The sequence below is a fragment of the Paraburkholderia sp. BR10954 genome, assembly GCF_040965775.1.
GTDB lineage: Bacteria > Pseudomonadota > Gammaproteobacteria > Burkholderiales > Burkholderiaceae > Paraburkholderia > Paraburkholderia youngii.
In genome coordinates this window covers 113,631-159,672 of the sequence record NZ_JBFRCK010000020.1, presented here as the reverse complement: position 1 = coordinate 159,672, position 46,042 = coordinate 113,631, and the positions used below count along the sequence as shown (strand labels likewise).

At 59.9% G+C, this 46,042-nt stretch carries 42 protein-coding genes and 2 pseudogenes (1 of these 44 running past the window's edge); 16 read left to right on the top strand and 28 right to left on the bottom strand.

All coding sequences use genetic code 11. From position 1 onward, the window contains the following. Nucleotides 1-113: 113 nt before the first annotated feature. Nucleotides 114-512 (bottom strand): STM2901 family protein, encoded by a 399-nt coding sequence (locus AB4Y34_RS25485; protein ID WP_368717596.1) that lies wholly within the window; start codon nt 510-512, stop codon nt 114-116. A gap of 627 nt (nt 513-1,139) precedes the next feature. Between AB4Y34_RS25485 and AB4Y34_RS25480 the strand changes: the two genes are divergently transcribed. Further along, a complete protein-coding gene (locus tag AB4Y34_RS25480; RefSeq protein ID WP_368717595.1) occupies nt 1,140-2,669 on the top strand; it encodes a CHAD domain-containing protein in 1,530 nt (509 codons plus the stop codon). Here AB4Y34_RS25480 and AB4Y34_RS25475 read toward each other — a convergent pair. Both AB4Y34_RS25475 and AB4Y34_RS25470 read right to left on the bottom strand, forming a co-directional pair. Beyond that, nucleotides 2,658-3,071, bottom strand: a complete 414-nt coding sequence (locus tag AB4Y34_RS25475; protein ID WP_176111297.1) for a hypothetical protein — start codon at nt 3,069-3,071, stop codon at nt 2,658-2,660. The genes AB4Y34_RS25480 and AB4Y34_RS25475 overlap by 12 nt on opposite strands. Nucleotides 3,072-3,171: 100 nt before the next feature. Next, complete coding sequence (locus AB4Y34_RS25470) at nt 3,172-3,345, bottom strand: hypothetical protein (protein WP_013093753.1); 174 nt, start codon at nt 3,343-3,345, stop codon at nt 3,172-3,174. 361 nt (nt 3,346-3,706) lie between these two features. Between AB4Y34_RS25470 and AB4Y34_RS25465 the strand changes: the two genes are divergently transcribed. The 4 genes and pseudogenes from AB4Y34_RS25465 to AB4Y34_RS25450 form a co-directional block, all read left to right on the top strand. Further along, nucleotides 3,707-5,047, top strand: coding sequence for an MFS transporter (locus tag AB4Y34_RS25465; protein ID WP_368717594.1), 1,341 nt, complete (start codon nt 3,707-3,709; stop codon nt 5,045-5,047). A gap of 49 nt (nt 5,048-5,096) precedes the next feature. Continuing rightward, entirely contained in the window at nt 5,097-7,847 is a 2,751-nt protein-coding gene (locus tag AB4Y34_RS25460; protein ID WP_368717593.1) for a glucosidase, read from the top strand. Nucleotides 7,848-7,973: 126 nt separating this feature from the next. Continuing rightward, nucleotides 7,974-8,321 (top strand): annotated as a pseudogene (locus tag AB4Y34_RS25455) (MFS transporter); the annotation flags it as partial. Continuing rightward, nucleotides 8,320-8,628 (top strand): annotated as a pseudogene (locus tag AB4Y34_RS25450) (LysR substrate-binding domain-containing protein); the annotation flags it as partial. The pseudogenes AB4Y34_RS25455 and AB4Y34_RS25450, both read left to right, overlap by 2 nt. A gap of 11 nt (nt 8,629-8,639) precedes the next feature. Here the strand turns inward: AB4Y34_RS25450 and AB4Y34_RS25445 are convergent. The 3 genes from AB4Y34_RS25445 to AB4Y34_RS25435 form a co-directional block, all read right to left on the bottom strand. After that, complete coding sequence (locus AB4Y34_RS25445; protein ID WP_176378594.1) at nt 8,640-8,852, bottom strand: DUF3562 domain-containing protein; 213 nt, start codon at nt 8,850-8,852, stop codon at nt 8,640-8,642. Nucleotides 8,853-8,950: 98 nt separating this feature from the next. After that, complete coding sequence (pstS, locus tag AB4Y34_RS25440; RefSeq protein ID WP_176378314.1) at nt 8,951-9,985, bottom strand: phosphate ABC transporter substrate-binding protein PstS; 1,035 nt, start codon at nt 9,983-9,985, stop codon at nt 8,951-8,953. Between the two features lie 378 nt (nt 9,986-10,363). Further along, a complete protein-coding gene (locus tag AB4Y34_RS25435) occupies nt 10,364-11,116 on the bottom strand; it encodes a lipoate--protein ligase family protein (RefSeq protein ID WP_368717592.1) in 753 nt (250 codons plus the stop codon). Nucleotides 11,117-11,448: 332 nt separating this feature from the next. Between AB4Y34_RS25435 and AB4Y34_RS25430 the strand changes: the two genes are divergently transcribed. Then, entirely contained in the window at nt 11,449-12,714 is a 1,266-nt protein-coding gene (locus AB4Y34_RS25430) for an MFS transporter (RefSeq protein ID WP_368717591.1), read from the top strand. A gap of 82 nt (nt 12,715-12,796) precedes the next feature. Here AB4Y34_RS25430 and AB4Y34_RS25425 read toward each other — a convergent pair whose 3' ends face one another. The 15 genes from AB4Y34_RS25425 to AB4Y34_RS25355 form a co-directional block, all read right to left on the bottom strand. Next, nucleotides 12,797-13,645 carry a 3-hydroxybutyryl-CoA dehydrogenase gene (locus AB4Y34_RS25425; RefSeq protein ID WP_368717590.1) on the bottom strand — a complete coding sequence of 283 codons (849 nt, stop codon included), beginning with the start codon at nt 13,643-13,645 and terminating at the stop codon, nt 12,797-12,799. Between the two features lie 40 nt (nt 13,646-13,685). Further along, nucleotides 13,686-14,354 carry a TetR family transcriptional regulator gene (locus tag AB4Y34_RS25420; protein ID WP_368717589.1) on the bottom strand — a complete coding sequence of 223 codons (669 nt, stop codon included), beginning with the start codon at nt 14,352-14,354 and terminating at the stop codon, nt 13,686-13,688. Between the two features lie 50 nt (nt 14,355-14,404). After that, nucleotides 14,405-15,259: an SDR family oxidoreductase gene (locus AB4Y34_RS25415; RefSeq protein ID WP_368717588.1), complete on the bottom strand. Its 855-nt coding sequence runs from the start codon at nt 15,257-15,259 to the stop codon at nt 14,405-14,407. Between the two features lie 98 nt (nt 15,260-15,357). Then, complete coding sequence (gene panC, locus AB4Y34_RS25410) at nt 15,358-16,194, bottom strand: pantoate--beta-alanine ligase (RefSeq protein ID WP_368717587.1); 837 nt, start codon at nt 16,192-16,194, stop codon at nt 15,358-15,360. Nucleotides 16,195-16,230: 36 nt separating this feature from the next. After that, nucleotides 16,231-17,901: an electron transfer flavoprotein-ubiquinone oxidoreductase gene (locus tag AB4Y34_RS25405; RefSeq protein WP_368717586.1), complete on the bottom strand. Its 1,671-nt coding sequence runs from the start codon at nt 17,899-17,901 to the stop codon at nt 16,231-16,233. Nucleotides 17,902-18,084: 183 nt separating this feature from the next. Further along, complete coding sequence (cysN, locus tag AB4Y34_RS25400; protein WP_368717585.1) at nt 18,085-20,010, bottom strand: sulfate adenylyltransferase subunit CysN; 1,926 nt, start codon at nt 20,008-20,010, stop codon at nt 18,085-18,087. After that, nucleotides 20,010-20,912, bottom strand: coding sequence for a sulfate adenylyltransferase subunit CysD (gene cysD / locus AB4Y34_RS25395; RefSeq protein ID WP_368717584.1), 903 nt, complete (start codon nt 20,910-20,912; stop codon nt 20,010-20,012). Before cysD ends, cysN begins: the two co-directional genes overlap by 1 nt. Nucleotides 20,913-20,936: 24 nt before the next feature. Then, nucleotides 20,937-21,710 carry a 3'(2'),5'-bisphosphate nucleotidase CysQ gene (locus AB4Y34_RS25390; protein ID WP_368717583.1) on the bottom strand — a complete coding sequence of 258 codons (774 nt, stop codon included), beginning with the start codon at nt 21,708-21,710 and terminating at the stop codon, nt 20,937-20,939. Next, on the bottom strand, nt 21,707-22,216 hold the full coding sequence (locus tag AB4Y34_RS25385) for a VOC family protein (protein WP_368717582.1): 510 nt from the start codon (nt 22,214-22,216) through the stop codon (nt 21,707-21,709). The genes AB4Y34_RS25390 and AB4Y34_RS25385 overlap by 4 nt, the downstream gene beginning before the upstream one ends. Next, the gene (locus AB4Y34_RS25380; RefSeq protein WP_368717581.1) at nt 22,216-23,385 is read right to left on the bottom strand and encodes a sulfotransferase; all 1,170 of its coding nucleotides are present in this window, start codon (nt 23,383-23,385) and stop codon (nt 22,216-22,218) included. The genes AB4Y34_RS25385 and AB4Y34_RS25380 overlap by 1 nt, the downstream gene beginning before the upstream one ends. A 31-nt stretch (nt 23,386-23,416) precedes the next feature. Next, nucleotides 23,417-24,583: a DUF1214 domain-containing protein gene (locus AB4Y34_RS25375; RefSeq protein ID WP_368717580.1), complete on the bottom strand. Its 1,167-nt coding sequence runs from the start codon at nt 24,581-24,583 to the stop codon at nt 23,417-23,419. After that, on the bottom strand, nt 24,571-25,509 hold the full coding sequence (locus tag AB4Y34_RS25370) for an alcohol dehydrogenase catalytic domain-containing protein (protein ID WP_368367167.1): 939 nt from the start codon (nt 25,507-25,509) through the stop codon (nt 24,571-24,573). Before AB4Y34_RS25370 ends, AB4Y34_RS25375 begins: the two co-directional genes overlap by 13 nt. Before the next feature lie 419 nt (nt 25,510-25,928). Next, entirely contained in the window at nt 25,929-26,813 is an 885-nt protein-coding gene (locus tag AB4Y34_RS25365) for a MarR family transcriptional regulator (protein ID WP_368717579.1), read from the bottom strand. Nucleotides 26,814-26,971: 158 nt separating this feature from the next. Next, entirely contained in the window at nt 26,972-27,862 is an 891-nt protein-coding gene (locus tag AB4Y34_RS25360; RefSeq protein ID WP_368717578.1) for an SDR family NAD(P)-dependent oxidoreductase, read from the bottom strand. A gap of 96 nt (nt 27,863-27,958) precedes the next feature. After that, nucleotides 27,959-29,038, bottom strand: a complete 1,080-nt coding sequence (locus tag AB4Y34_RS25355) for a phosphotransferase (protein ID WP_368717577.1) — start codon at nt 29,036-29,038, stop codon at nt 27,959-27,961. 162 nt (nt 29,039-29,200) lie between these two features. Here AB4Y34_RS25355 and AB4Y34_RS25350 point away from each other — a divergent pair, with 162 nt between their 5' ends. Continuing rightward, on the top strand, nt 29,201-29,698 hold the full coding sequence (locus tag AB4Y34_RS25350) for a MarR family winged helix-turn-helix transcriptional regulator (RefSeq protein ID WP_176378329.1): 498 nt from the start codon (nt 29,201-29,203) through the stop codon (nt 29,696-29,698). Between the two features lie 74 nt (nt 29,699-29,772). Beyond that, complete coding sequence (locus AB4Y34_RS25345) at nt 29,773-31,233, top strand: acyl-CoA reductase (RefSeq protein WP_368717576.1); 1,461 nt, start codon at nt 29,773-29,775, stop codon at nt 31,231-31,233. A gap of 17 nt (nt 31,234-31,250) precedes the next feature. On the opposite strand, the gene AB4Y34_RS25340 is transcribed toward AB4Y34_RS25345, so the two are convergent. After that, nucleotides 31,251-31,607: a hypothetical protein gene (locus tag AB4Y34_RS25340; RefSeq protein ID WP_368717575.1), complete on the bottom strand. Its 357-nt coding sequence runs from the start codon at nt 31,605-31,607 to the stop codon at nt 31,251-31,253. Nucleotides 31,608-31,610: 3 nt separating this feature from the next. Between AB4Y34_RS25340 and AB4Y34_RS25335 the strand changes: the two genes are divergently transcribed. From AB4Y34_RS25335 to AB4Y34_RS25320, 4 genes are all read left to right on the top strand, one after another. Next, nucleotides 31,611-32,618, top strand: coding sequence for a hypothetical protein (locus AB4Y34_RS25335; protein WP_368717574.1), 1,008 nt, complete (start codon nt 31,611-31,613; stop codon nt 32,616-32,618). 37 nt (nt 32,619-32,655) lie between these two features. Beyond that, nucleotides 32,656-33,507: an oxidoreductase gene (locus tag AB4Y34_RS25330; RefSeq protein WP_368717573.1), complete on the top strand. Its 852-nt coding sequence runs from the start codon at nt 32,656-32,658 to the stop codon at nt 33,505-33,507. Nucleotides 33,508-33,538: 31 nt separating this feature from the next. Beyond that, the gene (locus tag AB4Y34_RS25325; protein ID WP_368717572.1) at nt 33,539-34,903 is read left to right on the top strand and encodes a hypothetical protein; all 1,365 of its coding nucleotides are present in this window, start codon (nt 33,539-33,541) and stop codon (nt 34,901-34,903) included. Between the two features lie 112 nt (nt 34,904-35,015). Beyond that, entirely contained in the window at nt 35,016-35,714 is a 699-nt protein-coding gene (locus tag AB4Y34_RS25320) for a TetR/AcrR family transcriptional regulator (protein ID WP_368717571.1), read from the top strand. 34 nt (nt 35,715-35,748) lie between these two features. On the opposite strand, the gene AB4Y34_RS25315 is transcribed toward AB4Y34_RS25320, so the two are convergent. Continuing rightward, nucleotides 35,749-36,399, bottom strand: a complete 651-nt coding sequence (locus AB4Y34_RS25315) for a PaaI family thioesterase (RefSeq protein WP_368717570.1) — start codon at nt 36,397-36,399, stop codon at nt 35,749-35,751. Here AB4Y34_RS25315 and AB4Y34_RS25310 point away from each other — a divergent pair. Together AB4Y34_RS25310 and AB4Y34_RS25305 are read left to right on the top strand one after the other, a co-directional pair. Next, nucleotides 36,323-37,474 (top strand): NADH:flavin oxidoreductase, encoded by a 1,152-nt coding sequence (locus tag AB4Y34_RS25310; protein ID WP_368717569.1) that lies wholly within the window; start codon nt 36,323-36,325, stop codon nt 37,472-37,474. The genes AB4Y34_RS25315 and AB4Y34_RS25310 overlap by 77 nt on opposite strands. 134 nt (nt 37,475-37,608) lie before the next feature. Continuing rightward, nucleotides 37,609-38,451 carry an SDR family NAD(P)-dependent oxidoreductase gene (locus AB4Y34_RS25305; RefSeq protein ID WP_368717568.1) on the top strand — a complete coding sequence of 281 codons (843 nt, stop codon included), beginning with the start codon at nt 37,609-37,611 and terminating at the stop codon, nt 38,449-38,451. Nucleotides 38,452-38,693: 242 nt separating this feature from the next. Here AB4Y34_RS25305 and AB4Y34_RS25300 read toward each other — a convergent pair whose 3' ends face one another. The 3 genes from AB4Y34_RS25300 to AB4Y34_RS25290 form a co-directional block, all read right to left on the bottom strand. Further along, nucleotides 38,694-39,389: an SDR family NAD(P)-dependent oxidoreductase gene (locus tag AB4Y34_RS25300; protein ID WP_176378337.1), complete on the bottom strand. Its 696-nt coding sequence runs from the start codon at nt 39,387-39,389 to the stop codon at nt 38,694-38,696. Nucleotides 39,390-39,449: 60 nt separating this feature from the next. Then, a complete protein-coding gene (locus AB4Y34_RS25295) occupies nt 39,450-40,244 on the bottom strand; it encodes an enoyl-CoA hydratase/isomerase family protein (protein WP_176122671.1) in 795 nt (264 codons plus the stop codon). 135 nt (nt 40,245-40,379) lie between these two features. Beyond that, entirely contained in the window at nt 40,380-41,576 is a 1,197-nt protein-coding gene (locus tag AB4Y34_RS25290; RefSeq protein WP_368717567.1) for an amidohydrolase family protein, read from the bottom strand. A 236-nt stretch (nt 41,577-41,812) separates the two neighbouring features. Here AB4Y34_RS25290 and AB4Y34_RS25285 point away from each other — a divergent pair, with 236 nt between their 5' ends. Beyond that, the gene (locus AB4Y34_RS25285) at nt 41,813-43,234 is read left to right on the top strand and encodes an MFS transporter (protein ID WP_368717566.1); all 1,422 of its coding nucleotides are present in this window, start codon (nt 41,813-41,815) and stop codon (nt 43,232-43,234) included. A 109-nt stretch (nt 43,235-43,343) separates the two neighbouring features. Here the strand turns inward: AB4Y34_RS25285 and AB4Y34_RS25280 are convergent, their stop codons facing one another. Further along, nucleotides 43,344-44,138, bottom strand: a complete 795-nt coding sequence (locus AB4Y34_RS25280; RefSeq protein WP_176111329.1) for an IclR family transcriptional regulator — start codon at nt 44,136-44,138, stop codon at nt 43,344-43,346. 139 nt (nt 44,139-44,277) lie between these two features. On the opposite strand from AB4Y34_RS25280, the gene AB4Y34_RS25275 reads away from it, so the two are divergent. Further along, entirely contained in the window at nt 44,278-45,150 is an 873-nt protein-coding gene (locus tag AB4Y34_RS25275) for an SDR family NAD(P)-dependent oxidoreductase (protein WP_368717565.1), read from the top strand. A gap of 728 nt (nt 45,151-45,878) precedes the next feature. Here AB4Y34_RS25275 and AB4Y34_RS25270 read toward each other — a convergent pair. Next, nucleotides 45,879-46,042 carry the end of an NAD(P)(+) transhydrogenase (Re/Si-specific) subunit beta gene (locus AB4Y34_RS25270; protein WP_368717564.1) on the bottom strand. Its footprint extends 1,291 nt past the window's final position, so the window shows 164 of its 1,455 coding nt (coding positions 1,292-1,455); the start codon falls outside the window, past its right edge; the stop codon is at nt 45,879-45,881.

Below are 46,042 nucleotides of genomic sequence, written 5' to 3'. Positions count from 1 at the left end.
TGATCCTCAGGAAGCTGAGGCTTTTTTACGCCGCTGTTCTGGCCGCTTTGCTCAACCGCTCAATCGCTGTCGAATACCAGCCGTGAGGGCAAGCGCCGTCCAAAACGAATTATTCAGACCCGACTACCTAGCTGCGGAATCCAGCGCCCTACGAATGCACCTAGATTTCTCGTCATGGAAAACCTGAAGTTCTTCATTGATTGATTGGTGAGGGTAGGCAGAATTGCTTCTTTGAAATTGACGTTCACGAGTGCGCGAAGGATCAGCGATGCAATAGATGTCCCACGTGTTGTCCCCATTGGCTTTGCTCGAGTTGGAATTAACGGTTGTCCAGCAAGTACCAATACGATTGCCAGCACACCACCGTAGTCCTTAATTCCAAAGTGTTTGCAAGCTTCTTCGGTTGCGATGCAAATGAAAAGTGTTTCGTTATCGACGGCCCTTCCGCCATAGATATATGTATTGATCTTCTTTGTTGAATCATTGCTTATGAGCTGCTCGTATTCGCTCACCTGTTTGGTGCTCCGCTTGCGTTACGTGCATCGCCTGGTGGCGCGTTGCATCACATCGATTAATGTCGTTACCGCGCCATGAGAGTGAATCGTTTTTACTCTGTGCGGCATATGATTCCCTACTCTTTCGAAGAATTGGGGGTAACGTGCTCTATCGTCATTTCCAAAAATATTTTTGGGCCCGACTTCTGGGAGTTTCTTGAGTCTTTTTTCAGCATACCCTATATGCTCGGGGGAATTTGTAAAATGCTGTCAAGATTTTCACATCCTCATTCCGACCCGAATGGCGTCGACCAGAAATGCGGGCCGTTAGCCTGGCGGTTTCAACATGTCGGTCCATAGTTGCGCATACCGTTTTCCCCGATTTAATTTGGGAACACTCGCTATTTGTCGTTGTGAGCTTGTATCGGGTCGACGTGCATCACCGTTTTAAGCACGACGAAAGTTGTGCACAGACGAGGTGGCTAAGACGGTGGACAAGTTTTGCACGAATGCCTGCTTGCGCTGCTAACCCACCCCGTCTCCAGGAAACGTCGGGTTCGGAGCGGCCACTTGGGACGATCGGACGCGACGCAGCCCAGCGAATCCGGTGTAGTCTGACGGTATGGTGCTCATTTCGGAGGCGGCATGGAACGGGAGCTGAAGCTGCGCGTTGCGAACGAAGATCTCGGCAAGTTGCGTAACGCGTCGATACTTGCGCGATCGAAGGCCACAGCGGGGGCGCCTCGCCTGCTGACGAGCACCTATTTCGATACGCCCGAGTTTTCATTTCACTGGTGCGGTGCTTCGCTGCGCGTGCGCAGCGTCGGCAAGGAGAAAATCCAGACGCTGAAGCTCGAAGGATCGGCCAAGGCGGGGCTGTTCGACAGGGACGAGTTCGAGATGCCCGTGAATAGCGACACGCCCGATCTGAAGCTGCTGTGCGACCAGATCCCCGACGACAGCGACTGCGGGAAGCTGATTCGCGACGAGACCGTTCCCGCCCAACTGAAGCCAGTGTTCGTCACGCGGATCAACCGCTCGGCGTTTGAGCTGCGCCAGCCGTCCGGAGACGAACTCGAGCTTGCGCTCGACGAAGGAACCATCGAGGCGGAGTCGGGCTCGGTGCAGATCGCCGCCGTGGAACTGGAATTGAAACAGGGCGATCCGGACATGCTGTACCGCGTCGCGCTGGAAATGCTCGAAACCGTGCCACTACATATCGATCGTCGCAGCAAGGCCGATATCGGGTATGCACTGCTGGTAGCCGAGCACAGAGAGGCGGTGAAAGCGCAACCGGTGCAACTGGACAAGCGCGATTCGATCGAGGATGCATTCTGCGTCATTGTGCGCAACTGTCTGGAGCAGGTCCACGCGAATGAACTGGGGGTCGTGTCGGGCCACGATCCATCGAGCGTCCATCAGATGCGCGTGGGGCTTCGCCGCTTGCGTTCGGCTCTCGACCTGTTTGCGAAGGTCATCCCCGCCGCTCCCGGCTTCGACGAGGAGTTGCGCTGGATTGCCTCGGAACTGGGCGCCGCGCGCGACTGGGAAGTGCTCGCGGCATCGACGCTCGAACATGCCGGCGCCGACGGCAATACGGACGAGATCCGCCCCGTCAGAGACGCCTGCGAGCAGAATGCCGTCGACAACCGGCAGCGCGCGGCGGCCGCGGTCGAATCGGTTCGCTATACGCGGCTCGCGCTCCAGTTGGCGCTGTGGTTGAGCCGCAAGGGTTGGCGAGATGAGATGTCCGACGAACAGCGCGACGAGATCGGCAGCCCAGTGAAGCCGTTCGCCGCCGATGTTCTGCGACGTCGGCACAAGAAACTGACCAAACGTGGCAAGGGTTTGGCCGATCTCGACGATCACAGCCGTCACCGCGCCCGCATCGCGGCGAAGAAGGTTCGATACGCCACCGAGTTCTTCGCGTCGCTATGCCCGCGGCGGGTCGTCCGCCACTATGTCGAGGCGCTCACCGCGCTTCAGGACGATCTCGGCTGGCGCAACGATGCCGTCGTCGCCGATCAGCTGCTGAAGTCGCTGCTGACGACGGCGCCCGAGGCCGCCTCGGGCGCGGCCTTCGCACGCGGCTTTCTCGCGTCACGGGTCGCTGCCGATCATCGGACATTGAAGAAGCTGTGGAAGCGCTTCAAGCTGCTTTCGTCACCGCACTGATTGTCCGAACAAACGCGACCATACCGCGCGCACGCGGCGCGCGCGATCCTCGAACAGGTACGACGCAGCGAGCGCAAACAGGCCGGACATGATCCCCGTCGCGATGTGTTCGAGAGCATGAAAGCGGTAGTGGCTCAGATGAGAGTAGGCATCGCCGATGGCGGTCAGGCAACCGACGAGCAGTGCGTTGCTATAGCGATTCCCGTACCACTTCGCCGCCGGCGTGAAGGTGAGCAGCAGCGCGAGCACACCGGTGAGCAGCCCGGTCTTGAATGCGATCGCCCAGTGCGTGAGGCTCATGACGTTGCCCCAGCTCCCCGGCATACAGGTCATGCACGCGCTGGTTGGCTGCCAGAAACGCTGGACAAGCAGTTTGAAGCGGCGTTTCCATGCGCTTCCCATGATGTACTCCACGATGTCCGGCGTGAGACTCCCCGTGGAAATGGTACATCGCGAGCGCGCCGTAGCGTACCTGAGCGCCGTGGCGCACGAGGGAACTTCGCTATGACGACCGATCTCGATTACGCGCTCGCGTAGCGCCCGTAATCACCGCGATGCCGAGCAGAATCACGGCCACGATGGCAATGATGTGCTGCGCGACATGGAGCGCCATCAATCCCCACGCGACGCCGCCAATGAAAATGATCCATCCGACCAGATAGATGAGCAGGGTCATCGTTTTTCTCCTTGATCCACGGGTCTATCTGCAAGCACATTGCGCGCCTGACGCCATGCGTTGCTGTGTCTGGCATGGTCTGTGCTCCGCCGCCGAAGTCGCGTGCGGGAAGGAAAGCCGCACGGAGCAAGTTGGCCGACGTGCAAGGGCGGCTGCTGATTCAATGTCCCACCTGGTTCGCGGACATCAAGCCATACGACGTGCCGGTGCTGCGTTTGACGTGGGTACTCGCCGGACGGCAACGAACGCACTGCCCTCGCATGCATAAGCCAGATCAAATGTTCTAATCTTTCTCTGCAGCCCCGTAAGCTAGCAAGCATTGACCGGGCAGCAAAACGCGCGACGCCCATGGACCTCTGACATGCCGCTATCCAGTCCAGCCCGGAATGTGTCGACCAGACCGCCCGCCCCTCGCCTGACGACGCTCAGTCACATACAGATCGCGTCGCTGTGGTTTGCGCTGTTTACCCAATGGATGACGGTCGTTCCGGTGCTGGTGCCGTCACAGGTGGCCGAAATGCTCGGACGCGATGCCGCATTGAAGGAAGGTGTGGCCGGCTCCGTCATTGCGTCCGGCGCATTCGTTGCAATGATCGTGGCACCGCTGGCCGGCGCCCTGTCAGATCGCTCCATCGCAAAACATGGACGTCGGCGATCGTTTCTCGTCACCGGCGTGTTCGGCACTGCGATTGCCCTGGTATGGCTTGCTTCATTCAACAGAGGGGCGAGTGTATGGCTTTATGCACTCGCGTTCCTGCATCTGCAGTTCTGGTGGAACTGGGCGGCGGGTCCGTATGCCGGGCTGGTGCCCGATGTCGTGCCAAAACGGGAAACCAACCGCGCGAGCGCGTGGCTCAACGTGATGTCCGTGCTCGGCACCATCAGTGGCAACGTGGTGCTCGTCGTGCTCTATTCGCCGGGCCGCTTGTATCCGACGGTGGCCACGTTCATTGCGATCATGCTGCTCTGCCTTTGGCTGACGATTCGCGGCTCGCGCGAGCCGACGCCTGTCAGATCCCATGAACGGTTCGAACTCCTTGCGTTCATGCGCTCGTTCTATCTCAATCCGCGCCTCCACCGAAACTTTTACTGGGTGCTGGTAACCCGTCTGTTCGGCAACATGGGAATCTGGTCGATCTTCACCTTCATGTTGTACTACCTGCAGGACGTGATCGGCATTCGTCATCCGACCGGTGTGATGAACGGGCTTCTTGGTGTCGGCGTGGTGCTGGCGATCCCGGCCAGCCTGTTGGGCGCACGGCTCGCCGACCGCCACGGCGCCGTCCCCGTCGTCCGCCTGACAAGCTGGATCATGGCCGGAGCCGCGATCGGCTTTGTCATGCTGGCGGTGCATCCGAACCTGTCGCTGGTGATCGCAGTCGGACTCGTTTTCTGCGCCGCTTACGGGACCTATCAAGCCGTCGACTGGGCGCTCGCACTGCAAGTGTTGCCAGACGATGCATCCAGCGGCAAGGACATGGGCATCTGGCAAGTGTCGATGGTGCTGCCGCAGATCCTCGGCCCCGCGGCGACCGGGTGGATGCTGTCGTGGGTCAAGGCGCTTGCTGGTGCCGGAACCGCCTACGTCGTCGCGTTCGTCGTCGCAGCGGGGTGGTTCGTGCTCGCCGCGTGGTTCGTCTCGCACATCAGGATTGCTTCGCAGCAGCACGTATCCACCGGGCTCGCCGGACGATCGTCGTAGGGCGACCGCCCGCCTGTTGCAGGTTCATCCGGCCGTTACGGAGGCAGAAATGGCTCTCGCAGACGTCGATGTCACGGAACAAAAACGCTTGAACGACGCGCATGTGGCGCAGGTGCCGTGGAAGCTGTGGGGGCCGTACCTGAGCGAGCGGCAATGGGGAACCGTCCGCGAGGACTACAGCGAAGATGGCGACGCCTGGAACTATTTCACCCACGATCAGGCGCGCTCACGCGCCTACAGGTGGGGAGAAGACGGGCTCGGCGGACTATCCGACGACCAGCAGCGACTTTGCTTCGCGCTCGTACTCTGGAACGGGCGCGACCCGATCCTGAAGGAACGCCTGTTCGGGCTCACCAATAGCGAAGGCAATCATGGCGAGGACGTGAAGGAGTATTACTTCTATGTCGACAGCACGCCCACGCACTCGTACATGAAGTATCTGTACAAGTACCCGCAGCAGGAATACCCGTACCTCGACCTGATCGAGACGAACCGCAAGCGATCGCGAGAAGAACTCGAGTACGAACTGCTCGATACCGGCGTGTTCGATGACGACCGCTATTTCGATGTATTCGTCGAATACGCGAAGCGCGATCCACAAGACATCCTGGTGCGCATTTGCATGCACAACCGCGGGCGGGACGCGGCGCAGCTTCGAATCCTGCCAACGCTATGGTTTCGCAATACATGGTCGGAGAACCACGACGATCCCAGGCCGTCGCTGTGCGAAGAGGCGCCGGGCGTCATTCGAGCGCGCCATCATGAGCTGGGCGACTACTGGCTCTATTGCGAAGGCGCGACCGAACTGCTGTTCACGGAAAACGAAAGCAATGCACGGCGTCTGTGGAATCAGCCCAATGCTTCGCCCTATGTGAAAGACGCATTCCACGCGTATGTGAGCGGCGGACAACGCGAGGCGGTGAATCCGGCCAAAACGGGAACCAAGGCGGCGGCCCATTACGTATGCAACATACCCGGCCGCGACAGCGTGACGATCCGGCTGCGCCTGAGCGCGATAAGCCGCGACAACGCGTTCGACGGCTTCGAGAACACCTTCAACGAACGCATTGCCGATGCTGACGAGTTCTATGAGCGCATCGCGCCGAAATCGCTGACGGAAGACCAGCGCCGGGTGCACCGTCAGGCGCTGGCGGGCATGTTGTGGGGCAAGCAGTACTACTACTTCGATCTCGAACTGTGGCTGCGCGAGCATGGGAGCCATCCGTTGCTGGACGGCGAGCGGCTCGATGTGCGCAACACCGGGTGGTTCCACATGCTGAACGCGGACGTGATCTCGATGCCGGACAAATGGGAGTACCCGTGGTACGCGGCCTGGGATCTGGCGTTCCACACGATCTCTCTGGCGCTCGTCGACTTCGATTTCGCGCAGGAGCAATTGCTGCTGATGTTGCGCACCCTGTATGTCCATCCGAGCGGCCAGATCCCGGCCTACGAGTGGAACTTCAGCGACGTCAATCCTCCCGTGCATGCGGCCGCCACGCTTTGGCTCTACCGGTACGGCAAAGAGTTGGGACGGGCCGACCCGCGCTTTCTCGAGCGCTCGTTTCAGGGGCTGATGCTCAATTTCAACTGGTGGGTGAATCGCAAGGACCCGTCGGGACGCAACGTGTTCGCCGGCGGCTTTCTGGGGCTGGACAACATCGGGGTATTCGATCGCAGCGCGCAGCTGCCGACGGGCGGATCGCTGGAACAGGCGGACGGAACCGCGTGGATGGCGTTTTATTGCCAGTGCATGCTGGAGATGGCGATCATCCTGACGGAATACGATCCGATGTACGAGGAGATCGCCTTCAGGTTCGTCCAGCACTTCATGTGGATCGCCTATGCGATGGATCGGCGCGGCGAACATCCGGACGACATGTGGGACGAGCATGACGGCTTCTTCTATGATCTGCTGCGGCTTCCCGACGGCCAGACCATGCGTCTGAAGATCAGGTCGATGGTGGGGCTGCTGCCGCTGTGCGCGACCACCGTATTCGAAGCAGATTCGGTGACGCGGTATCCGAAACTGATGGAGCTGATCGCCCAATTCCGCAAACGCTACCCGGAGCTGCTCGCCCACGTGGCTCCGACGGATACGGGCTTCATCGGCCATCGGGAGCGCAGGCTCCTGTCGATCCTGAACAGACGCAAGCTCGAACGCGTGCTCGGATACCTGCTCGACGAGAACGAGTTCCTCGGACCGCATGGCATCCGTTCGCTCTCCCGCTATCACCTCGAGCATCCGTATGTGCTCAACATCGGTGGAACCGATTACAAAGTGCAGTACCTGCCGGCCGAATCGAATACGGGCATGTTCGGCGGGAACTCCAACTGGCGAGGTCCGGTATGGATGCCGGTGAACCTGCTCGTTGTCAGGGCACTGATGAACCTCTACAGCTTTTTCGGCGACGAATTCAAGGTCCAATGCCCGAGCGGGTCCGGGCATTCCATGACGCTGTTCGAGGTGGCACAGGAAATCGTCCGGCGACTGACGGGTACTTTCTTGCGCGATGCGGATGGAAAACGTCCCGTCTACGGCGGGACCAGCAAGTTTCAGGACGATCCGCACTGGCGCGATCTGATCCTGTTCTACGAGTATTTCCACGGCGACAACGGTGCAGGGCTCGGGGCCAGTCATCAGACGGGCTGGACGGGCCTCGTCGCACCTCTGTTGGACATGTTCGGGCGGATCGACGCTCGAGCCGTGCTCGACAGCGACCGCTGGCGCGTGATGGCCGGCGCTTCCGCGCATGAGGCAGGCGGCGGCGACAATGCTCTCAACGCGCAGCGTCCGTGACCATCGATCCGGACGTCTTGAGGCCCATGACTATGCTCGGCCATTCCCGTCAATACGGTCATGCCAGTCCAGCCCAGTCTGCCGCTTTCGACAACCGCATACGTCAGCCCGACCAACGCAACGACGGTCGCGTCGGGCTCACTCACGGCGCGCTTCGGTTATCGCCTGCCGATGGTTGCCGGCCAGGCGCTGGCGGCGCTCGGCTATGTTTCGCTTGCGTTCGTGCGGGTGGATAGCAGCGCGCTAGCAGTCGCGTTGCCTCTGCTGAGTGTTGGCGTCGGTGTGGCGCTCGCGGTGCCGTCGGTCAACACCGCGGTGCTGGCGCACGTGGAACCGTCGTACATGGGCATTGCGTCCGGCGTGTTGAACACCGCGCGTCAGATTGGCGGCGTGCTCGGCGTGGGGTTGTTCGGCGCCCTTGTGCGGCCGGAGTTCGACCATCTTGCCGAAGGTCTGCATCTGGCCGCGATCCTGGAGCTTGCAGGGTCCGGACGGCCGCGTGAGCGTGCCCGTCGACGGCAGGCTGAGGATCGACAATTCTGAAGCGCTGCGACGGGCGGTGTTGCGCGGCCTGGGCATCGCCATGCTGCCCGAGATCCTGGTGGCCGCGGATCTGCGAGCGAAACGGTTGGTAGAAGTGCTGCCGGCGTTTGCCGCGCCCGAGCGGCCGCTGAACCTGCTGTATCTGCGTGAGCGGCGGACGTCGCCTAAGCTTCGGAGCTTTATTGAATTTATGGTCGAGCGCTTCGGTGCGGAAGCGGCATCGCCCAACGGCGCTTGACCAACCCACGCTCAATGCGAATGCTGTTGCCGCCTGCGCAGGTTGTCGCGCACACGACGAGCGACCAGAACCGTCAGGTAGTCCGTGATTCGTGCACCTTCGCTGTATTCGATCCACGTCTGTGCGTACATTTGCGAGACCGTTTCCTCAGGCGTGTTGGTAGCGGCGGCAATCTGCTTGATGACTTCCTCGACGTTGCGCGTGCGGTGATAAAAGACCGTCATGCGCACGTTACCCGCCTCGATGCGGCCGTTACTTGATCTGAGTCAATTGATTTCGCCCACCGACCACGAGCTGTTCGAGGCGGGTCGCAACGAGGCCTTCACTGAAACACCGGTTTTCCCGACGCATCCTTGACCTTGGTCTTCCACTGCTCGCGGATTTCCGACACGACCGAATCCGGCAGCGAGATGTAGTCGAGATCGCTGGCAGCCTGCCCGCCATTCTTGAACGCCCAGTCGAAGAACTTCAGCGTCGCCGCGCCCTGCGCCGGTTTTTCTTGCGTCGCGTGCAGCAACACGAAGGTCGCGCCGACGACCGGCCATGCGTCCTTGCCGGGCTCGTTGGTCAGGATCTGGTAGAACGACGTCTTCCAGTCCGCGCCCGAGGCGGCCGCCTTGAAGGTCTCGGCTTTCGGCGCAACCACCGCACCGGCGGAGTTCTTCAGGCTGGTGTAGACCATGTTGTTCTGCTTCGCATACGCCCACTCGACATAGCCGACCGCGCCCGGCAGCCGTTGCACGAAGGCGGCGACACCGTCATTGCCCTTGCCGCCCGTACCGGTCGGCCAGTTCACCGTCGTGCCTTCGCCGACCTTCGACTTCCACTCCGGGTTCACCTTCGACAGAAAGTTCGTCCAGATGAAGCTCGTGCCCGAACCGTCGGCGCGGCGTACCACGGCGATGTCCGTATCCGGCAGTTTGATGCCCGAATTCAGCGCGGCGATCGCCGGATCGTTCCATTTCTTGATCTTGTTCAGATAGATGTCGCCGAGCACCGCACCCGACAGAACCAGTTGACCCGGCTTCACGCCAGGCAGGTTCACGACCGGCACCACGCCGCCCACCACCGTCGGGAACTGGAACAGGCCAGTCTTCGCCAGTTCGTCGTCCTTCATCGGTGCGTCGGAGCCTGCGAAATCCACGGTCTTCGCGAGGATCTGCTTGATGCCGCCCGCTGACCCGATGCCCTGGTAGTTGACCTTGCCGCCCCCCGCCTTATGGTAGGCGTCGGCCCACTTGTTATAGATCGGGGCTGCGAAAGTGCTGCCCGCACCGGTGATGTCGACGGTTTGCGCTTGCGCGGCCGTGAGAGGTAGAGCAACGGCAAGAACTGCAATTCCTCGTTTGAACAGCATGGTTTGCCTCCACGAGATTGACTGACCGGATCAATGGTTGCAGCAAGCTGCGCTCCGCGACGCAATTCCTCAACTACGCCTCCTGCGGGCCCAGGGTACTTGCGCTGGACACCCGCAACTTGCGCGGGCGCGCGGTGTTCTTGCGATGATGCATTTCAATCCGCCCCAGCACGTCCGTGTCTGTATTGAGCGTTTCCAGAAGGTTTCGCCCTTTGTTCGGCTTTACGCGCCCGGCACGGCTGCCCATCGCTCGAACCTTCAAACTTAAGCACTTCAGGTTACATTCCGTTGACAGCGGCATTGTTCGATATCAGGGAGAATGGCTCGCCGTGCGCCGCCCCGCTACACCGACCGAGGCGAGCGAGCCCGCCAAGCGGGTTACTGCGCTTCTGTCGGTAGTGGAATGTCGGTGAGACTGTCCTCGATCGCAGCCAACACGGCGGGCATCAGCGGCTCCCTGCCGATCCCTGCCCCTCCCAGCGCTTGCAGCACAGTGACGATCTTGTTTGCGTCGTATCGACGGCCACTGCCCACCGCCTCTTCGAAGGCGTTGGCCCGCTGGTTCGCCTCATCCAAATCGGCACTGACAAGCAATACGGCATGCGCGAGCACCAGATGGCCCCGTCCATCGCTCGTCCGCATCGCGGCTGGCGCCTGTCGCCAATACTGCGCCGTGCCAGCAATCTTGCGAGCGTCAGTGCCGACTCCCCAAGCCAAATTGAAGCGACCGTCGCAAAATGAACCGTCCACTGCCTGGTAATGGGTCGTGACGCCGATCACGCGCAGTGCGCTCCCGATGACTTCGCATAAGTGCAGGTACACCGCCTCGCTCATTTTGCTCGGCTGCTGCTCGACGAAATAAGCCAGACTCAAATTTAGAATCCCGGGACCCTGCGGTACGAGGCCGCCGCCCGACATGCGTAGCCAGACGGGGCATCCGTCGCGAAGGAAAGCGCAGCGTGCAGATTCGAACTGCGGATAGCGCAGATAGCTGCGCGGTACCACCAACGACCTCGGCGCTTCCCACAATTGAGCAACAGTGCGGCCACGCGCCACTAAGTCCAGCAGTGTGTGCTCTGCCTGAAGGGGGTCGTGGTCGGTCGGATCAGGTTGGATGAATTCGAATGACATAGTCAAAACGCGAAACAGAGCAACTCTCAGGATCGGTTGCAAGACGGAATGGCCGAAGCCTCGTCGTTTCCAACGAGGAATGTGACATCAGTTTCCGAGCCGGTCAACGTTGACGTCGAACGGGCGCGCGATGCTTCACCGACTTTGAACGTCAGCAACGGTGTCTTCTTCTCACGACGGTGGAAATCAAGATCGGCATTGACAGGCCGTGCCAGGCGTGTTCATATTTATGCACCATATTCTATTTTTCGCACCCAGGTGCATCGATCCCGGCATCCACGTAAAGCGATCTGCACCCAGCAAGACGCGTAATGTTCACAGCCTGAACCCCAATGTATTCCACGAAACCACAACCCGAGCCCGGTCCGCTTCGCTATCGCCCGTTTCGCGCAATATGGATGGCAATGTTGGCGGCGAGCCTTGGCGCCTGGGTGCAGAACGTTGGGGCAGCATGGTTGATGACTTCGCTCACGACGTCCCCGGTGATGATTGCACTGACCCAGGCTGCGACCACGATGCCGGCCTTCCTGCTCGGGATGCCGGCAGGAGTACTCGCCGATTCGATGGATAAGCGCCGCCTCTTGCTAGCCGCGCACTGTTGGATGCTGGTCTCGTCGATCTTTTTTTATGTTCTGTTGATGCTGGATGCAATCGATCCAGTCAGACTGCTGATCTTCACCTTTTTGCTCGGTTCAGGCAGTGCCGTATCAGTTCCGGCCTGGCAATCCTCAACCGCGGAAGCAGTGCCTCGATCGGCGTTGCTCTCTGCGATCGCTCTCAATGGAGTCGCTTTCAATGGCGCGCGCGCAGTGGGCCCCGCGTTGGCAGGTGCAGTGATCGCCGGGATAGGATCGTATGCAGTGTTCGCACTAACGACCGGGCTATTTGCGGTCGCAGTGACCATCTTTTTGCTTTGGTACAAGCCGGAAAAAGAACAAGTCGTTTCAAAGCAGGAGCGTCTGGTAAGCGCGATGTGCGTGGGCGTACGCTATGTGCTTGGTTGCGGTGTTTTGCGCGGACATCTGTTTCGCACATTCACCTTTGTAGTTAGCGCAAGCGCGTTGTGGGCGCTACTGCCGATCGTAGCGAAAAATAACCCAGGTTTGGGCGGCGGTGGGTACGGTACGATGCTGGGGAGTATGGGAGCAGGCGCCGTGGCTGGTGGAATTGCACTTGGTCGGGTACGCCGCTATCTGGCGCTCAATACTCTGGTCTGCGGTGCGTCTGTGTTGTTCGGCATTGCGACGCTGACCGCCGCCTATGTGCAGTACAGCGCACCTGTATATCTGTCCCTGCTCGTCGGGGGTGCCGCGTGGATCACATTCAACTCCACCGTCTCCTCGGCCTTCCAGGCGACTCTTCCCGCTTGGGTGCGAGCTCGGGCATTAGCAGTTTTTTTGCTCACGTTCCAAGGCTCAATGGCATTGGGTGCATTGATATGGGGCGTTTGTGCGGATCAGTTTGGTGTCTCGAAGACGCTAACTGCCGCTGCCTTGCTGATGCTCGCCGGACCGCTGCTCTTGCGGCGACACCCAGTGCACATGGAGGCCGAGTTGATGCCTCCATCCACAATGATTGAATCGCAAGGCGGTAGTTGAAACCCGCAGCAAAAACAGTAGCGGTTATCCGTATTCGGCCGCAAAATCCCTGTTGCCACTCAGCTTACGCTGCCAGGCGGCTTCAGTACTTATAGACCCCCCAACCGGCTTTTCGCCCTAGCCGTCCCGCCGCAACCAGCTCCCGCAATAGCGGACATGCGCGATACTTGGAATCGCCGAAGTCTTTCAGATAAACGTCCATGACAGAAAGACAAACGTCTAGCCCGACCAGGTCGGCGAGCGCGAGTGGCCCGATCGGGTGATTCGCACCGAGCTTCATTCCGGCGTCGATTTCTTCCGCGGTGGCGACGCCTTCCGCTAGCACGAAAAACGCCTCATTGATCATTGGCACGAGGATACGGTTCACTACGAAGCCTGGCGAGTTGGTCACGCCTATCGGAGTCTTGCCGAGCCGTTCAGTCAACTCGCGCACCGCATTGACAGTGGAGTCGGTGGTTTGCAGCCCACGGATGACCTCCACGAGCGTCATTAGCGGTACAGGGTTGAAGAAATGCATGCCGATGAAACGTGTCGGATCAGTAAGCACCGCACCGAGCGCGGTGATTGAAATCGACGATGTGTTCGACGCAATGACCGCATCGGCACGCGCCACCGACTCGATTTGCTTCAGGATGCGGATCTTCAGATCAACGTTCTCGGTTGCCGCTTCGATAATGATGTCTGCAGTCGAGAGGCGCTGATAGTCAGTGGAAGTTTCGATACGGGTTAGCGCAGAATCACGCGACGCCGCGTCCAGCTTTCCCTTGTCGACGAGACGCCCGAGATTCGCCGTCAAGATTGACAGGCCCTTGGAGAGCGCCGTCTCGTTGACATCGGTCATGACCACGTGGAGACCCGCCACCGCGGCGACCTGAGCGATGCCATTGCCCATTGTTCCGGCACCGACTACAGCTAGCGTTTTGAAATTCATATGTTTTTTCCTTGCAAGATCGAGGTTATCTTGTTCCTTTTCATCGACGAATGCCGGCTTCGGACGCCAGCCCGCCGCGAGCCGCGAACAACGAGGGGCTCTCTATGAACCATGACAACAAGGCCTTTCGCACGATCTTTCCGGCAAGCAGCTTTTCGGCTCCTGCAGGAGGCGGAATGATCAAGCTGCGGCGGAAGTATCCTGTCAGGCAAGCATGAATAAAAGTTGCCTCGAACGCGTAGTCGAGATCCTCAGATGTACCTGGCGGCTTTGCGATGCGTGCCAAGGTCGTCTCGATCGAGTACTGTGCAAGAAGCGCCGACTCCCTGAACATCGATGCCGGCAAAGTGCAATCGCCATCAATCTCCGTAGTGGACAGCGCGATCGAATACAACCGCCGCTTTCTCCCTATCCGTAGCACATCGACCAACCGCCGCTCGAGCTCGACACGCAACGCATCGATGGTTGCGATCGCGGCTTCTGCGCCGCACACAGTGAATGCGTCCAGCGGAAGTTCTGAGCGTTCGAAAAGTGCGCTGACGAGCGACCACTTGTTCGTGAAGTGACCATAGATGGCGCCACGAGTCATACCGCTCGCACGAGCAATGTCCTCGAGGGTCGTCGACGCGACGCCACGTTCGAAAAAAAGGCATTCCGCGCTATCGAGTAGCTTTTCTCGCGTAGCGAGTCCCTGAAATTTCCGCTTCATTGCTTGCCCTCGACGGTCGGCGGATGCACATTTTCTTCGCCATCAGTGATTCACTGACGGTCTGCGAAGAGACACTCAGCAACAGTGCGGCCTTTCGACACCGAGTCCATGAACATCACGTCACGGGGGCTCGATACAAGGTGCTGACCTCCGTCGACGACCAATGTCGTGCCCGTGACGCCATGCGCATTCGCGAGATACGCCGCCGCTTCGACGATGTCCTCCGGTCGCGAACCGCGCAGTAGCGGTGTCATCTTATGAACTGTGTCGAATTGCGCCTGTGTTTGATCGCCCGACACTAACGTCAATCCCGGAGCCAGCCCCACGACTCTGATTTTCGGCGCGAGAGCCTGCGCGAGTGCGACGGTCGCGTTGGCTAGCGCAGCCTTGGTCGCCGTGTAGGAGATGTAGTCGGGGTTCATGTTGAACAGCTTCTGGTCGAGCACGTTCACCACTACACCGCGCTTCGCTTCGTCCGATACCGCGCCGTCCGGCACCACGTCGAAGAGTCCTCGCGCCAATGCCAGCGGTGCGGCGACGTTGATCGCCATCAGTTCGAGCAACCGCGCATAACCGAAGGTTTGGGCGGTATCTTCCTCGAACCGTGACGCACAGTTCAGCACGCAGTCAAGTCGACCGAAGGTCTCCACGCACGCTGGTACCAGTTGCTCGACCTGTTCCTCGATCGCCAGGTCAGCGCATAGGGCGACCGATCTGCGCCCCTGCGACTTGATGTGGTCGACAACCTCTCGGGCTTCCTGTTTTGACTCGTGATGGTGCACCGCGACATCCCATCCTCGCGCAGCGAACCCGAGCGCAAGCGCCCGCCCGATCCGTCTGGCGGCGCCTGTTACTAGTACTGCGCGGCGGGAGGACCCGCCGTGATCCGAGTCTGATTCGATCATGTCAAACGGCCGGAGTGGGAAGGCACATGACTAGCCTTGGGATTGGCACCCTGCCCTGCTGGTCCAGAAGCGCGGCGACAAGGCTATGCATGGAGAACTCAAATTTCCATGTTGTCGATCAGTCGCGTGTTGCCGAGGCGCGCGGCGGCAAGGATAACCAGCTTGCTGTCATCGGCCTCCTGCGCCGTGGGTGATCGCAGATTGGCCTGCTTGCGCACCGAGATGTAATCCGGCTGCCAGCCACGATCGACCAACGTGGAGAACGCGCGTCGTTCGATACCCTGAATATCTTTCTCTCCGCTCAAGACCTTGTCGCGGATCTGATTCAGGAGCCGATACAACGTTGGCGCCTCGACCCGCTCCTCGGGCGTCAGGAAACGATTGCGAGAGGACAAGGCAAGACCGTCGCAATCACGGATGGTTTCGCCCGCTACCACGTCCGTCGGCATCGCGAACTGCTTGCACATCTCCCGAACAATCATCAATTGCTGGTAGTCCTTTTTTCCGAAAACGGCGACACGCGGTTGGGCGCACAACATCAGCTTCATCACCACCGTGCACACACCCTGGAAAAACCCGCGCCGGAATTCACCCTCCAGCATGTCGCCAATGCCGCCAGGCGGCTGCACTCGATACTCCTGCGGCTGAGGGTATAGATCCTCTTCCGTAGGGGCAAAGACGACATAGACGTTCTCCTTCTGGAGCTTCTCGATGTCCGCCTCCAGCGTTCGCGGATAACGCGCAAAATCCTCCCCCGGCCCAAACTGCAGCGGATTGACGAAGATGCTCGTGACGACCGGATCCCCATGTTGCCGGGCGAGCCGGATAAGCGACAAATGCCCTTCGTGCAAATTGCCCATAGTCGGCACGAATGCGGTACGGTTTTGCCCGCGCAACTGCGCGCGCAGCTCGTCGATTGACCGAATCAGTTTCATTCTGAGACTTACCTCTGAGACCTTGCTGACATCTGCTTACATGTTTGGATAGTTCGGACCACCGCCGCCTTCCGGCGTGACCCACACGATGTTCTGGGTCGGGTCCTTGATGTCGCAGGTCTTACAGTGCACGCAATTCTGCGCGTTGATTTGCAGACGGTCCTCGTCCTGCTCGTCCTTCACGTACTCGTAGACGCCTGCTGGACAGAAGCGGGTTTCTGGGCCTGCATACGTTCGCAGATTGACGTTCACCGGCACACTCGCGTCCCTGAGCGTGAGATGCGCCGGCTGATTCTCTTCGTGATTCGTATTCGAAATGAAAACAGACGACAGACGGTCGAACGTGAGTTTGCCGTCCGGCTTTGGATACTCGATCGGCTTGCACTGCGAGGCGGGTTTCAGCATTTCGTGATCGCGATGCCGGTGATGCAGCGTCCAGGGCACATTACCGCCCAGCACTTTCTGCTCGATGCCCACCATCAGCGTGCCGAGGTACAGGCCTTTGCTCATCCACTGCTTGAAGTTGCGCGCCTTGTACAGCTCCGTGTAGAGCCACGACTGCTTGAACGCCTCCGGATAGGCCGCGAGTTCGTCGTGCTGGCGGCCAGCCTGCAACGCATCGAAGGCGGCATCCGCGGCCAGCATGCCGGTCTTGATCGCTGCGTGACTGCCCTTGATGCGCGACGCGTTCAGGAAGCCGGCATCGTCACCCACGAGTGCGCCGCCCGGGAATACCAGCTTAGGCAGAGACATCAGGCCACCGGCTGTGATCGCGCGCGCGCCATACGACACGCGCTTGCCGCCTTGCAGGAACTTGCGGATTTCCGGATGCGTCTTGTAGCGCTGGAACTCCTCGAATGGCGAAAGATAGGGGTTTTGATACGCGAGACCGACGACAAAACCCACCATCACCTGGTTGTTGTCGATGTGGTACAGAAACGAGCCGCCATAGGTGTCCGACTCCAGCGGCCAGCCAGCCGTGTGAACCACCAGACCAGGCTGATGTTTCGAAGGATCGATTTCCCACAGCTCCTTGATGCCGATGCCATAGACCTGTGGATCGGCGTTCTCGCCGAGATTGAAATTCTCGTCGAGCTGACGGCCAAGATGACCGCGGCAGCCTTCGCAGAACAGCGTGTACTTCGCGTGCAACTCCATCCCGAGCTGGAAGTTCTCGGTGGGCTCGCCGTCTTTGCCAATGCCCATGTTGCCGGTGGCGACGCCCTTGACCGAGCCGTCCTCGTTGTAGAGGACTTCAGCGGCCGGAAAGCCCGGGAAAATCTCCACGCCCAGTGCCTCGGCCATTGTCCCAAGCCAGCGCGTGACATTCGCGAGGCTGATCACGAAGTTGCCGTGGTTCTTGAAGTTGTCCGGCAATGCCCAGTTCGGAACCGACTTCGCACCAGTTTCCGAAAGGAAAAGGAACTTGTCTTCGGTCACGGCGACGTTCAGCGGCGCGCCCTGTTCCTTCCAGTCGGGTATCAGTTCATCGAGCGCGCGCGGGTCCATGACTGCGCCCGAGAGGATATGCGCTCCGATCTCCGAGCCTTTCTCCAGCACACAGACGCCAATCTCGGCGTTTTTTTCGGCTGCCAGCTGCTTCAGGCGGATCGCCGCGGAGAGGCCTGCGGGACCGCCGCCGACGATGACCACGTCGTATTCCATCGACTCGCGCGGCCCATAGCCTTGCTGATTGCTTTCCGCCATCCCCACTGCCTCCTTGACGCGTCGAAACGTCCCGATACCTGTTGGACTGTCGCCCGAGTGGGCGATGTCAACACGGGAATTGCGCTCTGCGTCTCCCGTGATCGACAGCAGGGAGTATATATAAATGAATGTCGTATAACAATATGAACGCGAGGCGCGCGAGGTACGCCGCCCCGCGACGTCTCAGAGCGGCGATCCCCTCGACACGTCAAGAAATCCCGCTGTCTGCAACTTCTGGAAGATCGTCTCTACAGCAACCTCGGCAGAACTGGTCGTGGTATTGATGTGGATTTCGGGCTTCACCGGCGCCTCGTAGGGTGAATCGATGCCAGTGAAGTTCTTCAACTCTCCGCGACGCGCTTTCTTGTAGAGTCCTTTCGGATCGCGCTGCTCAGCCACTTCCAATGGCGTGTCGATGAAGACCTCGATGAATTCACCCTCCTCCATGAGTTCGCGCGCCAGTGCGCGCTCCGCACGAAACGGCGAAATGAATGCGGTAATGACGATCACGCCGGCGTCGGCCATCAACTTCGCCACCTCGGCAATGCGCCGGATATTTTCGACGCGGTCTTCGGCCGTGAAGCCGAGATCCTTGTTCAATCCATGCCGAACATTGTCCCCATCGAGCAGATAGGTTCGCTTGCCCATTGCATGCAAGCGTTTCTCGAGCAGATTCGCAATCGTCGATTTACCCGCACCAGAAAGGCCTGTCAGCCAGACGACGCCGCTCTGATGCCCATTGAGGGTCCGTCGCGCATGTTTGTCGACTTCCAGCGTCTGCCAGCGAATATTGGTCGCACGGCGCAGTGCGAAGCGCAGCATACCCGCACCGACCGTGCTATTGGTCATGCGGTCAATGACGATGAAACCGCCCGTCTCGTGGTTCTGCTCGTATGGATCGAAAGCAATCGGACGGTCGAACTCCAGTTCGGCAACGCCGATTTCGTTCAACGCGAGAGTCTCAGCGGCGACGTGATCGAGCGTCTCGACATTGAGCTTGTATTTCAGCGGCAATATCGTTGCCGTGACGTTCCGCGTGCCGATCTTCAGCAGGTAGCTGCGCCCACGGAGCATGGGTTGATCGCTCATCCATACGAGCGTTGCTTCGAACTGGTCGGCAACCTGAGCTGGCGAATCGGCCGCTGAAATCAGATCGCCACGAGAGACATCCACTTCGTCGGCGAGCAGAAGCGTCACCGACTGTTCCGCGAAGGCCTCGTCGAGATCTCCGTCGGCCGTCACGATTCTTGCGACGGTGGTTTCCCGCCCTGACGGCTGAACTTGCACACGCTGCCCGACGCGTACGACACCGGACGCAATAGTTCCTGCAAACCCACGGAAATCAAGGTTCGGGCGGTTGACCCACTGCACCGGGAAACGCAATGGCAGGGTCTGCAAACGGGCTTCGTCGATCTCGACAGTATCGAGGTGATGCATCAAGGACGGCCCGTCGTACCATGGCGTCTTTGTGCTCCTTTCAACAACGTTGTCGCCATTTACGCCCGAAATCGGAATTACCGTCACATGGGATATACCGATTTTTTTTGCAAATTCGCAATACTCGCGTGAAATTTCGTCGAACCGCTCACGGGAGTAATCGACCAGGTCCATCTTGTTCACCGCAAGAACCACGTTGCGAATGCCGATCAACGACACGAGATAGCTATGCCGTCGCGTTTGCTGCAACAAGCCTTTGCGTGAATCGACGAGGATGATGGCGAGATCCGCCGTGGAAGCCCCCGTTATCATGTTGCGGGTGTACTGCTCATGCCCGGGCGTATCGGCAACGATGAACTTGCGGCGGTCCGTCGAGAAAAACCGGTAGGCGACGTCGATGGTGATGCCCTGCTCGCGCTCCGCAGCCAGACCGTCGAGCAGCAGCGCGTAGTCTATTTCCCCACCACGCGTACCGACCTTCTTCGAATCGGCTTCGAGCGCGGCAAGCTGATCCTCGAATAGCATCCTCGATTCATAGAGCAAACGGCCAATCAACGTGCTCTTGCCGTCATCCACGCTCCCGCATGTGATGAAACGCAGAAGGCTCTTCTTTTCATGCTGCTTCAGGTACCCTTCGATATCGGTCCCGATCAGGTCAGAGACGTGTGCCATTAAAAGTACCCCTCCTGTTTCTTCCTCTCCATCGATGCGGCGCCGTCGTGATCGATCACCCGACCCTGGCGCTCGGAGGTCGTCGTCAAGAGCATTTCCTGAATGATTTGCGGCAATGTCGTGGCGTTCGACTCGACCGCGCCGGTCAGCGGATAGCAACCCAGCGTGCGAAAACGCACCATTCTGTCCTCTGCCTTTTCGTGCGGCGAAAGCGGCATGCGGTCGTCGTCCACCATCACTAGCGTGCCGCCCCGATTCACTACGGGTCGCCGCGCCGCGAAATATAGCGGCACGATGGCGATGTTCTCGAGGTAGATGTACTGCCAGATGTCCAGCTCGGTCCAGTTTGAGATGGGAAACACGCGGATCGACTCGCCATGGTTCTTGCGCGCGTTATAAAGGCGCCACAGTTCGGGTCGTTGACTCTTCGGGTCCCATTGATGGCTGGCTGTACGGAATGAAAAGATTCGCTCCTTCGCACGCGACTTCTCTTCGTCCCTGCGAGCGCCCCCCAAAGCGGCGTCGAAGCCGTACTTATCGAGCGCCTGCTTCAGGCCCTGTGTCTTCCACATGTCGGTGTGAACCTGCGAACCATGATCGAACGGATTGATTCCAAGTTCTTTCGCTTCCGGATTCTGGTGGACGATTAGCTCCATTCCGGCCTCGCGAGCCATCCGGTCGCGCATCGTGTACATGTCGCGAAACTTCCAGGTGGTATCGACATGCAGGAGCGGAAACGGGGGCGGCGCCGGGTAAAACGCCTTTTTTGCCAGATGGAGCATGCAGGCGCTGTCCTTGCCGATCGAGTAAAGCATCACAGGGCGCTGTGCCTCAGCGACGACCTCTCGCATGATATGGATGCTCTCGGCTTCGAGCCGCCGCAGGTGAGTCAATGTGGGCATGGCAAATCCTTTTACAAAGGCGATTCACTGCGCGGCTGCGATGGCGGCCAGCATCAGTTCGGCGATCTCCGCTCGACATATGAGCAGGTCGGGCATCGAGACGTCCGACCCGTTATAGATGCATGGGCTGCCGTCGATGCGGCTGGCATGAAGTCCGGCCGCAAGCGCGACTCCTACCGGGGCGCACGAATCCCATTCATATTGCCCGCCGGCATGAAGATATGCGTGCGCCTCGCCACGCAGCACTGCCATTGCCTTTGCGCCTGCCGAACCCATCGGCACGAGCTCGGCATTCAAGCGCTGGGCAACCCGTAGTGCCAGTTCGGGGGCGCGGGAACGGCTCACGAGAATTTTTAGGCGCCCCTCAGGCGCTGGGGGCAACTCAGGCGGCGATAAAGTTCCGAACGTGACGCCACGAGCCGGAAGCGCGACAGCACAAGCGCGCGGCTCGCCGCAAACTGTCAGTGCGACATGGACCGCCCAGTCGTCGCGCCGCCCGAGGCATTCGCCATACTCGCGCGTGCCATCGAGGGGGTCGATGATCCATACACGATCGAGGGCTAGCCGCTTTGGATCCGGTGCGGACTCTTCCGAAAGGAAGCCGTCTGCCGGTCTGGTGTGAGCGAGAATGTGCGTGATCAGCTCGTTTGCCGTGGCATCGCCCGCTGCTCCCAGTGGTTTGCCCGCAAGGACCGCCGACGCGCGTATTGCGTTCAACGCAGCTCCGGCCGCCGTAGCGATGTGCACGGCCAGGCGGTGATCGTCGTCAACCGAATGCACAGTGCCAGCCGGGTTCATTGAACCGCTCCATTGCGAGGCACCTGTTCCATCGCGTCGAGACCCGATGGTGTGTACCAGATGTGCTCGATATAGTGACCCAGCGTTGTCCTGTGATCTGTGTAGAAGTACCGGGCGGACCCGGGCGACTGACCGTCGATGACGATGGGCAGGCCCGCGGCAGCCATTTCGCTACGCTGCGTTTCGAACGCCGCTTCGCTATCGATCAACTGCGCGATGTGGTGATGGCGAATCGCGAATCCGTCTCGCGGCAGCGCATCACGATACACACGGTCGTCGCCGGATAACGGCTCGATCAGTTCGAGCTGAACCGATCCGACGAATGCCAGCGCGATGTTCAGCTTGCAGAGACGCCCGGCGATCGACTCAATTTCAATGCCCGGCAAGCGCGCCCACGCCTGCACATTCTGTTCCCTGCAAAAGTGGTCAACTGCCTTGTCCACGTCGGTAGTGACGTACGCAATCTGCAGAAAGCCGGAAAACGGAGAAAGTGAGAGCGTGCTCATCATTGCAGTCCATAGGTAGTCATGTACCGGGAGAATCGCTCCCGGATCGCCTCGGTTGCAAGGCCGAATTCGGCTTGGGTATATTTATGCACACCATGAGCGCGTTCAGGGCTCTGCTCAACTCGCCGGCGCATTGCTTCCATCGTTTCCTCGGTCAGTTGAAAGCCGAAGTGACCGTAAATCCGCCGCATCGTACCAATCGGATCGGCGTGAAGGTCGGCTTGGCTGATATCGAGGAACTGCTTCTTCGGCAAGGACGCGCGCGCCGCCATTGCTGCTTCGCTGGCCCACGCCCAGTTGTCGAGTTCGCGCGCGCCGATCTCGTCCCTGTCGACTTGCTCGCCTTCGGAAATTCGACGCGCCATCGCCAGCACGCTCGCGAGCGAAGGCAGCGCCTCCACGGGATCTCGATGTGTCTGCACCACGCATGCGTCGGGAAAAACCTCGAACAGAGCGGGCAACTGCATCAGATGTCCGGGATTTTTCAGCAGCCACGTCTTTTCAGGGTCGCGCGCGCCGATCAGACTAAGCGCCTTTGCAAAGTAGCGATAGGCCGGCAGTTCGCTCTGCTCGCGCCACCAGCGATCGTATTGAGGTACGCGGAAGGACGATCCCCACAGATTGCTGCAAAAGCCCTGTTTGAGTATTTCGAGGCATTCATCGACCTCGTCGGCGACGATGTTATGTGCTGCGCGCATCTCTGGCGCCGACCTGAAAAAGGCCTCCAGTCCGGCCGCGGTCGCCTGGAACTGAACATAATTGGTCCAGGTGTCGCGCGGCGGCCGTGGCTGCGGAAAGACCGTCAGCCACTTTTCCAAACCCTGAAATTGCGGGTCGACCGAAAGCAACTTGTGCAATGCGGTCGTGCCGGTCCGAGGTATGCCGGTGATGACGAGCGGACGCCGCGGAGTCTGGGACAAGACATCGGCATGCTTGCGCAGGCCCTCCACTAGCGTCAGGCGCGAGACCAAAGCACCGACAACTGCATTCCACGCAAATTCCCGGCCCCCTGGCGCGAAGCGCGGGCCATCTTCGTCGAAAGCGTTCAGAAGTTGCGTCAGGCCGGGCATGTATTCGGCGCTGGAGCCGAAATCGCTCAAGCCAGTAGCGGCACTCGCGACTGCATGAAGCTCATCCTCCGCACCCGAAAATCGTTTTGATGGCGACATCTATCGTCTCCTGAAGATCCCTTAATCATGCTTACCACCGCCGTCTCAGCTGCGCACCTATGCGTCTCTCGCGCAAGAGTCTCTCGCGTTCGGTTGCGTCAACGAAGCGAGTCCCCGTCGGCAAGTGATTGCGCAACTCGGACACCGGCACACGCTTGAGCGTCGGAACCGGCTCCGAACTGCAGCCATACCATCTGCCTATTGCGGTCCCCCGATTGACCCCGCATGTATCCAGCCAGTTCGCGACACCCGGATCACGGTGCGCAATCACCGCGCGGAAATAGCCGTCTTCGTCGACGTGCGCCTGATGCCCATTGAGGCTGCTTTGGTGATCGATATAGTCAAGCGCGTTGAACAGAGCGTCGTTCAATTGCACGTTCCAGTAGTGGCGTGTCTGCGGCAGTGCGGTTTCGAGAATGAGCGCTTCGTCGTCACCGAAATCGAAAATCGCTTGCCAGTACGCCTGTTTCGCGAGGCCACCACCGAAAGCGAAAAACTCGAACTCATTCACGTTGATCCGCATGCGCAGTTGCTGCATATGCCTGAGCCAGCGACGTGACAGACGCTCCGCGTAGTCCATCAGCTCGCCAGTACGCCTCCCGATCTCCTCGTGACCCATTGACGGTTTCGTCCGGGGAGCGTCGAGGCACTCGATAGCGATTCGTGCGTCACGTTCCGCTCCCCACGCATACGAGCGCTGGCGCAGCATTGCGAAGTCAGCCTCGGGGTGCAACTCGAGCCAGTTGCCGTGATAGCCGGCGGGACGCCGTGAGCTCAACAGAACTTCGAAGCTGCCGTCCTCGCCGATCTCGAGGTCGTCCAGGTCGAACTGACCTAGCGGAGGGTGGACTTTGTCGGTAGTACCCATGATGCCGCGGCCGATATCCAGCGTCAGCAAATGCACGCTGCCGCGCTCTCCAACTACCCGATATCGCAGGTCACCTCGCAACGGTGCGACGAAATAGGTGTCGTCGGGATTCGGCTGCAGCATGAAGACCGAGTTAAGGAAAGGCAACCAGTCAGGATGAAGCGGATCGGATTGGAAGTAGATGAAGTAGGCAAGCGAGAGATTCATCTGAAACTGCCGATACAGCTCCGCGCGCGTTTGAGGATCGCGCGGTGTCTCGGTCAATTCGAGCAGACTCTCCGCGTTTGCCAACTGGAAGAGATAGTCGCTCCAGGATTTCAGCTGAGCCATGGGTTCACCATTACCTTGCATTGCGTCGACCGTTCACGCAGTGCTTCAAATGCATCGGGTAGCGCGTCAAGCGAGACCCGGTCGGTAATCATCGCGCGCGGTTCGACACAGCCCGCGTCGAACACGTTCGCGACATGAGTGAACTCTTGCATACTGTAGGTGACAGCGAACTGAATTCGCACTTCCTTCCATACCGCTACTGCCGGAATGAATTGGTCCGGCACCGTGCAGAAGCCGAGCACTACGACGTCGCCCTGCGGCTTAACGCAATGAATCGCCTTTGCAATCAGATCTTTCTGCCCTGCGCATTCGAACACGACGTCTGGTGGACCCTTGAGAGCATCGGCGGCTAGCGCCGCCAGATCCTGCCCATCCTGCGGAACCACAAATTCGTCAGCCCCCATGTGTCGCGCGAGCGCTTCGCGGCGCTGCGACGAAGCAGTCGCAACAATGCGACCAGCGCCGAGGCGGCGAGCCCAGAACGTGGCGGCCAGTCCAACGGGACCCGCGCCAATCACGAGCACTTTCGCGCCCGGCGTGAGCTTTGCCAGCGCAACTCCGTGCAAGCCGACGGCCATTGGTTCGATCAGTGCGCCGTCCTCCATGCTCAACGTCTTCGGAAGCCGGGTCGTTACGCGCTCGGCAACGACTGCATATTGAGCGAAGCCGGCGGCGGCGCCCTTGAATTGCGCGCAGAAGTTCGGCTTCCCGGAAAGACAGGTCGCGCAATGCCCGCATCCGACAAACGGCAGCGCGGTTACAGCATCGCCAATCTTCAGCTTCTCCACACCCTTTCCTACGGCAACCACCTCGCCGGCAAATTCGTGACCTAGGGTCGAATTTTCTGGAAGCGTGAAATGCGGTGCGTGTCCATCCGTCATGTGTAGATCCGATCCGCAGATACCGCAGCGGTGAATCTTCAGCACAACTTCTCCCGATGCTGGAGTGGGATCGGCAACACCCCTAACTTCTAGAGGCGAACCTACCTTCGAGAAATATGCGGCCCTCATCGCTTGAGTCTCCGTTTGGCGTCAATGTGCTGCCCGTCATCGAACATCTGAAATATACTTTACTGGGAAAGTAAATTGCGGTGTCCAGGTGTTTGTACCGAGACGGCACTGGAAGCAAACGCGCCAATGTGTTCCCCTGAGCTTTCGCTCACGAACATAGCGTCATGCGGGATTGGCCATATGCCACCGGATGCGTCGATGGCAACGAAAGACGGGAGAGAAGGCCTGCTGAGAGCGCAGGCCGAGGGTGGGTTTTGTGTCTTGCGCGCTGATTGCGAGCAGCGATGGCGATGACTTAGGGGTTTGCTGTCGAAATGGCGATCACCGAAGCTATGTCAGCCGCGCTCGGCACCCCGACGTGCGGCCTCCGCGTCTGCAAAGACATGCAGTTCCCGCAACAAGGTCGAGAGTGCCGCTCGCCGTTCAGGCGCCATATGACTGGACGCCACCCAGTCAGTGCCGTACGCCTCCTGATGGAGGATGTTCCTCAATACTTTGCGTGCCTGTGACTTCATTCGTACGAGTATTCCACGACCATCCGCCGGGTCCGGCATGCGCTCCACCAAGCCCATCTGTTCGAGCCTGCCGACACACTTCGTGATGCCGCCCAGCGTCATTGCCAGCGGTTTTTGAAGTTGCGTCGGAGACTGCGTGTAAGGCGGACCGGAAACCAGAAGCGCATCCAATAGCAACAGTTCGGCTGCCAGCAGGCCCTGACTCGCGGCGGCTTCCTTGAGCGCCCGGTCGATGTGAGCAGATAGTCGTAGGAGTCGTTGCCCGATCAGGTAGACATTCGGGTCTTCCGCTGGCCACTCGCGCGCCCAAGCCGCAGCCTGTTCGTCCAACTCATCGCTAGCCTCTGAGCACACGGGCTTCTGCAACGCTTCGCATTCGGCCAGAAATTGTGCTTCAGCTTGAGAACGTTTCGAATAGGACGCCTCGCCGTCGTCTTCCAAAGCGACGTCGACCCAGCCGGCTTCGACAAGCGCATTCAGATGCTCGATCACGCTCGCACGCGATATTTTCAGCTCACGCGCCAATGCGGCTGCGCTTTGAGTACCCGCATTCAGCAGAGTCAGCAGTTGTCGTCGGGAAGCGTCCGCCAACGCGGCGAATAGCGAATCTGCGGTCTTGCGAGCACCCATGCGATTATCGATTGGTTCGGACCCCCGCTTGCCGGACAGCAAATACGCGTTGCCGAGCAAACAGGCGATCGGCATGGACCGCGACTCAGCGGTCCGTGCCAGCGCCCTACAGGTGCCGTTTCCTGTCACGCGGGTCAATTCAGCCACGCTAAGTTACCAGAAAACACGCCCTGTAAGCTCTGTGCTAATAGACACGCTTCACGTGGCGAGCCGCACACTGGCGAGATCGACGGCTATTGTTGAACCAGGTCGTATGCCGCAAGCGCGGCGACCTCCGTCACACCACCGTCTACGGGTAGGCACGTGCCGGTAATGAATCGCGATTCATCGCTGCAGAGAAACAACGCGGCGGCCGCGACGTCCCACGCATCCCCTTCCAACGGAAGGGGCGCGATTTTTCGGCGGCGTTCGCGGGCCTTGTCATTGAGCATGCTTTCGACCATCGGCGTAAAAATATGCCCCGGAGCAATCGCGTTGGCACGAACATGATCGCGGCCGTACATCACCGCGAGTTCACGCGTAAAGCCGACCATGCCCGCTTTCGATGAGCCGTATGCGGCTGACCCGTGGCTGCGGATGCCCGCGACCGAACCGATGTTGACGATTGCCCCGCCTCCGCGCGCCACGATCTTCGGCACCGCACTTCGGCTCATCAAGAAGGCACTTTTCAGGTTGACGTCGATCACGCGATCCCAGGACGCCTCGTCGACGTCCTGCAACCGCCCCGGCGCGCCCGAGATACCGACGTTGTTGACGAGAATGTCGAGGCCACCGTACCTCTCGACGGTCTCGTCGACAATGCGCGCGCAGACCGCACCGTCGGTGACATTGCCGGTCGAGACGAACGCGCTGCCGCCCGCCTCCGTGATCAGCGCGAGCGTTTCCGCCGCCCGCTCGTATTGCTGATCGACGAGACAGACGGACGCGCCCTCCGCGGCGAAAAGACAGGCAATTGCCTTGCCCGTGCCGAAACCCTGACCGAGCGATCCTGCGCCGGTCACGATCGCGATCTTGCCGTTTAAACGTTGATGAAAGACTTTCGGAGCGGGCATGCGGTAAGCCGGTTGAGGTAGATCGATCGTCGTCTGGAGCGTTCGATCGAGCGGGTAATCGTTAGCGCTCAATCCCTCGCTCGCGAGGACGTCACTGATGCTTGAGCTTAGTCTCGTCAGGCCAATAATGCAACCCATAGTTGCATTATTGGCCTTCGATCAAATCGACTAGCCCACTTCGCCATGATCCACCAATGCCGCACCAAAGCGCGCCGCATACGCCGTGTTCACCGCCTCGGTCTGGAAGCGCGTTTCGTTGATCGCGAAGATGAAGTATCCGTATGCGAGATCGCGTCTATAGTCGCCCCATGCTTCGTCGAAGTCTGGCGCCTGAACCCCGTTAATCGCCAATTGGGAAAGATAGTGCTCTAGTAGCGACCGCTCCCACGAGCGCCGGTCTTCGATATCGAGCGCGCACCCTATGTGATAAGCAACCTCGAGACTCCAAGGCGCCCGGCTAACCTGAGCATCGAAAAAACCCGGCGCTCCATCAGCTTCGACGTAGAGATTTCCAAGGTGCGTATCGCCGTGGATCAGACACACCGGTTTGCCCTTGTGTTCGCGCGCAATGCGCCCGAGCGCTGCCACCATCCAGCCGCGATCGTGCAGATGCCGGCTTACCGCGGCCCCTCTCGGCAGCGATGCGTAGTGCGCCCAGACATCCGGCTCGAGGTAGCGGTTCTGATATTCCAACGACCAATCCGAAAAGCGCTCCCCAACCCAATCAAGCCGCCCGCCCTTGTCGAACTCCCCGCTATTCCATGTTTGCGCGTGATAGCGCGCCATTGCACTCAGACGCAAACCCACCTGTTCGTAGCCCTGCGGCTGCTGAGCACGACAGAACCGAACGTTACGCTCGACCAGGTCTTCCATCACTACGACGGCCTGCCAGGCGTCAGGATCGGCGCCCGCATAAAAACATTTCGGTGCGTTCATATTTATGAACGGCAGTACGTCCCGATAGAAGCGCATTTCGTTGCGATACATCTCCTTCATCGACGGACTATGTTCCTCGAAACCGCCCTTCACGATCATGCGCGACGGTAGTGCCATCGCATGTCCCGCATCGTTGTACTCCAGAGCCACGCGGACCTTGGTCGACGTGCCCGGCAGTACATCCACGTGTTCGCACGAGAGCACTTCGACGCCGCTGAAGCGGAACCCCAGCGCTGAAGTAAGCCACTCCGCCGTCACTTCCCCAACAGTGACAGGCAACCTCATGTCACTTACCAAACCAGATTCAGACAAGGTTCCTCCCGAATATTGCGGATGAAAGACCCGTGCGCATCGTCGCGCAGACAGCCTTTCGGTCGCAACATGGGGAAAACCACACCCCCCGGTGCGTTGCATATTTTGAATGACGTGCATATAGTTGCTTGCAAACGCAAAAATTTTTTTAGCAGGTAATCGATGACCCCACTCGAATCCCCCGCACTTCAGAGACGTCCGGCTAGCGCCGAACTCGCGCATACGCTTGCTCCGGACGAGTACCGCACAGAAGAAAGCGTCGCGTTCAAGATGAACATGGTTCATCTTCTGCTTGGCGCGGAAATCGACCGGAAGCTCGCGGCGAGCAAACTTTCTGCCATTCAGTGGGGGATTTTGAAAGCGCTGTTCGACGAGCGTGCTCGTACACCTACCGCCCTGTGCCGAATACTTCTCGCTGACGGCAGCATCATGACCCGCAAGCTCGATTCGCTTGAAAAGAGAGGATTGGTTGAACGGATCCGCAGTACTTCCGATAGACGTTCCGTCGAGCTCGCACTGACAGAAGATGGCCGACAGCTGTTACGCGAGACTCTGCCGCTCATCGTCGAAACAAGCAATCGCCAACTTCACGGCTTCACAGTGGATGAAGTTGAAGCCGCCCGGAATCTGCTCGATCGGATGATCGCCAACTTGAGTTGAGCGGCGAGATCCCCCGAATCGATCCACGTCGGCGCTCAGGTCGACGCGTACCCGCTACTGAAAAGGAGTTGTTCATGGAGCATACCGAAACAACCGTAAAGCAAAGCGCGGACCCGGCGCAGGATGCCAGCCTCGCACCGCTGCTGGTTCCCCACGTATACCGCGGGCGCACCGTCACCGGAAGCGCGATCAGACACGTGTCTCGAGATCTGGGGCAAGGCTTTTGCACGCCTAAAATCGAATTGGACGATCTGGTGTGGCCACGCGCTGAATCCGGCCCTGCCTTCGATGTTCCTGTCGCGAAAATCATCGATTTTCTTGTCGAACTGGGTCCGCGTTTGCACCTCGACGTCAATCCGCTGATGCAGGCCGCGCTCGAATCGATGATCAAGGTCAGTCCGCTCGGGCGACGGATCCTCGAAAACTGCTATCGCGACATTCCCAATCTTTTCTTGCGTGAAGTGATCGAGGACGAACTGCGCGTGAGTCTCGGCGACGCGCGCCTCGTGGACGGTTGGGTGGAACGTACTCTGCGCGGGCGCCCGAGTCGTCTGCGCGCGTTTCCCCCGCGCCTCGTGCATATCCTCGCAGGCAACTCGCCGATGGTCGCAGCCATGACGGTCATGCGCGCGGCGCTGACGAAGGGTGTTCACCTGCTGAAGCTGCCTTCGAACGATCTTTTCACGGCCACCGCAATCCTGCGCACCATGGCCGAAATCGACCCGGATCATCCGATTACCCAGTCGTTTTCTGCCGCGTATTGGCGCGGTGGCGACGAAAACGTCGAGTCGATTCTTTATCGTCCGCAGTACTTCGACAAAATCGTCGTGTGGGGCGGGGAAAGCGCGGTTCGGCATGTGATGCGCTATGCCGGCCCCGGGCTCGAGTTGGTCGCGTTCGATCCGAAGGTATCGATCTCGCTGATCGGCCGCGAGGCCTTTGCATCCGACGAAGTACTGCGCGAGGTCGCGCGTGCGGGCGCAGCCGATGTGCTGTCGTTCAATCAGGACGCGTGCAATGCTAGCCGGTATCAATTCGTCGAAGGCGACGAAGACGACGCCGACCGCTACTGCGAGCAACTAGCGCTCGCACTCGGCGAAGACTATCGGTACGGCGACGGCCAAGGCCCGCTCGTGCCCGCCGACATTCGCGAGGCCGTGGACGTGCTGCGTGAAATGGAACCGATCTATCGCGTGTTCGGTGGCTATGACGGCAAGGGGCTCGTCATTCGTTCTGACGAAATGGTGGATTTTCACCCCATTTGCAAGACCGTCAACGTCGTTCCTGTAACAAGCCTTCGCGATGGCGCGCGGCACGCGACGGTCGCCACGCAGACGGTGGGGATCTATCCGCCTCACCGGGTCACGGAGGTACGCGATGCGCTCGCCTGCGCTGGTGTCCAGCGCATGGTGGCGCTGGGCGAGTCGATTTCTGACGGAGTCGGCGGCTATCCCCATGACGGCATGTTCCCGATCCATCGATTCATGAAATGGGTATCGGAGGAATCCGGTCCGAATCAGGAGGGGACTCGATGATGCAAGCCCTTTCTAAGCTACTGCCACTCACGGACGTCGCCGACCCTTTCCGGAATGCGCCCGAAAACCTCCACGCGATGCAGCTTCAGGCCGTGGGCGAGCGCTTCGCACAGCGACGGCAGCAGATCCGTATTCTCGACAAGCGGGCCAGCGAGGCTGGCGTTACCGAAGTGAAGAACATGAGCGATGCGGTGCCATTGCTCTTTGCCGACGCCGTATATAAAAGCTATCCGGATGCGTTCATCGAGCAGGGTAAATGGCGCCATCTCACTGCGTGGCTGCAAACGCTCACGACGCGCAAGATCGACGGACTCCAATATGACGCGATTCGCGACCTCGATGACTGGATCAACGAGTTGCGCCGCAACGGACACTACGTGATGAGTTCGAGCGGGACGTCGGGCAAGCAGTCCTTCATATACCAAAGCGAGGCCGACCGTGAACTTGGATGGCGGCTGCTCGCCCAGGGTATTCGGTGGTCCGCGAGCGGTATGCGCGATCCGTCGCGGCGTTATCCGGTGTTTCTGTTGACGCCTTCTTCAGGCTCTTATACGGGCACGGAACGGATGGCGAAGTTCGCTGAATCGATTGCCGTGTCCGGCGACCTCCACTACATGTCCGATGTACCGCAGAGTGCCGCGCACACGACGCGCATGGCACGCATGCGACGCGCGATCGCGGACGGTACCGCGCTGCCAAGTGAAATCGAGGCGTTCCAGAACGAGAGCCGGGAACGTAGCGAGCGCGTACAAGCCGATTTCCGGCTTTTCATCGACCAATTGCTCGACCGGCGCCGTGAGCCCATGTTCATCATGGGCATGCTGGGCATGCTGTACCAGATCGTGGCCACCGGCCGCGAACGCGGCATCGCCGACGGCGAGTTCCATCCCGATACCATCATCAGTATCGGAGGCGGCAAAAAAGGCGCGAACTTGCCCGAGGATTTCCAGCAGCAGTGCGAACGCTTCTTCAATTTCAACTCGGCCAATTTCAACGACGGCTATGGAATGGGCGAAGTGTCAGGCTTTTGCCCGTGGTTCCATGAAGCGAAGGCGTGGGCCGTACCGCCGTGGCTGGTCCCGCTGGTGCTCGACTCCAAAGGCGAAGAACTTCTCAATCCGCCCGATGGAAAAGGCGTTGTCGAAGGTCGGCTCGCGATGATCGACTTGCTGGCGGATGGTCGCTGGGGCGGGGTCATCAGCGGCGACAAGGTCACTGTCGAGTTTGGTCATGGCATCGACGGCGTGCGCACGCCCATCATTCGCGACGTCGTTCGCTACAAGGATCTGCCCGGCGGCGACGACAAGCTGTCTTGCGCCGGAACGATCGACGCCTATGTCCGCGGAGAGGTCGCAGACATGACTGAGGCTTGCACCGCCGGATGATTTTATCTCCCCAGAAATCTACAGAATCTACTCAACGATGACACGACAAACGACAAATCCGGCCGTGTGGTTTATCACCGGTGTTTCGTCCGGCTTCGGCCGCTCCCTGGCCGAGGCAGTCCTCGCTCGCGGCGACAAAGTGGTCGGCACTGTACGCAATGAAACGCAAATCGCCTCCTTTGAAAATCTTGCGCCCGGCCGCGCACACGGCCTGCTGCTCGACGTCACCGATGCGGCGGCGGTATCACGCGCCGTTGGGCAGGCACTCGAGCGCACTGGCGCTATCGACATACTCGTCAACAATGCCGGCTATGGCCTGTTTGGCGCACTCGAAGAGGTTTCCGACGCGCAGGCGCGGCAACTATTCGATACCAACGTCTTTGGCACGGTCAATGTGATACGAGCGGTGCTGCCCCACTTTCGGGCGCGTAAGCGCGGCCATATCGTGAATTTCTCGTCGGTCGCCGGCGTGATCGGCATCGCTGGCTGCAGCTTCTATTGCGCGTCGAAGCACGCGGTCGAAGGGCTTTCAGAATCGTTGGCTCAGGAACTCCACCCGTTTGGCATTGGCGTGACCCTCGTCGAGCCGGGCGGTTTCCGCACGAACTTCGCGGGTGGATCGCTGAAGTGGAGCGAGAACGAATTGCCCGACTACTCGGAGACAGTGGGGCAAATGCGCCGATATATGAGCAGCTACCACGGCACCCAGGCAGGCGACCCCGCGAAGGCCGCCGAGGCCATCGTCCGCGCGGTGTCGGCGGACGCGCCGCCGCTGCGTCTGCCGCTCGGTCCCGACGCCGTCGACGTCGTCCGCAAAAAGCTCGCATCGGTACAGGACAACCTCGAAACATGGCTTGAAGTCTCGAGTTCCACCAATTTCGATCAATAAAATCGCAGCAATTTCCTGCAGAGGAGACAACATGTCCGCTCTGGACCCGTTCTACGCAATGCTTCGTGGCGAAAGCGACCCTTTCCGCAACCACCCCGAGAATCTCCGTGAGCTTCAGCTCGCAGCCATGAAAGAGCGCTTCGCCGAGCGCCGCGAGCAGATCAAGCTGCTGCGCCGCAGAGCGGACGATGTCGGCATCGCAGACGTCAACCGTCACGCAGACATGGTGCCGCTGCTGTTCGCGCATCAAATCTACAAGAGCTACCCTGAGCAGTTCATCGACAACGGCCGCTGGAAGCATCTGTCCGTTTGGCTGCAGACACTATCGAGCAAACGCGTTGGTGACGTCGAGGTCAACGGCGTCGATAACGTCGACGCGTGGATGGATCGATTGCGCGACGCAGGTCATCACGTGTTCAGCTCGAGCGGCACGTCCGGCAAGTGCAGCTTCGTCAGCCAGACGCGAGCCGATCTCGACAATGTCACCGAGTCCTGCGTGAAGCTGGGCGTGTACGGCAACGCATTGATCCAAAGAGACTTCGGCAAACGCCCGGTATTCCTGATGATGCCGCCGGGTGGGGCGCATCGGCATATTGAGCCGGTACTGAACGCAGCAAAGCGACTCGGCGCCGAAAGCACCTTGATGTTCGACGACCCGGTGCTCGCATCTTCAACGATCTCGATGGGCCGCATGCGTCGTGCAATGGCCGATGGCTCCGCCAAGCCCAGTGAAGTCGCGGCATTCCAGGAGCAGGCGGTGGCACGCCAGCGACACACAGGCGCGATGATCGACCGGTTTCTCGACAAGCTTACGGCGCGCCGGGAAGTCCCCGTGCTCGTGCAAGGCAACTGGTCGTTGCACTGGACTCTCGTGGAGCGCGCCCGCCAGCGCGGGATAGCGGATGGAATCTGCCACCCCGACACGGTGATCACGGCCGGAGGCGGATTGAAAGGCACTGCCGCGCCCGCCGACTACCGCGAGCAGGTCATCCGCTTTTACGGTATCCGGCCGGAGAACGTTCAGAACAGCTATGGCATGACCGAGATGATCGGCACCGGTCCCTGGTCGGACGTTGCGCAGGGCTACGCGATCTGCCCGTGGATCGTTCCGTTCGTTCTCGACAAATCGGGTGAGCACCTGCTGAATCCTTCCGATGGTCAGGGTGTCGTCGAAGGGCGGTTCGCGTTCTTCGATCTGCTGGCCGAAGGATACTGGGGCGGTTTCATTACCGGCGACAAGGTCACCGTCGACTTTTCGCCGACCGGCAACACCGACGGACTGCGGGGACCGCTAGTCAGGCAGGTCGGCCGGTATGCGGATCTCGAAGAAGGCGAAGACAAACTTTCGTGCGCAGGTACGATGGAGTCGTATGTACGCGGCATGATCAACGTTTGAGCCTCGCGCACTGACCTTGGAACCGAGGGGCGCCGTCAGTGGCGCCCCCCGGGACACGTGAGTATACTGGCGGCCTGTATCCGTCATAAAACACTCAACGATGTTCAAACCTATGGCAGTTCTTGCTCCCGACGGAGCTTCGCGGCTCGCTGCCGCGGGCAAACAGCGAACGGCCGGGCGGCCCACCCACGACGATGCGCTCCAGATGCGCGAGAGCGTCCTCGATGCCGCCAAATCGGTCTTCATGAGAGAAGGTTTCGGCGCCGCCAGAGTCGAAGAAATCGCGTCGATCGCGGGCGTCAGCAAGACGACGATTTACCGTCAGTTCGGAACCAAGGAAGAGTTGTTTCGCGCCATCGTCTGGCGCGGGATGGCTGATTTGCGCGGCAAGATCTCACAGCATGTCGAGCCGGGCCGCGATTTTTCGACGAACCTGGCAGCCCTCATCGACGCGCTCGTCGAGCACATGGCGACGCCGGACAGCATGCACACTTCCCGGCTAGTGATCGGCGAAGCGATGCGCTTCCCGGACATCGCAAAACAATTTCTGCAATACACAGCTACGATGCTGGCGCCCCTCGCGAGCGCGCTCGAATCCGCCGCGGCCAGCGGAGTGATCGAGATCGACGACCCTGCGAACTCGGCGCGCGATCTGCTGACGTTGGTCACCGGCGCGCCCGAAGTCCACCTTGCGATACAAACCACGCGTGCAGAACGCAAACGCCGGGCCGAACGCATTCATCGGTTCGTGTTGACGGCGTGGAAATATCGAGCGACTCTGGATAAGGTTCGGGGCAGATCAATGCCGTAACGCGGGGCGCTACATTCTCTAGTCCCGCGAAGGACTAGTTGTCAAACGCCCCCATCACCTGGAACTGCCCCGACGCCTGGGCAATGCACTTTGCATTCGCCCAGATTTGACAGTCCGAGAAAATCACTCGCCTTCCCGAACGCAAAACGTCGACACGAGCTTCGACCCAATCGCCGGGCTCAGCGTTGCCCATGAAGTTGACGGTCAAGCTCGTCGTCAACACTTTCACCGCCGGCTCGCGCGAATGCTTGCTCGCCCATGTAATGGCCGTATCAGCGAGCATGCAAACCGCGCCGCCGTGCATCATCTGACCGAGGTTGCGATGCGCCTCGCGGACATACATCCCAATCACGTGTCCGCGCTCGGTCTTACGAAAGTACGTTGGTCCGAACATCTGATGGAAGGGCCCAAACGCCGGCATCAACGCAAATCCTTCTGGAATGGGCCCTTCGTCCTCTGCTTGCCCGCAGAAGACGGCCAGTGCGTCTGTTTGCTCCAATGCAATTCTCCTCTTCGACGCCGGATGTAACACGGCGGCAGATTTTCTTTCTTCCTCAATCAAAGATAGCGTATCATTATCCGCACGAAAGTCAATTATATGAACGCCCATGGATATCGGATCGCTCTTTACGCCCCTCACCGTACGGGGCGTCACGCTTGCCAACCGTATCGTCATGTCACCCATGACCCGCGGCTTTTCACCCAATGGACTGCCTGGCAGTGACGTCGCGTCCTACTACAAGCGCCGTGCGCAGGGCGAGACAGGTCTCATCATCACGGAAGGCGTTGGTGTCGATCATCCGGCAGCACTTGGCGAAGCGGGACTAGGCGAAAATTCGATCCCCGTGCTGGTCGACGACGAATCCGTTACCGCCTGGCGCCGCGTGACGGACGAAGTGCATGCAAGTGGCGGCATCATCTTTCCTCAGTTGTGGCACATGGGTCCGATGAAGGAAGCGAATACGGGCCCCTTCCCGGCTGCGGCACCGTTGCGCCCCTCCGGATTGTGGGGACCGGCGGGACGAACGACATCGCTGAACGCAGGCTACATGGAGCGTGTCATGACGCCAACTCGCCCGATGACCGACACCGAGATCGCGGACGTCATTGCGGCCTATGGTCGAAGCGCCCGCTATGCGAAGGCCGCCGGCTTCGACGGAATCGCGATTCACGGTGGTCACGGCTATCTGATCGACGCGTTTCTGTGGGCCGAAACCAATCAGCGCACGGATCAATGGGGCAAAGATCTGACAGCGCGCAGCCGCTTCGCCACCGAAGTCGTTCGCGCAATCCGCGAAGCGATCGGCGCCACGATGCCGATCACGTTCCGCTTCTCCCAGTGGAAACAGCAGGATTTCCGCGCGCGTCTCGCCAACGATCCGCACGAGCTTGAACGGATCCTCGCCCCGCTCGCGGACGCGGGCGTCGACATCTTCGAGGCGAGCACTCGGTACTTCAATCGGGCGGAATTCCCGGGCTCGGAAATGAATCTCGCCGGTTGGGTGAAGAAGGTAACCGGCAGGCTTTCGATGGCCGTTGGTGGAATCGGCATTAACAAGGGCTACTACGATTCGATGGCCGGGGACGAGACCTCCGCGCAGCCCGATCTCACCCCTCTGCTCGATCGCTTTTCGCGCGGCGAATTCGATCTTGTTGGCGTAGGACGCTCGCTTCTGCATGATCCAAACTGGGCGCGGCGCGCGCGGCTTGGCGAGCCGTTCCTCGGGTTCAGCAACGATTCGCTCGCACGACTAACTTGAAGTGCATTGTTCGCACTGCCCTCATGTCACTGGCGGACTCACGCTCCGGCGCAATCCCACGGCGGCCGAGATCGCCGCTTCGGTGCAAGCGGCGACACGATGAGGACATTTTCTATGAGCGGGAGAAACTGACAATGGATCTGCAGCTTGGCGGCAAGCGCGCACTGGTCACCGGCAGCAACTCGGGAATTGGCGAGGGCATCGCAAAAGTCCTGGCTCGCGAGGGCGCCGTCGTGGTCGTGCACGGCCGCAATGAAGGACGTTGCCGGAACGTGGCAGAGGCAATCACGGCTGCCGGATGCGAGGTTTCTTACGTCGTGGGTGACTTATCCGATGAGGCGGCTTGCAACGGCGTCGCGGATCAGATCATCGAGCGGCTCGGCGGAGTCGACATCCTGGTCAACAACGCCGGCGGCCGTGCCAGTTCACATCGCATGGACGGCAAAGGTGGTGCGATGAATCCAGCCTGGCTCGAGACGCCCTGGACCGATTGGCTCTGGACCTTCGAGCAGAATGTCGGCGCGGCCGTCAGGCTTATCCAGAAGCTGGCTCCAGGAATGAAGGAGCGCGGCTTCGGGCGCATCATCAATATCGGAAGCGCGGCCGCCACACAAGTGGAACCCGATCTTGCCGAATATCAGGCCATCAAGGCGGCGATGGTCAACATGAGCGCATCGCTTGCCAAGACACTCGCCGCGACGGGGATCACGGTCAACACCGTGACGCCCGGCATCATCATGTCGCCTGCGGTCAAAAGTACGTTTACCGATCTCGCACTGAAGCAGGGTTGGGATGTCGATGACTGGGCAGAGGTGGAGCGCCGCTTTACTTCCCAGATCTTCGTCAATTCGGCCGGCAAGTTCGGCGAGCCGGAGGATATCGGCCGCATGGTCGCCCTGCTGGCCAGTCCGCTATCCGGTTACATGACGGGTGCCAACTATCGCGTCGATGGCGGCCAAGTCAGATCGATCAACTGAGTTTCAAGGCTGGATGAGCGAACGCCGCGAAAGGCCCGGCAAAGATCTGCTGAGCGCTATAGTCCACGATCGATTTCAACCGCAAGCGAACGCAGTTCAAGCATACCGTTGACTAGTCCGCTGCTGGCGACGGCCTTCTTCGCCGGATCGCATTTGGTGTGGCCTGTTTGACCATCCAGCGAGGCAGAAAACGCTCGGGACATCTCGCCTGACTGCCCGCTGGACCATCGCTTGCGGTTTTTTTACGTGCGCCCGGTCACCGGAATCAACGCCCCGGTTACCCCCGACGCGGCGCCCGACGCGAGAAAGAGAATCACGTTGGCGATTTCTTCAGCCCGCACCCAGCGGGAAAAGTCGGCGTCCGGCATATCCTTGCGGTTTTGCGGCGTATCGATGATGCCTGGCAAGATAGCGTTGACGGTAACGGAGCGGCCCTTTAGTTCCTCGGCCAGCGCCTCGGTCAAACGCATCACCCCCGACTTCGAAGCCGTATACGCTCCCATGCCCGCGCCCGCCTTGAGTGCAGCGCCGGCTCCGATATTGATGATGCGTCCGCCTTCCGCGCTGTTGGCAATATAGTCGAGCGCGGCTTTCGACGCAGTCGCTGCCGTGCGCACGTTCATCTGGTACATCAGATCCCACGTGTCCAGACTGCCGTCCGCCAACGTCTCCCAGCGAAAGCCCCCCGCTATATTGACGATCGCATCGAGCTTGCCAAGCTGCGCGACGATATCCGAAATCGCGGAGCGCGCCGAATCGAGATCAGTTAGCTCGACGCCGCCTCGCCACCACGAAGCGTGCAATTGCTCCGCGCTCGCTTTCTCTGGCGCAGGCGCCTTGTCGATCAGCGCAACCTCCCAGCCGTTCTCAGCAAACACGTGACCAACCGTGCGCCCAAGCGCGCCGAATCCACCCGTTACCGCCACTACCCGTTGCATGTCAGACCTCCCTGGCCGCGCCCGCCGCCTACATCGCTAAAGCCGGACGCAGTAAAAAGCTCAACGTCCCTTGAACACCGGCTCGCGTTTCTCGCGAAACGCGTTGACCGCCTCTTGATGGTCTTCCGTCAGGTTCGACAACGCCTCGTATGCAATCGACGCGTCGAGAATGGAATGCGCAAGTTGCTTCAGGCCGATGTTGATCGACGCCTTGGTCCACTGGATCGCGCGTGAAGCGCCGTTGGCGAGACGCCTCGCCATGGCGTCGACAACGGCATCCAGTTCGTCGGCCGGCACCGCATGATTGATGAGACCCAGTCGTGCTGCCTCTTCTGCGGTGACGAGGTCGCCCGTCAACAGGTATTCCTTGGCCTTCGCATAGCCCACCAGCTGCGGCCAGATCACCGCGCCACCATCGCCCGCCACGAAGCCGACCTTCACGTGCGGATCACCGATCTTCGCGTGATTGGCCGCGTAGCTCAGATCCGAGAATAGCGCGATCGTCGCGCCGAGGCCAATTGCATGACCGTTGATCTTTGCGATGACCGGCTTCGGACAATCGAGCATCGAGAAGACAATTTTCTTCGCACGCTGCATGCCTTCGAGAAACAGCGTCGGGTTGTCGATGACCTGCTGCATGTGCTCGATATCGCCACCCGCGCTAAAAGCGCGCCCTGCGCCCGTCAACACGACGACCCGGGTTTCATCATCCTCGGCGACATCGAGAAAAAGCCGCGACATCTCGATGTCCATCTGCTCGTCGAACGCGTTCAACGTTTCAGGGCGGTTGAGCGTGACGGTCAGGATGCCGCCATCGCGTTCGAGCAACAACGCCTTATAGTCCGAAATATTCATGGCTAACCTATTCACAAGGAAGAAATCCGGCGGGACGGCAGGACAGTCTGCCGCCGTCGACGGACGCTGCATTCGCGCTGCCGCGCGAATACATGACGCCGACCAGCGCACACCCGGCGCCCAGCGCAAAACCGGTCACACGGTCAGCGGAATGAACCTGCGACCGTTGTCGTACATGATCTTGCGCGTGTCCTCTTCGGACAGCGCATTGCATGCTTCCGACGCAAAGTCCTTCGGTTCCGGCACCCCTTCCGCGTGCGGATAGTCGGAGCCCATCAACAGGAAGTCCGACGAATCCGTTTGAGCGATGATCTGGGCGATGTTGTCCTCCGGATACGCGACCACGAAGACGTTTTCCTTGAAGATCTGACTCGGGCGTTTCTTCAACTGACCGCACGGCCAGTAACCATTCTTCGCCATCCCGCGGCACTTGTCCATTTTGACGAGCATCGACGGCACCCATTCCGCGCCGTTTTCCGCGCTGCACAGCTTGACGCGCGGGAAACGCTCGAAGAAGTTATAGAAGATGAACGACGACAGCGTCTCGATCACGGGACGCTCGCCGTAGCCGTGCATCCAGACGAAGGCGGTCTGACGCTGGCGCGACTGCTGCACCGGCTCGCCCCACACCGCCATGTGATCCTTCATGTAAATCGCTTCCGACACGTGGAACGTCACGCGCACGCCAGCCTCGTTCAGAATCGACCAGAACGGATCGAAGTACGGGTCCGCCGGCGCACGGCCATTGAACGGCCCCATCGGCATCAGGACCACGCGCACGCCGTTCGCCACGAGCCACCTGGCCTCGGCGACAGCGGCATCGAGGTCGTCGAGCGTGACGACCGGCGTCGTGTAGATGCGATCCTTGTAGTTGAAACCCCAGTCTTCGAGCATCCAGCGGTTGTACGCATGCAGAACCGCGTTGGCCGCGACCGGCTCGTTGAGATACGAAATACACGCGACCATTTCGCCGATGTACATCGTGCAGGCCTCGACACCGAATTGGTCCATCTTCTGCAAACGCGCGTCGCGGTTGAACATGTCCGGGGTCGGGGGCACCCGCATATCGACGTTATCTTTGCCTTCCTTCATCGCGCGCAACCATTCATGCAGCTTGCCCGGCGGCGGCACGTGCCCCTCGGCCGAGGTGTAGCCCTCGCTGATTTCCACCTTGCGGTCACCGACATACATGCAGCGATTGCCGTCTGCCGTCACGCGACTGGTAAACGACCAGTCCTTCTTGAACTGCGCGGGCAAGTAGCGGCTGAATGCGTCCTCGACTTCGTAGAAGTGCGTGTCCGCGTCGTAGATCTTCCCTTGATACGCTTGCATGTTCTATCTCCTGATTGTGGGGAGCGCTGCTGAACGAGCGCCCTTGAGAGAAGTATCGGGTCAAGCCATCGACCGAAAAACTCTCATATCGAACTCAAAAGCGTCGATATCGGTTTGATATCGGGCAGCGCCCTCGCCATCCTTGTGGCCTGCATCGATCGCACATACAAAACACCAATGCGAACACTGTTCGGATATAAGTATAATCCAAACGATACATGCAACCGGAGACGTTCATGCAAGCAGAAGTACTCTCCCCGCAGGCACATCGAGCGCAACGCGTGGCGGGACCACCACGTGGGTTCACGATCGCGATCCTGCTTGCCGCGGTAGCGGCTTCGTCTGGCATCACCGTCATCTATACGGTGCTGGTCACGCTCTACAAGGCCTTTCCTGCGTCGAACTCCGTGAGCTGGACCGTGACCGCATACTGGCTCGGCTCGGCCGTCTTTGCAGCGGTGAGTGGGCGACTCGGTGACCTGTTGGGCTACCGCAGAATCCTGCTGGTGGTGATGTCTGTCGCTGCGGTCGGCGCAGTCGTCGCTGCGTGCGCGACCGACGTCGGCATACTCGTCGCGGGTTGTGCGATGCAATCGATCGCGGCAGGCATTACGCCGCTCTCGATCGGGTTGGTTCGTGAGAACCTGCCACCCGCCAGGGTGCCCGCCGCGGTCGGATTGATCAGTGCGGCGGGAATGGTATCGGCGGGGCTGATTTACATCTGCGCGGGCGTCGTCGTGGATCACTATTCGTGGCAGGGCGGCTTCTGGTTCAAAGTCGCGCTGTGCGTCGTCGCCGCCGCAGCCGTACGCACGTGGGCACCGCCGTCTCCGCCGAATCCCAGCGTCCGGATCGACTACATTCGAGGCCTTGCGTTCGCCCCAGCACTGTGTGCCATCCTGTTCGCAGTGCAGGAAATCCGCGCGTGGGGACTCGGCGATGTGCGGCTATGGGCTTTGATCGTTGGCGGGATGATCGTGCTCGGACTCTGGGCACGCCATCAACTCGGAGCCCGTCATCCGCTCATCAACGTACGTCTGCTGAAAATACGCGAAGTCGTATTGGCGAATGCATGCATGGCATTCCTCGCGGCTGGCGCCATGCAGTTGGGACAGGTTTTCTCGCTGCTCGCCCAGCAACCTGCCGGCACGCACGCCGGATTCGGGCTGAGCGCAACGACGGCTGGACTGCTGATGTTTAGCATCAACATCGTCGCGCTGGTCGCAAGCCCGTGGAGCGGCCGTGTTGCGGCCCGCTACAAGGCCCGCCCCGCTGCCATGATCGGCATGCTCATACTGGCCCTGGCCTGGGCCTCACTGATCGTGCTTCATCGCAGCCTGCTGCTCTTCGTGCCAGGTGCGGTGCTGTGCTCGTTCGGCCTCGCCTTTACGAGCACTGCGCTGTACAACCAGATCGTGGAAACGACGCCTGCACATCAGACAGGCGAGGCAACGGGCATGCTCTACGTGTTCTTCTCGTGTTTCTTCGCGGTAGGCGCCCAGGCGGTCTTTTCACTACTGCGCAGCGCGACGGCCGGACACAGCGGTGCATCGTTTCCCGCCGATAGCGGCTATGTTTCGGTATTCGTCTACATTGCCTGCAGTTCGATTGCCGGACTGCTGATCGCATCCATGCTGCCGAAGCGTCGTACAAACTGATTGTCGTTTCGATCGATGCGTTGCGCTCAGGTGCAACGCATCTCAAACTGCGCCACGCCCGCTGCGCGGTGAAGCACGCGCTTCACCGCGCAGCCGACCGCCCGGCCAGTCACTCCTCTTCTGCTTGCCCCAACGCGGACGCCCGCTGAGCGACTCTGATCATGTTCTCTTCGAGTCGATGACGTTCGCGGTCGAAGCGCTCGAGCGGCGCACCAATCGCCATCGCCGCGATCACATTGCCATTCGGCCCGAAGATCGGCGACGACACACCGGCGGAATCCGGCAGCAGTTCGCCGCGACTCACCGACAGGCCGCTTTGGAGAATATGATCGAGTTCATCACGCAGCGCTTTCTTCGTTGCGATCGTTTGCGGCGTGCGGCGCTCGAACTTGACCGACTTCATGTAATCGGTAACGAACGCGTCCGGTGCATGGGCCAGCAGTACGCGCCCCGCAGCCGTGCAATAGAGCGGGCGACGCAGACCGATGTGCATTGAATAGCGCACCGATTGCTCGCTTTCGATCACGTCGACATAGGTGATCTCTTTGTGCTCGGCGTCAAGAACACCGATATACACGGTTTCATTGGTGCTCTTCGAGAGATCCACCAGGAACGGGCGCAGCATCTTCGAGAAGTTCCACGCGGCCATCACACCCGCGGACAACCGGAAGATCGACGGCCCTAAACGATAGCGGCCTGCGTCGTGCATCAAGAACCCTTCCGCCACTAGAGGCCTCAGCAGATTGAGCAGGCTACTCTTGGGTGACTCGAGGGCGACGTTCAGTTCTGCCAGCGACATACCGTCCGGAGACTTCGCCAGCACATCGAAAATTCCGAGGAGTCGGGTCAGCGAGCGCGGCCCGCTGACGTCCCGGTCCGCCGGCGCTGAGGTCTCTTTCAACATGATTTTCCCCATGAATTGACTGTATCGATTATACGGGAACTATTCACATAGTTTTACAACGATCGCAATGTGGCACACTTTTGCGCCATCCGAATTCGGGAATACGCCAGGGCGCCCCCGCTCTCTTGTTACGATATAGTTGAACGACGTTCATAAAATTGGAATGCCGGGCATCACTTTCCGGAACATCCTCGAGGTGCGCTTGCGCGCCGAACAACACCGTTCACCATCACTTTCGGACTCACACATGCACACGAAAAAACTGGCAGAAAAGGTCGCCATTGTGACCGGAGGTGGGCAAGGCCTCGGACTCGGTATTGCACGCGCACTTGCCGCCGAGGGAGCGAGCCTGGTCCTGACTGGTCGTACGGAGGCCAAACTCACGCAGGCCGCCGAGCAATTGACCGTCCTCGGTTCACAAGTGCTCGTGGTGCCCGGTGATACGCGCAATCGCGCCGACGCCGTTCGGACAGTCGAGCTTGCCGTCGAGCGGTTCGGACGTGTAGACGCGCTTATCAACAATGCGCAAAGCAGCAGCCCGGGTGTACCAGTTGAGTCTGTTACCGACGATGACTGGAGTAATACGCTCGAGTCGGGCCTATACGGTACGCTGTATTTCATGCAAGCCGTATTGCCGCAGATGAAGTCGCGAGGCCGTGGCGCCATCATCAACTTCGGTTCACGCACCGGCATCGAAGGTCTCAAGGGGTTCGGCGCGTACGCCGCAACCAAGGAGGGCATTCGTGGTCTCTCGCGTGTCGCGGCGCGCGAATGGGGCGCCTATGGCATTACCGTCAATGTCATTTGCCCGGCAGCGCTAACGCCTGCTGCCGAAGCCTACCTCGAGGCCAATCCCCAGGAACGCACTCGCTATCTCTCTGAAATTGCAGTTGGGCGCTTCGGCGATCCTCAGCGCGATATTGGACGAACAGTTGCATTTCTGTGCAGTGACGACGCTAATTTCATAACAGGGCAGACTATCAGTGTGGACGGCGGGCAGTCAATGCTTTAGTGCGGCTTTTTGAACGCGGTGCAATATATGAAACGAACAGTTGCATTTCTGAAAGGTCAAGAAATGATCTAATTAAACAAATCGTTGCATTATCGCGAATTTCGATCCTAGGAATGCTTTCGCGCCCGCCGCGTACCACGAAGATCGAAGAGGGATCAGGAATTTCTCCTCTCACACACTTCGCGAGAGCGTGTGGAGTTTGGCCTTGGCTGCGGGACACGGAGCCAAGGCGTTTTTTTCATCACTGCTTTTGGAGATGTTCGTCGACGCAGGGGCGTTTGCACGCGCAGACGCCAAGGCTCACCGTCGCCCGCAACAACGATCAACGGCTGGTGGGAAAACGTCGAGTTGGATGCGCCTCGCGAGAGAGCGACGCGCGAAGAGACCACCCAGCCGCCGCTCCAGGGCAACGCAGGGCCGGCGGGCCCGCATTGCAATAGAACCTGGAGGCCGATCGCCGAGAGTGCGGTTTCGATCCCGTCTGTTAGGAAGGTTCTTAAAACCATTCCGACGTGAAGGACGGCAAGTGCACGTCCATCCAGTCGAATTCGCTGCGGCAGCTGCCCCAAGCCCACGGCGGTGACTTCCCGCCTCGTCCGGCAGCGTCCGAACCTTGATGCGGTCGCGAGATGTCCCGGCCCTCCCTGCCCGAGTCGATTTTTCCTACTGCTGACTGGTCTGTACTTGCGATGTGACTGTTGCCTGTCCCGGTCGTCATGACTCGCCCCCTAGCTGCAATTTTTTACCATGTCTTCGATTACCTTCTTCGCGTCGCCGAACACCATCATCGTCTTGTCCATGTAGAAGAGCTCGTTGTCGAGGCCCGCATAACCGGCGGCCATCGAGCGCTTGTTCACGATGATCGTGCGCGCCTTGTACGCCTCGATGATCG

Excerpts from the sequence above, each read along its gene's own strand:
- AB4Y34_RS25480 (WP_368717595.1), top strand. The coding sequence starts at position 1,140 with ATGGAACGGGAGCTGAAGCTGCGCGTTGCGAACGAAGATCTCGGCAAG.
- AB4Y34_RS25475 (WP_176111297.1), bottom strand. The coding sequence starts at position 3,071 with ATGGGAAGCGCATGGAAACGCCGCTTCAAACTGCTTGTCCAGCGTTTC.
- AB4Y34_RS25470 (WP_013093753.1), bottom strand. The coding sequence starts at position 3,345 with ATGACCCTGCTCATCTATCTGGTCGGATGGATCATTTTCATTGGCGGC.
- AB4Y34_RS25465 (WP_368717594.1), top strand. The coding sequence starts at position 3,707 with ATGCCGCTATCCAGTCCAGCCCGGAATGTGTCGACCAGACCGCCCGCC.
- AB4Y34_RS25460 (WP_368717593.1), top strand. The coding sequence starts at position 5,097 with ATGGCTCTCGCAGACGTCGATGTCACGGAACAAAAACGCTTGAACGAC.
- AB4Y34_RS25445 (WP_176378594.1), bottom strand. The coding sequence starts at position 8,852 with ATGACGGTCTTTTATCACCGCACGCGCAACGTCGAGGAAGTCATCAAG.
- pstS (WP_176378314.1), bottom strand. The coding sequence starts at position 9,985 with ATGCTGTTCAAACGAGGAATTGCAGTTCTTGCCGTTGCTCTACCTCTC.
- AB4Y34_RS25435 (WP_368717592.1), bottom strand. The coding sequence starts at position 11,116 with ATGTCATTCGAATTCATCCAACCTGATCCGACCGACCACGACCCCCTT.
- AB4Y34_RS25430 (WP_368717591.1), top strand. The coding sequence starts at position 11,449 with ATGTATTCCACGAAACCACAACCCGAGCCCGGTCCGCTTCGCTATCGC.
- AB4Y34_RS25425 (WP_368717590.1), bottom strand. The coding sequence starts at position 13,645 with ATGAATTTCAAAACGCTAGCTGTAGTCGGTGCCGGAACAATGGGCAAT.
- AB4Y34_RS25420 (WP_368717589.1), bottom strand. The coding sequence starts at position 14,354 with ATGAAGCGGAAATTTCAGGGACTCGCTACGCGAGAAAAGCTACTCGAT.
- AB4Y34_RS25415 (WP_368717588.1), bottom strand. The coding sequence starts at position 15,259 with ATGATCGAATCAGACTCGGATCACGGCGGGTCCTCCCGCCGCGCAGTA.
- panC (WP_368717587.1), bottom strand. The coding sequence starts at position 16,194 with ATGAAACTGATTCGGTCAATCGACGAGCTGCGCGCGCAGTTGCGCGGG.
- AB4Y34_RS25405 (WP_368717586.1), bottom strand. The coding sequence starts at position 17,901 with ATGGCGGAAAGCAATCAGCAAGGCTATGGGCCGCGCGAGTCGATGGAA.
- cysN (WP_368717585.1), bottom strand. The coding sequence starts at position 20,010 with ATGGCACACGTCTCTGACCTGATCGGGACCGATATCGAAGGGTACCTG.
- cysD (WP_368717584.1), bottom strand. The coding sequence starts at position 20,912 with ATGCCCACATTGACTCACCTGCGGCGGCTCGAAGCCGAGAGCATCCAT.
- AB4Y34_RS25390 (WP_368717583.1), bottom strand. The coding sequence starts at position 21,710 with ATGAACCCGGCTGGCACTGTGCATTCGGTTGACGACGATCACCGCCTG.
- AB4Y34_RS25385 (WP_368717582.1), bottom strand. The coding sequence starts at position 22,216 with ATGAGCACGCTCTCACTTTCTCCGTTTTCCGGCTTTCTGCAGATTGCG.
- AB4Y34_RS25380 (WP_368717581.1), bottom strand. The coding sequence starts at position 23,385 with ATGTCGCCATCAAAACGATTTTCGGGTGCGGAGGATGAGCTTCATGCA.
- AB4Y34_RS25375 (WP_368717580.1), bottom strand. The coding sequence starts at position 24,583 with ATGGCTCAGCTGAAATCCTGGAGCGACTATCTCTTCCAGTTGGCAAAC.
- AB4Y34_RS25365 (WP_368717579.1), bottom strand. The coding sequence starts at position 26,813 with ATGCCGATCGCCTGTTTGCTCGGCAACGCGTATTTGCTGTCCGGCAAG.
- AB4Y34_RS25350 (WP_176378329.1), top strand. The coding sequence starts at position 29,201 with ATGACCCCACTCGAATCCCCCGCACTTCAGAGACGTCCGGCTAGCGCC.
- AB4Y34_RS25345 (WP_368717576.1), top strand. The coding sequence starts at position 29,773 with ATGGAGCATACCGAAACAACCGTAAAGCAAAGCGCGGACCCGGCGCAG.
- AB4Y34_RS25330 (WP_368717573.1), top strand. The coding sequence starts at position 32,656 with ATGACACGACAAACGACAAATCCGGCCGTGTGGTTTATCACCGGTGTT.
- AB4Y34_RS25325 (WP_368717572.1), top strand. The coding sequence starts at position 33,539 with ATGTCCGCTCTGGACCCGTTCTACGCAATGCTTCGTGGCGAAAGCGAC.
- AB4Y34_RS25320 (WP_368717571.1), top strand. The coding sequence starts at position 35,016 with ATGGCAGTTCTTGCTCCCGACGGAGCTTCGCGGCTCGCTGCCGCGGGC.
- AB4Y34_RS25310 (WP_368717569.1), top strand. The coding sequence starts at position 36,323 with ATGGATATCGGATCGCTCTTTACGCCCCTCACCGTACGGGGCGTCACG.
- AB4Y34_RS25315 (WP_368717570.1), bottom strand. The coding sequence starts at position 36,399 with ATGGGTGACATGACGATACGGTTGGCAAGCGTGACGCCCCGTACGGTG.
- AB4Y34_RS25305 (WP_368717568.1), top strand. The coding sequence starts at position 37,609 with ATGGATCTGCAGCTTGGCGGCAAGCGCGCACTGGTCACCGGCAGCAAC.
- AB4Y34_RS25300 (WP_176378337.1), bottom strand. The coding sequence starts at position 39,389 with ATGCAACGGGTAGTGGCGGTAACGGGTGGATTCGGCGCGCTTGGGCGC.
- AB4Y34_RS25295 (WP_176122671.1), bottom strand. The coding sequence starts at position 40,244 with ATGAATATTTCGGACTATAAGGCGTTGTTGCTCGAACGCGATGGCGGC.
- AB4Y34_RS25290 (WP_368717567.1), bottom strand. The coding sequence starts at position 41,576 with ATGCAAGCGTATCAAGGGAAGATCTACGACGCGGACACGCACTTCTAC.
- AB4Y34_RS25285 (WP_368717566.1), top strand. The coding sequence starts at position 41,813 with ATGCAAGCAGAAGTACTCTCCCCGCAGGCACATCGAGCGCAACGCGTG.
- AB4Y34_RS25280 (WP_176111329.1), bottom strand. The coding sequence starts at position 44,138 with ATGTTGAAAGAGACCTCAGCGCCGGCGGACCGGGACGTCAGCGGGCCG.